52 protein-coding genes and 3 pseudogenes are annotated in these 50,103 nt (G+C 41.0%); 46 read left to right on the top strand and 9 right to left on the bottom strand.

Annotated features, from left to right (window positions below; genetic code table 11):
- The first annotated feature begins 165 nt into the window (after positions 1 to 165).
- The 15 genes from rpsP (at position 166) to PS3_RS06075 (ending at position 12,214) form a co-directional block, all read left to right on the top strand.
- The gene (rpsP, locus tag PS3_RS06145; RefSeq protein WP_007122380.1) at positions 166 to 441 is read left to right on the top strand and encodes a 30S ribosomal protein S16; all 276 of its coding nucleotides are present in this window, start codon (positions 166 to 168) and stop codon (positions 439 to 441) included.
- 147 nt (positions 442 to 588) lie between these two features.
- A complete protein-coding gene (gene rimM / locus PS3_RS06140) occupies positions 589 to 1,098 on the top strand; it encodes a ribosome maturation factor RimM (protein WP_007122379.1) in 510 nt (169 codons plus the stop codon).
- Complete coding sequence (trmD, locus tag PS3_RS06135; protein WP_007122378.1) at positions 1,098 to 1,850, top strand: tRNA (guanosine(37)-N1)-methyltransferase TrmD; 753 nt, start codon at positions 1,098 to 1,100, stop codon at positions 1,848 to 1,850. The genes rimM and trmD overlap by 1 nt, the downstream gene beginning before the upstream one ends.
- A gap of 106 nt (positions 1,851 to 1,956) precedes the next feature.
- The gene (locus tag PS3_RS06130) at positions 1,957 to 2,574 is read left to right on the top strand and encodes a TetR family transcriptional regulator (RefSeq protein ID WP_040468386.1); all 618 of its coding nucleotides are present in this window, start codon (positions 1,957 to 1,959) and stop codon (positions 2,572 to 2,574) included.
- A 10-nt stretch (positions 2,575 to 2,584) separates the two neighbouring features.
- The gene (locus tag PS3_RS06125) at positions 2,585 to 2,884 is read left to right on the top strand and encodes a YciI family protein (protein ID WP_040468384.1); all 300 of its coding nucleotides are present in this window, start codon (positions 2,585 to 2,587) and stop codon (positions 2,882 to 2,884) included.
- A 6-nt stretch (positions 2,885 to 2,890) separates the two neighbouring features.
- Positions 2,891 to 3,412 (top strand): NAD(P)H-dependent oxidoreductase, encoded by a 522-nt coding sequence (locus PS3_RS06120; RefSeq protein WP_040468383.1) that lies wholly within the window; start codon positions 2,891 to 2,893, stop codon positions 3,410 to 3,412.
- 11 nt (positions 3,413 to 3,423) lie between these two features.
- Entirely contained in the window at positions 3,424 to 4,413 is a 990-nt protein-coding gene (locus PS3_RS06115) for an aldo/keto reductase (RefSeq protein ID WP_007122377.1), read from the top strand.
- Positions 4,413 to 5,039: an SDR family oxidoreductase gene (locus PS3_RS06110; protein WP_007122376.1), complete on the top strand. Its 627-nt coding sequence runs from the start codon at positions 4,413 to 4,415 to the stop codon at positions 5,037 to 5,039. The genes PS3_RS06115 and PS3_RS06110 overlap by 1 nt, the downstream gene beginning before the upstream one ends.
- A gap of 25 nt (positions 5,040 to 5,064) precedes the next feature.
- Positions 5,065 to 6,825 carry a 1-deoxy-D-xylulose-5-phosphate synthase gene (locus tag PS3_RS06105; protein WP_040468381.1) on the top strand — a complete coding sequence of 587 codons (1,761 nt, stop codon included), beginning with the start codon at positions 5,065 to 5,067 and terminating at the stop codon, positions 6,823 to 6,825.
- Positions 6,826 to 6,945: 120 nt separating this feature from the next.
- Positions 6,946 to 7,302 carry a 50S ribosomal protein L19 gene (gene rplS, locus PS3_RS06100; RefSeq protein WP_007122374.1) on the top strand — a complete coding sequence of 119 codons (357 nt, stop codon included), beginning with the start codon at positions 6,946 to 6,948 and terminating at the stop codon, positions 7,300 to 7,302.
- 110 nt (positions 7,303 to 7,412) lie between these two features.
- A complete protein-coding gene (locus tag PS3_RS06095; protein ID WP_040468380.1) occupies positions 7,413 to 7,643 on the top strand; it encodes a hypothetical protein in 231 nt (76 codons plus the stop codon).
- A 107-nt stretch (positions 7,644 to 7,750) separates the two neighbouring features.
- Positions 7,751 to 7,987, top strand: a complete 237-nt coding sequence (locus tag PS3_RS06090; protein WP_040468378.1) for a hypothetical protein — start codon at positions 7,751 to 7,753, stop codon at positions 7,985 to 7,987.
- A gap of 157 nt (positions 7,988 to 8,144) precedes the next feature.
- On the top strand, positions 8,145 to 9,233 hold the full coding sequence (locus PS3_RS06085) for an ammonium transporter family protein (RefSeq protein WP_141566745.1): 1,089 nt from the start codon (positions 8,145 to 8,147) through the stop codon (positions 9,231 to 9,233).
- Positions 9,226 to 10,332: an NAD(P)/FAD-dependent oxidoreductase gene (locus PS3_RS06080; protein WP_040468376.1), complete on the top strand. Its 1,107-nt coding sequence runs from the start codon at positions 9,226 to 9,228 to the stop codon at positions 10,330 to 10,332. The genes PS3_RS06085 and PS3_RS06080 overlap by 8 nt, the downstream gene beginning before the upstream one ends.
- A gap of 73 nt (positions 10,333 to 10,405) precedes the next feature.
- Complete coding sequence (locus PS3_RS06075) at positions 10,406 to 12,214, top strand: heavy metal translocating P-type ATPase (RefSeq protein ID WP_040468375.1); 1,809 nt, start codon at positions 10,406 to 10,408, stop codon at positions 12,212 to 12,214.
- A gap of 50 nt (positions 12,215 to 12,264) precedes the next feature.
- Here PS3_RS06075 and PS3_RS06070 read toward each other — a convergent pair whose 3' ends face one another.
- Positions 12,265 to 13,464 (bottom strand): aminotransferase-like domain-containing protein, encoded by a 1,200-nt coding sequence (locus PS3_RS06070; protein WP_007122372.1) that lies wholly within the window; start codon positions 13,462 to 13,464, stop codon positions 12,265 to 12,267.
- Between the two features lie 212 nt (positions 13,465 to 13,676).
- Here PS3_RS06070 and PS3_RS06065 point away from each other — a divergent pair, with 212 nt between their 5' ends.
- Positions 13,677 to 14,027, top strand: a complete 351-nt coding sequence (locus PS3_RS06065) for a hypothetical protein (protein WP_040468373.1) — start codon at positions 13,677 to 13,679, stop codon at positions 14,025 to 14,027.
- Between the two features lie 45 nt (positions 14,028 to 14,072).
- On the opposite strand, the gene PS3_RS06060 is transcribed toward PS3_RS06065, so the two are convergent.
- On the bottom strand, positions 14,073 to 14,426 hold the full coding sequence (locus PS3_RS06060; protein WP_007122371.1) for a HesB/YadR/YfhF family protein: 354 nt from the start codon (positions 14,424 to 14,426) through the stop codon (positions 14,073 to 14,075).
- 155 nt (positions 14,427 to 14,581) lie between these two features.
- On the opposite strand from PS3_RS06060, the gene PS3_RS06055 reads away from it, so the two are divergent.
- The 4 genes from PS3_RS06055 to PS3_RS06040 all read left to right on the top strand — a co-directional run bounded on the left by PS3_RS06055 (position 14,582) and on the right by PS3_RS06040 (position 18,740).
- Positions 14,582 to 15,742: a hydroxymethylglutaryl-CoA synthase gene (locus PS3_RS06055; RefSeq protein WP_007122370.1), complete on the top strand. Its 1,161-nt coding sequence runs from the start codon at positions 14,582 to 14,584 to the stop codon at positions 15,740 to 15,742.
- Positions 15,743 to 15,886: 144 nt separating this feature from the next.
- Complete coding sequence (locus PS3_RS06050) at positions 15,887 to 16,477, top strand: histidine phosphatase family protein (protein WP_040468372.1); 591 nt, start codon at positions 15,887 to 15,889, stop codon at positions 16,475 to 16,477.
- Between the two features lie 11 nt (positions 16,478 to 16,488).
- On the top strand, positions 16,489 to 17,574 hold the full coding sequence (gene serC / locus PS3_RS06045; RefSeq protein ID WP_007122369.1) for a 3-phosphoserine/phosphohydroxythreonine transaminase: 1,086 nt from the start codon (positions 16,489 to 16,491) through the stop codon (positions 17,572 to 17,574).
- A complete protein-coding gene (locus tag PS3_RS06040) occupies positions 17,574 to 18,740 on the top strand; it encodes a phosphoglycerate dehydrogenase (RefSeq protein WP_040468370.1) in 1,167 nt (388 codons plus the stop codon). The genes serC and PS3_RS06040 overlap by 1 nt, the downstream gene beginning before the upstream one ends.
- A gap of 52 nt (positions 18,741 to 18,792) precedes the next feature.
- Here the strand turns inward: PS3_RS06040 and PS3_RS06035 are convergent, their stop codons facing one another.
- Complete coding sequence (locus PS3_RS06035) at positions 18,793 to 19,662, bottom strand: LysR family transcriptional regulator (RefSeq protein ID WP_040468369.1); 870 nt, start codon at positions 19,660 to 19,662, stop codon at positions 18,793 to 18,795.
- Between the two features lie 107 nt (positions 19,663 to 19,769).
- On the opposite strand from PS3_RS06035, the gene PS3_RS06030 reads away from it, so the two are divergent.
- The 8 genes from PS3_RS06030 to PS3_RS05995 all read left to right on the top strand — a co-directional run bounded on the left by PS3_RS06030 (position 19,770) and on the right by PS3_RS05995 (position 24,399).
- Positions 19,770 to 20,369, top strand: coding sequence for an NAD(P)H-binding protein (locus PS3_RS06030; protein WP_040468367.1), 600 nt, complete (start codon positions 19,770 to 19,772; stop codon positions 20,367 to 20,369).
- A 27-nt stretch (positions 20,370 to 20,396) separates the two neighbouring features.
- Complete coding sequence (locus tag PS3_RS06025; RefSeq protein ID WP_007122368.1) at positions 20,397 to 21,233, top strand: SDR family oxidoreductase; 837 nt, start codon at positions 20,397 to 20,399, stop codon at positions 21,231 to 21,233.
- Between the two features lies 1 nt (position 21,234).
- Positions 21,235 to 21,792 (top strand): DapH/DapD/GlmU-related protein, encoded by a 558-nt coding sequence (locus tag PS3_RS06020; RefSeq protein WP_007122367.1) that lies wholly within the window; start codon positions 21,235 to 21,237, stop codon positions 21,790 to 21,792.
- Between the two features lie 61 nt (positions 21,793 to 21,853).
- The gene (locus PS3_RS06015) at positions 21,854 to 22,276 is read left to right on the top strand and encodes an OsmC family protein (RefSeq protein WP_050950864.1); all 423 of its coding nucleotides are present in this window, start codon (positions 21,854 to 21,856) and stop codon (positions 22,274 to 22,276) included.
- 113 nt (positions 22,277 to 22,389) lie between these two features.
- Positions 22,390 to 22,716, top strand: coding sequence for a PadR family transcriptional regulator (locus PS3_RS06010; protein WP_040468365.1), 327 nt, complete (start codon positions 22,390 to 22,392; stop codon positions 22,714 to 22,716).
- Positions 22,717 to 23,313, top strand: coding sequence for a DUF1700 domain-containing protein (locus PS3_RS09880; protein WP_050950863.1), 597 nt, complete (start codon positions 22,717 to 22,719; stop codon positions 23,311 to 23,313). It begins immediately after the preceding gene.
- 2 nt (positions 23,314 to 23,315) lie between these two features.
- Positions 23,316 to 24,152, top strand: coding sequence for a DUF4097 family beta strand repeat-containing protein (locus PS3_RS06000; protein WP_040468364.1), 837 nt, complete (start codon positions 23,316 to 23,318; stop codon positions 24,150 to 24,152).
- Positions 24,145 to 24,399 carry a PspC domain-containing protein gene (locus tag PS3_RS05995; protein WP_412768443.1) on the top strand — a complete coding sequence of 85 codons (255 nt, stop codon included), beginning with the start codon at positions 24,145 to 24,147 and terminating at the stop codon, positions 24,397 to 24,399. The genes PS3_RS06000 and PS3_RS05995 overlap by 8 nt, the downstream gene beginning before the upstream one ends.
- Positions 24,400 to 24,450: 51 nt before the next feature.
- Here the strand turns inward: PS3_RS05995 and PS3_RS05990 are convergent, their stop codons facing one another.
- Entirely contained in the window at positions 24,451 to 25,311 is an 861-nt protein-coding gene (locus tag PS3_RS05990; protein WP_007122366.1) for an NAD(P)-dependent oxidoreductase, read from the bottom strand.
- 193 nt (positions 25,312 to 25,504) lie between these two features.
- Between PS3_RS05990 and PS3_RS05985 the strand changes: the two genes are divergently transcribed.
- Together PS3_RS05985 and PS3_RS05980 are read left to right on the top strand one after the other, a co-directional pair.
- Positions 25,505 to 27,028 carry an ABC transporter substrate-binding protein/permease gene (locus PS3_RS05985; protein ID WP_040468360.1) on the top strand — a complete coding sequence of 508 codons (1,524 nt, stop codon included), beginning with the start codon at positions 25,505 to 25,507 and terminating at the stop codon, positions 27,026 to 27,028.
- A 1-nt stretch (position 27,029) separates the two neighbouring features.
- Positions 27,030 to 27,758, top strand: a complete 729-nt coding sequence (locus PS3_RS05980) for an amino acid ABC transporter ATP-binding protein (protein WP_007122364.1) — start codon at positions 27,030 to 27,032, stop codon at positions 27,756 to 27,758.
- Positions 27,759 to 27,796: 38 nt separating this feature from the next.
- Here PS3_RS05980 and PS3_RS05975 read toward each other — a convergent pair whose 3' ends face one another.
- Together PS3_RS05975 and PS3_RS05970 are read right to left on the bottom strand one after the other, a co-directional pair.
- Positions 27,797 to 29,404 carry an amino acid ABC transporter ATP-binding/permease protein gene (locus PS3_RS05975; protein WP_007122363.1) on the bottom strand — a complete coding sequence of 536 codons (1,608 nt, stop codon included), beginning with the start codon at positions 29,402 to 29,404 and terminating at the stop codon, positions 27,797 to 27,799.
- On the bottom strand, positions 29,401 to 31,146 hold the full coding sequence (locus PS3_RS05970; RefSeq protein WP_007122362.1) for an ABC transporter ATP-binding protein/permease: 1,746 nt from the start codon (positions 31,144 to 31,146) through the stop codon (positions 29,401 to 29,403). Before PS3_RS05970 ends, PS3_RS05975 begins: the two co-directional genes overlap by 4 nt.
- Before the next feature lie 163 nt (positions 31,147 to 31,309).
- Between PS3_RS05970 and PS3_RS05965 the strand changes: the two genes are divergently transcribed.
- Both PS3_RS05965 and PS3_RS05960 read left to right on the top strand, forming a co-directional pair.
- Complete coding sequence (locus PS3_RS05965) at positions 31,310 to 32,071, top strand: NADPH-dependent oxidoreductase (protein WP_007122361.1); 762 nt, start codon at positions 31,310 to 31,312, stop codon at positions 32,069 to 32,071.
- 298 nt (positions 32,072 to 32,369) lie between these two features.
- Complete coding sequence (locus tag PS3_RS05960) at positions 32,370 to 32,564, top strand: hypothetical protein (RefSeq protein ID WP_050950862.1); 195 nt, start codon at positions 32,370 to 32,372, stop codon at positions 32,562 to 32,564.
- A 64-nt stretch (positions 32,565 to 32,628) separates the two neighbouring features.
- On the opposite strand, the pseudogene PS3_RS05955 reads toward PS3_RS05960, so the two are convergent.
- Positions 32,629 to 34,071: pseudogene (locus PS3_RS05955) on the bottom strand (DHA2 family efflux MFS transporter permease subunit).
- A gap of 111 nt (positions 34,072 to 34,182) precedes the next feature.
- Positions 34,183 to 35,160, bottom strand: coding sequence for a polyprenyl synthetase family protein (locus PS3_RS05950; RefSeq protein ID WP_007122360.1), 978 nt, complete (start codon positions 35,158 to 35,160; stop codon positions 34,183 to 34,185).
- 139 nt (positions 35,161 to 35,299) lie between these two features.
- Between PS3_RS05950 and PS3_RS05945 the strand changes: the two genes are divergently transcribed.
- From PS3_RS05945 to PS3_RS05935, 3 genes and pseudogenes are all read left to right on the top strand, one after another.
- The gene (locus PS3_RS05945; protein WP_007122359.1) at positions 35,300 to 36,178 is read left to right on the top strand and encodes a helix-turn-helix domain-containing protein; all 879 of its coding nucleotides are present in this window, start codon (positions 35,300 to 35,302) and stop codon (positions 36,176 to 36,178) included.
- Positions 36,165 to 36,887 (top strand): annotated as a pseudogene (gene ubiE, locus PS3_RS05940) (bifunctional demethylmenaquinone methyltransferase/2-methoxy-6-polyprenyl-1,4-benzoquinol methylase UbiE). Before PS3_RS05945 ends, ubiE begins: the two are co-directional and overlap by 14 nt.
- Positions 36,887 to 38,485 (top strand): cation:proton antiporter, encoded by a 1,599-nt coding sequence (locus tag PS3_RS05935; RefSeq protein WP_040468359.1) that lies wholly within the window; start codon positions 36,887 to 36,889, stop codon positions 38,483 to 38,485. The pseudogene ubiE and the gene PS3_RS05935 overlap by 1 nt, the downstream one beginning before the upstream one ends.
- A gap of 198 nt (positions 38,486 to 38,683) precedes the next feature.
- Here the strand turns inward: PS3_RS05935 and mscL are convergent, their stop codons facing one another.
- Positions 38,684 to 39,094 carry a large-conductance mechanosensitive channel protein MscL gene (gene mscL / locus PS3_RS05930; RefSeq protein ID WP_007122357.1) on the bottom strand — a complete coding sequence of 137 codons (411 nt, stop codon included), beginning with the start codon at positions 39,092 to 39,094 and terminating at the stop codon, positions 38,684 to 38,686.
- 180 nt (positions 39,095 to 39,274) lie between these two features.
- On the opposite strand from mscL, the pseudogene PS3_RS05925 reads away from it, so the two are divergent.
- From PS3_RS05925 to PS3_RS05875, 11 genes and pseudogenes are all read left to right on the top strand, one after another.
- A pseudogene (locus PS3_RS05925) lies at positions 39,275 to 40,448 on the top strand (cysteine desulfurase family protein).
- 249 nt (positions 40,449 to 40,697) lie between these two features.
- On the top strand, positions 40,698 to 42,014 hold the full coding sequence (locus PS3_RS05920; protein WP_007122356.1) for an MFS transporter: 1,317 nt from the start codon (positions 40,698 to 40,700) through the stop codon (positions 42,012 to 42,014).
- A gap of 206 nt (positions 42,015 to 42,220) precedes the next feature.
- Complete coding sequence (gdhA, locus tag PS3_RS05915; protein WP_007122355.1) at positions 42,221 to 43,558, top strand: NADP-specific glutamate dehydrogenase; 1,338 nt, start codon at positions 42,221 to 42,223, stop codon at positions 43,556 to 43,558.
- A gap of 97 nt (positions 43,559 to 43,655) precedes the next feature.
- Positions 43,656 to 44,657, top strand: a complete 1,002-nt coding sequence (locus PS3_RS05910) for an asparaginase (protein WP_040468357.1) — start codon at positions 43,656 to 43,658, stop codon at positions 44,655 to 44,657.
- A 12-nt stretch (positions 44,658 to 44,669) separates the two neighbouring features.
- Positions 44,670 to 45,491, top strand: coding sequence for an aldo/keto reductase (locus PS3_RS05905; protein ID WP_007122354.1), 822 nt, complete (start codon positions 44,670 to 44,672; stop codon positions 45,489 to 45,491).
- A gap of 102 nt (positions 45,492 to 45,593) precedes the next feature.
- A complete protein-coding gene (locus PS3_RS05900) occupies positions 45,594 to 46,259 on the top strand; it encodes an NAD(P)H-binding protein (RefSeq protein WP_007122353.1) in 666 nt (221 codons plus the stop codon).
- Between the two features lie 18 nt (positions 46,260 to 46,277).
- Entirely contained in the window at positions 46,278 to 47,306 is a 1,029-nt protein-coding gene (locus PS3_RS05895; RefSeq protein WP_040468355.1) for a zinc-dependent alcohol dehydrogenase family protein, read from the top strand.
- Positions 47,307 to 47,404: 98 nt separating this feature from the next.
- Positions 47,405 to 48,283, top strand: coding sequence for a LysR family transcriptional regulator (locus tag PS3_RS05890; protein ID WP_040468353.1), 879 nt, complete (start codon positions 47,405 to 47,407; stop codon positions 48,281 to 48,283).
- Between the two features lie 92 nt (positions 48,284 to 48,375).
- A complete protein-coding gene (locus PS3_RS05885) occupies positions 48,376 to 48,747 on the top strand; it encodes a nuclear transport factor 2 family protein (protein WP_040468352.1) in 372 nt (123 codons plus the stop codon).
- A 12-nt stretch (positions 48,748 to 48,759) separates the two neighbouring features.
- Positions 48,760 to 49,524, top strand: coding sequence for a carboxymuconolactone decarboxylase family protein (locus PS3_RS05880; protein ID WP_040468351.1), 765 nt, complete (start codon positions 48,760 to 48,762; stop codon positions 49,522 to 49,524).
- Between the two features lie 13 nt (positions 49,525 to 49,537).
- A complete protein-coding gene (locus PS3_RS05875) occupies positions 49,538 to 49,954 on the top strand; it encodes a cupin domain-containing protein (protein WP_007122351.1) in 417 nt (138 codons plus the stop codon).
- Positions 49,955 to 50,103 lie beyond the last annotated feature (149 nt).

Here is a 50,103-nt window from a genome sequence, read left to right as displayed (position 1 = left end):
AAGAATTGGCTAAACTTGCTATTTATCTATCTTGCATTATAATTTATTTTTCACTGGGTTTCGAAACTTTTGGAAAATTTGAACTGTCAAGAAAAAAACCTTTACATCAAATTGAAAACTTGTTATAGTATTACATGTTGAAAAAGAAAAAGGAGGTGTCATGCCATGTCAGTTAAAATTCGTTTAAAGCGGATGGGTTCCAAGAAGCGTCCATTCTACCGGATCGTTGTTGCCGATTCTCGCGCACCACGTGATGGTCGTTTCATCGAATCATTAGGTACTTACAACCCATTAACTACTCCAAAGCAAGTAAACTTTGATGAAGAAGCAGTGATGGATTGGTTACAAAAGGGTGCCCAACCTTCAGATACTGTTCGTAACATGCTTCAAAAGGCTGGTGTTATGAAGAAGTTCCACGAAGCTAAGTACTCAAAGAACTAATGAATATTCACTAAGCGTGAGTATTCATGAGGAAACCTCTATTATATGAAATAGTAGGAATCTGATGCAGCTGCACTTATGCTTGGCTTAAATCATTAGTAACTCCCACAGGTTTGTGGGAGTTTTTGTCTATTATAGGAGAACAGGATGACCTTATATAAAGTTGGTAAAATAGTTAATACTCATGGTATCCGGGGCGAAGTAAAGGTAATTACTACGACGGATTTTGTCGAAGAACGCTTTCAAGTTGGTAATCAATTATGGATTGAACAAGCTGGGCAAGCACCAATTGCAGTCACTATTAAGCAAGCTCGGCCACACAAGGGAACCATGTTGGTGAAATTTGCTGAATTTGATAATATCAACGAAGTAGAGCATTTTCGGAATGCCCAACTCAGTGTGACGGAGGCGGATCAAGCCGAACTTGAAGAGGGCCAGTATTATTATCGTCAAATCATCGGCTTAAAGGTTCAGACCATTGATGGTCGTTCATTAGGGACAATTAAAGAAATCTTGGCTCCCGGAGCTAATGATGTCTGGGTGGTGCAACGAGAAGGCCAATCCGACCTGTTATTGCCGGTTATTGATGATGTGATTAAAAAAGTTGACTTAGATGCGGGATTGGTAACGGTTGAATTATTGGAGGGCTTAGAGTAATGCGAATTGATATTTTAAGTCTCTTTCCCAATATGTTTGCGGCACCACTAGGTGAATCAATTGTGGGGCGAGCTCAAGAAGACGGCCTTGTTGACCTTCACGTAACGGATTTTCGTCAATTTACCACAGATAAACACCGTCACGTTGATGATGCGCCCTTTGGTGGCGGCGCAGGGATGTTATTGCAAGCCCAACCGATTTTTGATGCCATGGATCACATCAAAAAAGAAATCGATGGTCAATTACCCAGGGGACGAGTGATCTTAATGGATCCAGCAGGGCGCAAGTTCGACCAGGACTATGCCCAGGAGTTGGCAGAAGAAGAACATCTGACCTTTATTTGTGGTCATTATGAGGGCTATGATGAACGGATCCGTCAGCTGGTAACGGATGAAGCTTCGCTGGGTGACTACGTGTTAACTGGTGGAGAATTAGCGGCCATGGTCATGATTGATGCAACAGTTCGGTTCGTACCGGGGGTTTTGGGCAACCAAGAATCACCAACGGGCGATTCTTTTTCTAATGGCCTGTTGGAGTATCCGCAATATACGCGACCGGCGGATTTTCGGGGGATGCAAGTTCCAGAAGTTTTGACGAGTGGGAACCATCAAAAAATTGCAGAATGGCGAATGCGTGAATCCTTACGTCGGACCTTATTGCGCCGACCTGATCTATTAGAAAAAGCCCATTTAAGCCCCGAACAAGCAATTATGCTACAAGACTTAAAGTTAGAATATGAGGATCTCGACTAGGGAATAGTTGACGATCCTTTTTCTTTTTGTAAATAATTTGACACAGAGTCAGATTAGCGTATAATGACATTAATTCGACACGGAGTCATATTAAAGGAGGTGGCTTGTGGCTAGAATAACCAAATGTGAATCGGAAGCCCGCCGGCAAGAGATTTTAAATGTTACGGCTAAGCTTTATCAGCAAATGTCATTTCATGATTTAAATCTAAAAATGATTGGCGAACAATTATCTTTTACCCGGACGGCTATCTATACCTATTTTGATAATAAAGAAGAAATCTTGTTGGGATTATTAGAGCGTGAGTATCTGCAATGGAATCAAGACTTAACAGATTTGTTAAATCAAATTCCATTAGAGAAAGAACAATTTACTAGTGAAATTGCCCAGTCTTTAGCTCGGCGGCCGTTGTTGCTGAAGATTTTGGCGGTCGATATGTCATCATTGGATGAAAAGAGTCGTCCCCAAGCCTTAATCCGTCTAAAAACTGTGTATGGGAAGTCAATTCAGTTGATCCAGTCTTTACTAAAGGCTAATTTTCCCCAGTTGTCATCAACGGAGATTGATCGGGTGGTCTTTGCTTTCTTTCCATTCCTGTATGGGGTTTATCCTTATACAGTAGTAACCGATAAGCAAAGACAGGCCATGGATCAAGCGGATGTCCCGTATGTCTACTGGTCAGCCGAAGAAATGATCAATAATTGTTTGCAGATGTTATTAAAATGAGAGGTCATCAATGTATCTAATAAATATTACAATTAAAGCCAATCAAGTTCCAAAGGATCAAGAAGTGGACTTGTTAGCCAAGCATCGTGCCTGGTTTAAGGGTCAGTATGAAGTCGGCAATTTTCTCTTAGTTGGTCCTTATCGGGATCGACCAATGGCTGGTCTAGTCATTGCCAAAGCCGCTAATCGTGATGAGTTACAAGCGATGATTGCCCAAGATGCTTACTTTCCTGATTTAGCAACTTACGAAATTAATGAATTTCAGGCGAATTTAATCGCCCAGCAAATTAATGACTATCAAGGAGAATAATTAATTATGAAGACGACAGTATTTGCCTTTCACCCGCACTTAAATGATGGTTCAAAGTTAAATCGAGCGCTAGCTCAGGTGGCCCAAGAGGCCGGATTCGAAGTACGTGACGAATATCAACTTTATCCTGATTTTAAAGTTGATGTTAAGGCTGAACAAGAAGCCTTGGATGCCACTGATCAAATAGTCTTGCAATTCCCAATATATTGGTATCAGGTACCACCTTTGTTGAAGCAATGGTTTGATGATGTTTTGGAATACGGCTGGGCGTATGGCTCCACTGGTAATGCCTTACAGGGTAAAAAATTATTGTTAGCACCTAGTTTTGGGGCTCAAGAGGCCGATTACACCCTCGATGGACGCTTTCAAACGACGGTGGAAGAGGTTTTAAAACCAATAGAAACCATTAGATTTCATACGGGATTAGAGTTAATGAAGCCTTTTGTAACCACTGGTGTTTTGGGGCTAACTGATTCAGCAATTACTAAGCAGGCAGAAGCATACGTAGCTCGTTTATCGGAAAATTAAAGGAGGACCTTATGGAATATACTCGTTTAGGAAATACCGGCTTACAAGTATCGAAAATCTGTTTAGGTGGAATGAGCTTTGGTGATGCTAATCTAGGGGGGATGCATCAGGGTTGGATCTTGGATGAAGAAGGTACTCGCCGGATCATCAAAAAGGCCTTATCGATTGGCATTAACTTCTTTGATACAGCCAATATTTATGGTTATGGAACCAGTGAAGAATATGTGGGACGGGCCTTAAAAGACTTTGCCAACCGTGATGAGGTTATCATTGCCACCAAGCTCTTCTTTGGTGATAGTTTAGAACCAGCGCCCAATACGACCGGCCTATCACGCAAAGCGATCTTTAATCAAGTGGAAGCCAGCTTGCGGCGTTTAGGAACAGATTATATTGACATTTTATACATTCACCGTTGGGACTATGAAACGCCAATTGAAGAAACGATGGCGGCACTAAATGATCTAGTCCGTGCCGGCAAAGTCCGTTATTTAGGGGCTTCTGCGATGTACACTTGGCAATTTCAAAAAGCACAATACGTGGCTGATAAGCATGGGTGGACAAAGTTCTCAGTGATGCAAAACCACTATAATATGTTATATCGGGAAGATGAACGGGAAATGATGCCATTTTGTAAGGATTCCGGCGTCGGTTTAGCCCCTTATAGTCCTTTTGCAGCCGGGCGGGTCATCCGTGACTGGGACGCCGATACCGCGCGAAGTCAGACGGATGAGATTGCTAAAAAGAAGTACGATGCCACCGAGGAACAAGATCTCGCAATTGTAAAGCGCGTGGCCGAACTAGCTGATCGCTATCAAGTCAGCCGGAGCCAAATTGCTTTAAATTGGCTTTGGAAAAAGGGCATTGATTCTCCAATTGTCGGGGTAACTAAAGAAGCTTATCTCGATGACTTTGCCGGGGCTTTTGATGTTACTTTAACGGATGAAGATGTCGCATATTTGGATGAAAAGTATCTGCCGCATAAGATTGTGGGGGCTTTATAATGAAAATTTTTGTTGCTGGAGCTAGTGGCCGTGTTGGTCACAAGGTGGTTCAAGAATTAGTCGCTGCTGGTCATCAAGTGGTGGCCGGATCACGAAATCCTGATTTAGCTATAGCTACAGAACAGATTGTTCCGGTTAAATTAGATTTGCATGCAGATCCCGAAACAATTAAACCGCTCTTATCGGAAGTGGAGGCGATTGTTTTTACAGCCGGATCAAGAGGCCAAGATCTATTACAAACGGACGCTTATGGGCCAGTTAAATTAATGCAGTTAGCTCAATCCTTAGGAATTAACCGTTTTGTAATGTTGAGTGCTCTATATACCTTGGAACCAAGTAAATGGTCTGAGAAACTGAAAAACTATTATATTGCCAAGTTTTTCGCTGATAATTATCTAGTGAACCAAACCGACCTAGATTACACGATTATTCAACCAGGGATCTTGGTAGATGAAGCCGGAACGGGGAATGTTATTTTAGGTGAACAGGGGTTAACGTCGATCCCAATTCCTGATGTTGCGAAGGTTTTGGCAACGGTAGTCGACCAACCGAATACATATCATCAGGTAATCCAGATTAATCCCGGTGAGCATTCGATTGAACAAGTTTTTACCGAATTAAATTAATTTCACATCTATAAAGGAGTTTATTATGGTCTTAAATCAAATTAATTCACCTCAAGACGTCAAGTCATTATCAAAAGAAGAATTAGTTCAACTTGCAGCCGAAGCACGGCAAGCTTTATTAGAAAAAACAAGTCAACATGGTGGTCATAATGGGTCAAACTTTGGGATGGTTGAAATGACCATTGCCCTACATTATGTCTTTAACTCGCCAGTTGATAAATTGATCTTTGATGTTTCCCATCAATCATATGTTCATAAAATGTTAACTGGGCGAGCGCAAGCCTTCTTGGATCCAGCTCACTACGACGATGTATCTGGATATACCAATCCCAAGGAAAGTGAGCATGATTTATTCACGATTGGACATACCTCAACTTCTTTAGCACTAGCTTCAGGGGTTTCTAAGGCCCGGGATGTCAAAGGTGACCAATATAATGTTGTAGCTGTCATTGGTGATGGATCGCTATCTGGTGGGATGGCTTATGAAGGATTGAATCAAATTGCCACTGAAAACACTAATCTGATCGTGATCGTGAATGATAACGATCAATCCATTGCTAAGAACCCTGCCGGTGGGATTTACACTGCTCTGCGGACTTTACGGCAAAGTAAGGGGACAGCGGAAGATAATATTTTCAAAGCCTTAGGTTATGATTACCATTACTTGGATGAAGGGAATGATCTTGAGCAATTAATTAAGCTCTTCCAAGATGTCAAAGACACTGATCATCCAGTTCTTTTGCATATCCATACGCAAAAGGGGAAGGGGATTCCATTTATGGAAGAAAATCGGGAAGCCTTTCACGCTGGTGGTCCATACGATCCGAAAACTGGAGCTTACCAAAGCTTTGGCAATAACGAACCTACTTATAGTAGCGTGACAACTGATTACCTAATGGACAAAGCCCAAAAAGATGCGGATGTCGTTACCATTAGTTCTGGTACGCCAATGTTTGCCTTTGATCAGCAACAACGCGAAGCCTTAGGGAGTCAATTTGTTGACGTCGGGATTGCTGAAGAAGAAGCGGCGACCATGTCAGCTGGATTGGCTAAGAACGGTGCCAAACCAGTTTGGTTTGTGGCCTCAACCTTTATGCAACGGACTTATGATCAATGGTCCCATGATATTGCCTTAAACAATTTACCGGCAACGGTGTTGGTTTACATGGCTTCCGTTAGCGGGATGAACGATGAGAGCCACTTGGGATTCTTTGATATTCCATTCTTAGCCCACATTCCAAACGTAGTTTACTTAGCACCTACTAGTAAAGAAGAACACTTAGCGATGATGGATTGGGCGATCGACCAAAAGGACCATCCAGTAGCTATTCGGGTGCCAGTGGGTCCACTGCGAGAAACGGGAGCGGTTGATCATACTGATTACTCCATTTTAAATAAGAATCAGGTAACGCAAAAGGGATCCCAAGTAGCCCTCTTTGGTTTAGGAAACTTCTATTCACCGGCTGAAGAAGTCGCTAAGAAATTAGCGGATGATCATGGAATTCAGGCAACGATCGTTAACCCGAAGTTTATCACGGGCTTGGATACGGAATTACTAGATAGTCTGGCAGATGATCATCAAGTAGTTGTAACCTTAGAAGATGGGATTTTAGAAGGTGGGTACGGTCAAATGGTGGCCAGTTACCTCGGTAATACTGATTTGAAGGTCCAAAATTACGGAGTGAAAAAGGCATATCCAGATCGTTACAATCCGCAAGATTACTTAGCTCAAAATGGCATTACTGTAGATAATATTGTCAATCAGGTTGTACAATCCTTAAAGTAAAATATAACTTGAACTAAGTACTGGAATGTGTTAAGTTAGTTATTGGCTATTAGCCGTGATTAACGGTGTTCCGCTGGTTCCGTGGGAACGAATGAATGTCGGCGAAAGGAAAAGATGATTATGCGTCAAAATCAATTAATCGAAAAGATCACTGCCAGTCAATTACGTAGTGATATCCCTGACTTCCGGGCCGGGGACACGGTGCGTGTTAACGCCCTCATTGTTGAAGGCTCACGTGAACGTGTGCAAGTGTTTGAAGGGGTGGTTATTAAGCGCCACGGTTCAGGTATCAGTGCTACCTATACTGTTCGGAAGATCAGTAATGGGGTTGGTGTTGAACGGACTTTCCCACTTCACTCACCACGAGTTGAAAAGATCGAAGTTGTTCGTCATGGTAAGGTTCGTCGGGCTAAGCTCTACTACTTACGTGAACGGACTGGTAAGAGTGCTCGGATCGCTGAACGGCGTCGAGGATAATTACCTGAAAAACCCTTGCATTAGTGCAAGGGTTTTTCTTTTTTAAAAGCTTAAAAATAAAGAAGATAATTGTGAATGATAATAATAATCAATACAGGTGGAGATGAAAAATGAAAATTACTGATCAAACATATATTTATGATATTGATGACGCCTTTTCTGGAAAATGGGTAAACGTAAGGTTTAAGAATGGACAAATCAAAAAAGTCTTTATGGTCGATATAGACTTTGATAATGATATTAGTGAAGCTATTGTATACAACACCACTGGAAGTTTTAGCTATGGGAATGCAATCTATTTAAAAGATGTCGACCAAATTGAAGTAACAAGTAAAGATTAATGTTAACTGACCTGAGTAAGTCGTTAAACTGCTCTTTTTCTAAAAGTTTAAAAATGAAGAAGATAATTGTGAATGATAGTTATAATCAATACAAGTGGAGATGAAAAATGAAAATTAATGACAAAACAAATATTTATGACGTTGATAAGGCGTTTGTTGGTGAGTGGGTAAACGTAACATTTAAAAGTGGCGAAGTAAAAAAGGTTTTTGTTTTGGATATTGATATCGAACCCGATAACGATATTGGCGACGCCATTATATATAACACCACTGGAAGTCTGAATTATGGTAATGATATTTATCTAAAAGATGTCGATCAAATTGAAGTAACAAGTAAAGATTAATATTGGCAGACCTAAGCAAGTCGTTAAACTGCTCTTTTATTATGCAAAAATTATGATAAAGAGAGCTAAAAATACATTGACAGATAAAATTAGATAATGTTAAACTCAATTCCTTGATAAATAGTAATATTTACTATCTGAAAAAAGGGAGGAGTTAGTGTTGTTTGAGTTAGTCTGCTTTCTCATCATGTTGCCAATGATTTTTAGCGTTCCTATATTGTATGTGGGAATGCTAGGACAACAAGGTCAAGAAAAAGCTTTGCTGGGGATGACAGTTGCCATCTTCGTCGCGATCGGGTGTTGGTTTGCCTTTGGAAATCAGTTAATCGGGGGAGCAAACCTTTTATTTGGTTCTGTTAGCAACATCATAACGGGTCTAGTCCAAATGGAATTTTACCTATATGCCATTGTAATGCTAATTGGGACGATTGTAGTTACCAAAGGTTGTCGTTATTTCATGGGATTTGTGCCTCTGTGGACTCTTTTAGTCTATTGTCCAATCGCTTACTTAATTTGGAATGACCAGGGATGGTTAAGGCAAATGGGGGCCTTGGATTTCTCGGGAGGAATTGTCGTTCATTTGACCGCGGGACTAACAAGTTTAGTCTTGTCCAGAAAGGTGACGCCAGTCAATGATCCCATTCGTGAGAATGATTTTCGGACTAAATATGCAGCCACCTTAATGATCATGATTGGTTGGCTTGGCTTCAACCTGGCACCAGCTGGTCATTTTAATCAATTAGCTAATCTGGTTTTAGTCAATACATTGATAGCGGTAATTGGCGCGATGATTGGCTGGCTATTATTTGCGCGTTTGGTGGCTAACCTTATCGAAACAGATGATCTTTTAAATGGCATCATTTGTGGTTTAGTAACTAGTACCTGTCTGGTTGGGTATGTTAGACCACTTGAGATCGGCCTGGTTACCTTCGTGGCTGGTATCGCCTGCCCAACTGTTATAGCAAAAATGAATCAGTCTGTAACTTTTTATGATGCAGTGGATTCCTTTGCGATGAATGCGATTGGGGGACTAGTTGGGGTCGGGGGCCTAATGTTAATTAAATTTGGGGACATTTTTAATCAACCAGAGCAAACCAGTCGCTTTATTCTGGCGGAATCGCTAGCCGTTATCATCGCGACTGCCGTCACAGTAATTGGGACCATGATAGCCCATCAGATCGGCCTCTTGTTTAGTCAAAAATTATTGTTAAAGTTCAAGTTTCAAGGAGAATCAACTAATGAATAAAATCACCATTATCGGAGCTGGCGCAGCTGGAATTGGCATGGGCGTGATCTTAAAACAGCTTAATTATCCTGATTTTCAGATTATTGAACAGGGGGAGATCGGGGATAGCTTTCAAAAGTGGCCCAAAGAAACCCGATTCATTACCCCATCATTCACCAGCAATGGTTTTGGGATGCCCGATTTAAATGCGGTGACAGTCGATACTTCACCGGCCTATACCTTTGGCATGGAACATTTAAGTGGTCGTCAGTATGCTCATTATTTAAAGTTAGTGGCCCAAGCTTATCAATTACCAATTGTCGAACATACCACTGCCAAAGAAATTCTGACTGTAGATGATGGCTATCAAGTTATAACTAGTCAAGACACCATTACGACGAAGTATTTAATTATGGCGGTAGGCCAATACCATACGCCGAGGTTAATTCCTCACCCTGAGAATGTCCTTCATTATAGCCAAGTAGATAGTTGGGAATCCTTTAGTGGGCATGATCAAATTATCGTGGGGGCGAATGAAAGTGGGATCAATGCGGCGATTAACCTGGCACAACGAGGAGATAAAGTAACGGTCATTACCGATGAAACGGGACTGGATGCTGATGAAGCAGATCCTAGTATTCGCTTGGCACCTCATACTCAGCATTGGTTTATGAATTTATTACTTGATCATGCTGATCGAGTCAATTTGGTTCGCCACCAACACCTCGTTGACGTTATCCATAATGATCACGGCTATGAATTGCTTTTTGAAGACGGGCGACGGATGGAGAGTAAGGAGCGACCAATTTTATGTACTGGTTTTGTCGCGGGTCCAGTTACTTTATGGCCAGACTTATTCCGTTTTGACGGTAATCAAATGGTGCTCAATGAATTTGACGAATCGACAGTTGCTTCTAATATCTTTGTAGTCGGTCCGGATGTGCGCCATCAAGACGCGATCTTTTGTTACATTTATAAATTCCGGCAACGGTTTAGTGTCGTGATGGAGGAGATTGCTAAGCGGGAGGTCCTAGACATTAGTGATCTAATTGAAGCCAATCAACGAAATGACTTTTATTTAGATGATTGTGGTAGTTGTGGTGTTGCTTGCCGTTGCTAATAAATACATTTAATATATCTTTCCTCTATACATTTTAGAATGATTCTAATATAATGTAAGAGGAGGGATGATTATGACACATAAACAAAAACTTATAACCATTTTCGGGATTGCGATCTTAACAGCTATTCTACAATGGGGCTTTGATCTTCCCTTATATGCGCAGATTGTGGTTACTATTGCCGGAGCCGTAGTAACAATTTCGATGCTGATTGAAATGATTAAGAAAATGATCCATGGGGATTTTGGGGTCGACATTCTTGCCGTAACAGCGATTGTTGCAACACTGGCGGTTGGTGACTATTGGGCTTCCATGATTATTCTTTTAATGTTAATTGGTGGTGATTCCCTAGAAGACTATGCTAATAGGAAAGCCAATAGTGAGTTAAAAAGTCTTTTAGATAATTCGCCAGAACAAGCCCACCGTTTAAATGGAGATCAAGTTGAAGATATTAAAGCCGACTCGGTTAAGGTTGATGATGTTTTATTAATTCGACCAGGTGAACTTGTGCCAGTCGATGGTCGGGTCTTAGAAGGTGATTCTAATTTAGACGAATCATCCTTAACCGGTGAATCGGTCCCGGTTGAAAAGACTGTGGGGGATCAAGTTTTATCCGGGTCAGTGAATACGGAAGGAATGTTGAAGGTGGTTGCTGAACGAACGGCAGCTAACAGTCAATATCAACAATTAATTCACTTGATTCAACAAGCTGAAAACGATCCAGGACGCTTTGTTCGTTTAGCTGATCGCTATGCCATTCCTTTTACGATTGTGGCTTATGTCCTAGCTGGGATTGCCTGGTGGATAAGTAAAGATCCCGTGCGTTTTGCCCAAGTCTTAGTGGTGGCTTCGCCATGTCCGTTGATTTTAGCAGCTCCCGTGGCTTTTGTGTCTGGGATGGGACGCTCCTCGAGAAACGGGATTGTCGTAAAGACTGGGGATTCGATCGAAAAATTAGCGACTGCAAAAACGATGGCCTTTGATAAAACTGGGACCCTGACGCAAGGAAATTTAACGGTTGATCAAGTGAAACCAGCTGATCATTTCACTTCAGATGAAGTTTTACAATTAGCAGCGAGCGTGGAACAAAATTCTGGTCATGTAATTGCCCAATCAATTACTAATTATGCTTTAGACCATCAGATTAAATTATTAACGACCAATGAAGTCAAAGAAGTAACGGGAAATGGTCTACAAGCTATGGTCAATGGTCACTTAGTTAAAGTCGGGAAATTGATCTTTGTTACGGACAATCAAGCGATCAAACCATTAAATCAAACTGCATCATATGTTTCGGTTGATGGTCAATATGCGGGTTGCATTACTTTAGAGGACCAATTACGTCCAGAAACAATTCGAACAATTAGTGAGTTGCATCAATTAAAGATTAACAATCAAATGATGTTAACTGGTGATCAGGAAGAAACCGCTAAACGGATTGGTCAAGAAATTGGGTTTGATCAAGTGGCGGCGAACTTATTACCGGCGGATAAGATTAGTCGAATTAAGGCACTGACTCCCGATCAACGGCCGGCGGTCATGGTCGGAGATGGGGTTAATGATGCACCGGTTCTCAAAACGGCTGACGTCGGGATTGCCATGGGTGCGCGGGGATCAACGGCGGCAAGTGAGTCGGCTGATATTGTTATCATGACCGATAATCTTGAGAAAGTTGCTTCGGCCGTCTTAATTGCTCGCGATACCTTAAAAGTTGCTAAACAGTCCGTGTTGATCGGGATTTTCATCTGTATCGGTTTAATGTTAATTTGTATGACTGGTTGGATTCCGGCGATTATTGGAGCATTGCTACAAGAAGTGATTGATACGGTTTGTATTCTCTGGTCCTTAAAAGCTCGGACCGGACAAAAATTACCAGCTTAATATACAAAAACAACTCCTTAGCTTTGCTAGGGAGTTGTTTTATATCAAGCTTACTTATTAGCTGCAATGGCTTCTTCAAGTGCTTTACCAAGCCGCTTTAAACCTTCTTCAATTTGATCAGGTTTCATATTGGAGTAGTTGAGTCGGAGATGACCAGGTTCTGGCTTAGCAGCGTAGAATGGTTCACCAGGTACAAAGGCCACTTTCTGTTTTAGACAGGTTTCAAATAATTCTGTCGTATCTTCGACACCAGGTACGGTTACCCATAGGAACATCCCACCTTCAGGGTGAGTATATGTAACGCCTTCAGGGAAGTATTTTTGCATACCTTCTTCCATCAGCTTTTTACGTTGACCGTATAGATCACTGATCTTCTTAACGTGTTCGTTAACATCATTTTGTTCGTAAAACTTAACCGTACACCATTGAACTAGGTTGTCGGTTCCCAAGTCGGCCGTTTGCTTCAAAACCGTAAACTTCTTTACAAAACCAGGGTCAGCTACAAAGTATCCTAACCGGAAACCTGGAGAAAGAATCTTGGAGAAGGTTCCCATATAAACGACATTGTCAGTCTTGTCATATGATTTAATGGCATCAACGTGTTCACCTTCGAAACGAATATCACCGTATGGATTATCTTCAAAGACTAAAAAGTCATACTTAGAAGCTAATTCAGCGACTTGTTTCCGCCGTTCTGCTGGCATTGTCCGACCAGTTGGGTTTTGGAAAGTTGGGATCACATATAAGAACTTTGCTTCAGGATGGGCTTGAACGGTCTTTTCCAATTCCGCTGGAATCAAGCCATCTTCATCTGTTGGGACCCCAACTAAGTTAGCCCCGTATGACTTAAAAGCGTCAACCGCACAAAGATAAGTTGGATCTTCCACTAAAACAGTGTCGCCAGGATTAACTAAGGCTTTAGCAGCTAATTCCAAGATTTGTTCCGAACCTGACGTCATACAAATATTTTCGTCTTTGGCATCAATGTTTTCGTGTTCTTTTACAATCTTAGTGACTAGTTCACGCATGGCAGCAACCCCGCGGGCATCACCATATTGCATGACTTGTTGGCCGTGTTCGTCAAAAGCGGCTTCAGCTGCCTTCTTCATTGCTTCGACTGGGAAAAGTTCAGGAGCGGGAAGACCACCGGCAAAAGAAATAATTGATGGGTCCGCTGCCGCTGCCAAGATTGCTCCAACGGCATCCGTACCATCTGCAGGAACTCGTTTCGAATATTTAAATGTTGCCATAAAATCACTCCTTAATTGATTTCTAATAAATTTCTAATGTATGAGTATTGTATACCCAACAATTTAAAAATTAAAGGAAAAATTAGGAGATTCTTACTTTTTTCGATAGTTTTCTGTAAATGCAAAAGAAATTAGCTTTTCCTAAAACTTTAGCGTGGTCAATATTAATTTGGTAAACTGAATTTGGAACAGGAGGAAGCTATTTAAAAACCATGAAAAAGTTTATCTATTTGATCCTAGCCCTAGGAGTGATCATTATTGCTGGTTGTCAAGATCGGCAGAGGGTTAAAGTTACCTATCAAAATGCTAATCAAGTGCAGACGGCCTTGAACCAAAATAAGCAACTGAAAGGTAAATACGTCAAAATTAAGGTCACATCAGTCGTGACTAATGATAATTATGGATATGTCATGAAGTCTAATGATGATGATCAACAACTCCGTTTTGTTAGTAAAGAAAAACCTAAAGTTAAATCAGGTCAGACGGTAACCTTAAAGATTAGTTCGGTAGAAGGAAATTTAGGTACTTATATCATTCGCTATCGTAATTTAACTATAAATTAAAAGGGTGGAAAGAAACTTCGTCGTTTCCTTTCACCCTTTTGTTCATTAATGTGAGGCGGACGCCTTTGCATCAAGTTTAGATCCATCATTAGGTTTAAAATGGTAGGCAGGTCCATCAATTGCTTCATCATAAGACACTTCAAGATCTAAGCCATTAAAGAACCAAAAATCACTGTCCTGAATATAATAGTGAATACCGTCAATCACTTCATCGACCACCGGCGAATTAGGTTGGTCGCACCGGGACATAGCCGCCGAGAAACCAGTGTGCGCATTCGTTGCGCCATAGACCCGACCAAAGAAACGGATCCCATTGCCAGGTTCTAAGTTCATCTCCTTGCGAAACCATTCAGAGATTTGGGGAGTGAGGGTAATTTTGGTTTTAGTAATTTCAGACATAGTAAACTCCTTTGAAATCGTTTTCTATAGTGCTAGCTTACTATTTTATAACTAGCATGGTCAACCATTTAGTTTGTGTAAATCTGAGCGAAATTAAAGCTTTTAAGGTATAATAATCCATTGGAAAGATACGAATTTAAGAGGAGTTCATGATCATGCAAATTGGGATTGATAAAATGGCGTTTGCCACTACCCCGTATTATTTAGACTTAGTTGACTTGGCTCAGGCCCGCGGAGAAGATCATAATAAATATTTAATTGGGATTGGTCAAAATAAACAGGCGGTCGTTCCGCCAACCCAAGATATTGTGACCTTGGCTGCGGAAGCCGCTAGTCGTTTATTAGATGATCATGACCGGGAAGATATTTCCACCGTCATTGTGGCAACCGAGTCGGGTATTGACAACTCTAAAGCGGCGGCGATTTACGTTAAGCAGTTACTTGATTTAGATGATTTTGTCCGGACGATTGAAGTGAAAGAAGCCTGTTATAGTGGAACAGCCGCCATCCAGTTTGCGCGTGGTTTAGTTGCCTTGGATCCTCAGCAAAAAGTTTTGGTAATTGCGGCTGATATTGCACGCTATGGCTTACACACGGGCGGTGAAGTAACCCAAGGGGCTGGTGCGGTAGCCATGTTAATCAGTGCCAATCCACAAATGCTTGCGATCGAGTCAGGAAGTGTAGCCTTATCCCAAGATGTGATGGATTTTTGGCGTCCAATATATGCCACGGAAGCTATGGTTGATGGTAAGTACTCGACCAATGTGTATATCGATTTCTTCCAGCGAACTTTTAATCGCTATTGTCAAAGGCAAAATAGGCAATTAAGTGATTTTGCTGCGCTGGCTTTTCACCTGCCATTTACCAAAATGGGTAAAAAGGCCTTAGAAGCCGAGCTAGGTGACCAACAAGATGCAACTAGTCAACGCTTGCGGGCTAATTTAGTGGCTGAACAAGCTATTCCACGCGAAGTCGGTAATCTCTATACGGGGTCATTATATTTAGGGTTAATGTCACTCTTGGTGAATGGAGATGTCCAACCTGGTGAACGCATCGGTTTGTTCTCCTATGGCTCGGGGGCAGAGGGTGAATTCTACAGTGGCATCTTACAGCCAAGTTATCAAGATGGATTAAAGGCAGCTTCGTTAGCTTTAGACCATCGTCAGCGGGTTACGATGAGCGAATATGAAGCATTATTCAATCAGCAATTAGGCATAAAGGCTGAAGATGTGGATTTTGATTTAAGCCAGGATCCATCACGCTTTGTCCTGACAGGACAACGAGATCATCAACGACAATATTTGTCTCGTTCATAAATAAGCGAAGGTTTAAGACGATTAAGTTTTAAACCTTCTTTTTGTAAGTTGTTCGTTAAATTTGACGGGTTTTAATTAAAAAGTGGTTACAGATATTTAATTAGAGTATAATTGAAACATAAATCACAAACAAAGGAGAATATTATGACGATTTTATACGTAGTTCGCCATGGCCAAAGCGTTGCTAATTCCAAGGGAATTATGCAAGGCACTAAAATTGACACCCCCTTAACACCATTGGGTCGTCAGCAAGCCCAAGCAACCAAAGAACATTTAAGCGGGATAAGCTACGACCACGTAGTTGCGAGTCCATTATTAAGAGCTCATGAAACAGCCCAAATCATTGCCGGTAATGATGCGAATATTCACTTAGATGATCGGTTGAAAGAATATGATTATGGGGACTGGGATGGCGAATTAGAAGCAACCCTGTGGGATAAGTACCAACAATATTTTGATGAGCATCATAATCTATTAGCCGGGTCATGGGAGGTCTCTCATGGCGATACTTATGATCAGGTCAAGGATCGTTTAGTTTCCTTGTTTGATGAACTTGTTGCTACATATCCCGATGGGAAAATTTTAGTTGTCAGTCATGGTTTCACCATTAAGTTAATGGCTGATCTAGTTCTAAAAATCGGGAATTTAACCGGGTTGAGTGAGCCATCAAATGCTGGTTTAACTAAATTGGTCCTTACACCATCAACTAAAACTTTAGAGTTTTATGGACGTTAGGAGGAGATTTTATGGATAAAGTGTATAATTTTTCGGCAGGGCCTGCGACCTTACCACATGAAGTTGTCTTAAAGGCGCAAGCTGAATTGCTATCATTTAAAGATAGCAGGATGAGTGTCATGGAGATTAGTCACCGGTCTGATTTATACACGACGATGGCTAGTGAAGCTGAACAAGATTTACGGGATTTAATGCAAATTCCTGATAATTATGAAGTGCTCTTTTTGCAAGGGGGCGCGACGCAATTGTTCTATACGCTGCCTTTAAACTTTGCTAACCAAGTTCATCGAGTCGGTTATATTAATACTGGGCACTGGTCCGAACGAGCTGAAGAAGAGGCACGTTACGTTTCAGGTTTAGCCGTGGAAGAAGTGGGTTCTTCAGCCGATCAACATTTTACGGAGTTAGTCCATCATGTAACTTTAAATGGTGATTATGACTTTATTCATTTAACAACTAACAACACGATTGAAGGAACCATGTACCGGGATTTACCAGGACTGAATGGCAAAACCTTGGTGGCTGATCTATCTTCCAATTTCTTAGGCCAAGAATATAATGTAAATGACTTTGGCATCATCTATGCTGGGGCTCAAAAGAACTCGGGAATTGCTGGCTTGACGGTAGCCATCGTTCGTAAAGATTTATTAGAGCAAGTGCCGGATTTACCAGCGATGTTAAGCTTTTCAAAACAAGCAGCGAAACATTCGGCTTTAAATACTCCACCAGTCTTTGCGATTTATATGGCAGGCTTAGTCTTCAAGTGGATTAAAGAACAAGGTGGCGTTGCAGCGATGCAAAAGCGAAATGAAGCTAAAGCGCAATTACTATATGAATTTTTAGATTCATCAAACTTATTCCGTAATCCGGTCGTCTCGGCTGATCGCTCTACGATGAACATTCCGTTTGTCACTGGAGATACTGACTTAGATGCGTTATGTGTTCAAGAGGCAACCAAGCAAGGCTTAATGAGTTTAAAGGGCCATAAGTCAGTTGGTGGTCTGCGGGCTAGTTTGTACAATGCCATGACGATTGATGGCGTGCAAGCTTTGGTTAAATTTTTAGAAGAGTTTGAAAAAGAACATGGGGGTAAATAATGTATCAAGTAAAAACCTATAATGTCATTTCGCCAGTGGGCTTGGCCAAACTACCAGCCAGTCAATATGCCGTTAACAAATCCGATGATCCAGATGCCTTAATTATTCGTAGTCAAGATATGCATACCACGGATTTTGGTAAAAATGTCAAAGTGATCGCTCGGGCGGGAGCGGGTTTTAACAATATTCCTTTAAATAAGGCGAATGAACAAGGCACGGTTGTCTTTAATACTCCAGGATCCAATGCCAATGCGGTGAAAGAATTAGTAATTGGGATGCTAATTTTGTGTAATCGGCACGTAATTGACGCGGTTAATTGGTCGGCCCAATTGGTGGGGGCTGATGTTTCTCTACAAACTGAAAAGAATAAGAATCATTTTGCTGGTCATGAATTAGTGGGTAAAACCATTGGGGTAATTGGTCTAGGAAATGTTGGATCACGCGTAGCTGGTGCCGCTCAACAACTTGGTATGAAAGTGGTTGGGTATGACCCTTATATTTCAGTCGAACATGCTTTACAATTATCAAATCAAATTCCCCGGTTAGACTCGTTAGCCGAATTGCTGCAACAAAGTGATTTTGTGACGATCCATATTCCATATACGGAAGACAATCGGCATTTAATAGGTGAAAATGAAATTGCGATGATGCCAAAAGGCGCAGTCTTATTCAACTATTCGCGAACCGATATTGTTGATGATGTGGCGGCGACTCAAGCGCTCGATCAAGGTCATCTCCAACTATATGTAACTGATTTTTCAACGCAAGCGGCCGTTGAAAATCCTAAAGCGATCGTGACTCCGCATCTCGGAGGAACGACTGAAGAAGCGGAAATCAATGGTGCTGTTATGGCAGCCAATACGATTAGAAACTTCTTGGAACAAGGGATCATTCATCATTCAGTTAACATGCCGGAAATGACGACCCCAATGCAATATAATCATCGAATTACGGTGATGCACCAAAATGTCCCTAACATGTTAGGGCAAATTACGACGGCGGTTGCCAATGCTAATATCAACATCGATAACCTATCAAACCAATCACGGGAAACGATGGCTTATACGGTGATTGACGTTAACCAATTAGATGGTGACACCGAGGCCTTAATTAAGAATCTGGAAGCTATTCCAGCTGTTGTTCGGGTTCGGCTATTGAACCGTTAAAAAAGATCATGATTTATGGAAGCTGCAAATCCATAAATCATGATCTTATTTTTTAGGCTTGATATGCCTGGCAAAGTAAGCGGATAAAAGCAGTTACTAATGGACTGCAGTTATCATGCGTGAATAGGCAACAGGGAAGATTAACATTAGTCGCAAAATCTTTCCAAACAAAGGTAGGGTCGTCATCTTCATATAAATCGGGGCTAAGACAAACGGCTTCGCCCGCTGCGACATAAGTTAAGGTTGTACTGTGATCGTGACTATTAATTGTTGATAAATTCAGGTCGGCCTTGAGTTTTTGCTGTAGGTCACGCAAGGGTTGGGGACTTCCCCCACCTACCAAAAGGGTTCGCCCCTGCAGATCAGCTGGGGTGATTAGGTCTTGTTCTGCTAAAGGATCATCAGCTCGAAGGACTAATTTGAGCCGGCTATCATATAAAAGGTGGGCCTCAACCCCAGAAATATCCTGCAATTCATCGCCCCGCGAAAAGATAATATCACTTTGACCAGCTAAAAAATTTTCCAGGCGATGTTCACTATTATCAAAGATTGGATCAATAAAAACTTCTGGGTGTTGTTGACGAAAGGCAAACATGACTTCTGGTAATTCTAATAAGGCCGTACGGGTAAAAATGCTAATTCGGATGGTATCACTGTATTGGCGAGCATAGTTCTGGCAACGTTCAATTGTAGTTTGTAAATCAGCATTTAGTGATTGTAGGGCATTACAAAATTGTTGCCCTACAGAAGTCAACGCGACTTTTCGATTGGAACGATCAAAAATCTTAAAGCCCACTTCGGCTTCCAGGCTTTGAATATGATGGGAGAGGGTGGGTTGACTAATATAAAGTTCGTTAGCTGCGCGGTTAAAATTCAAGGTTTTAGCAACGGCTAAGGTACATTCAACTTGACGCGAATTCATAGGGTCACCTCATTAATAGATTTATTCTATTATAAATAGATTTTAAGTATTAGACTAGTCTATTTATCAGGTATATGATTAAACCATCAACAAAGGAGGTTGATGAAATGAATGTCTTAATCCTTGGTGCTACTGGAACGTTAGGTTCAGCAGCTCGTCAAGAACTATTAAATCAAACTGATGCTAATTTAACCTTATTTTCACGGAGTGCCGATCGGTTAACGGTTGATCCAAAGCGTGAAAAAGCAATTAGTGGTGATCTAACTAATGGTCAAGAATTAGATGCAGTGATGGAAGGTCAGGATGTGGTCTTTGCTGCTCTTAGTGGTAATTTAAAACGATATGCTCAATCAATTGTTGAATCAATGGATCGTAATCACGTCCAACGTTTAATCTTTATTTCTTCAATGGGAATTTATGATGAAATTCCAGCCTCGGTCGGCTCACGCGGTAACCTAAAATACAATTCGGTATTGCGTCCCTACCGTGAGGCGGCGGATGTAATCGAAGCTAGTGATTTGAACTATACGGTGATTCGGCCAGGTTGGTTCACTGGTGGTCCGGTTAATTATGAAGTTACCCATAAGGGCGAACCATTCGGCGGCCATGATGTTTCAATTAACAGCATTGCCGATTTAGTTCTTAAATTAGTTAACGACAATCAATTATATTCAAAGGAAAGCGTTGGAATTAATACTCCAGCATAATCAATAAAGAAAACGAGGTAAGAAAAAATGAAGCAAGAAGTAATGTTAGTGACTGGTGCCGGACAATTATCAATGGCGATTGCACGTCGCATGGGATCTGGAAAGAAAATTATTTTAGGGGACTTAAGTCTTGATAATGCTAAGAACATTGCAGAAGTGATGACGAATGCTGGTTTTGATGTCGAAGCCGAACAAATGGATTTGTCATCTCGTGAATCAATTCAAAATTTAATTAAAGTGGGTCAATCCTTTGGGGACATTAAATACTTAGTTAATGGTGCTGGGGTTTCACCTTCCCAAGTTCCAGTGGAAACGATTTTGAAAGTTGATCTTTACGGGACGGCTGTCTTAATGGAAGAAGTCCGGAAAGTAATTGTTCCTGGTGGGAGTGGGGTCGTAATCTCAAGTCAATCAGGATTCCGGATGCCAGCATTAACAGCCGAACAAGACCGGGCTTTAGCAATGACACCAACCGAAGAATTGTTAGACCTTGATTTCTTACAACCTGATCAAATTGAAAACACCTTACATGCCTACCAATTAGCAAAGCGGGCCAATGAAAAGCGGGTTATGTATGAAGCTGTTAAGTGGGGTGAAAAAGGGGCCCGGATCAACGATATTGCTCCAGGTATTATCGTTACACCTTTAGCTATTGATGAATTTAATGGGATCCGTGGTGATTTCTACAAGAATATGTTTGCTAAATCACCAGCTGGTCGTCCGGGGACGGCGGATGAAGTAGCAGATGTTGCTGAATTATTAATGAGTGAACGTTCCCAATACATTACTGGTTCAACGGTCTTGATTGATGGTGGAGCAACCGCATCCTACTTCTACGGTCCATTACAACCAACGGAGGAATAAGATGGGCGTCTTTGAAAATCTAAGAAAAGGCCAACATTATGCGATTAGTGATCCTGATTATCAAGCTGAGGTTCACCAAGAGATTAATCGGAGTGAGCATCTAAGCTATTTAATCAGTCAAACCGATCCAAATGAGCAGAAACGCATTCTTGATCTGGAAAATCAACTATTAAATGATCAAATGCATGATGGAACTTATTTTACGCCACCCTTTAATATTGATTGTGGTAGTCGTGTTTTCTTAGGGAAAAATGTTTTTGCTAATCATGATTTAAACATCATGTCGGCAGGCACGATCACAATTGAAGATGGGGTAATGATGGGCCCGGAGGTTGCTTTACTGACGGTCAATCATGAACCCAAGAATATTCGCACGGTTTATACGGGTGAAATTCATATCAAGAAAAACGCTTGGTTAGGTGCTCGTGTCAGTGTCTTACCGGGAGTAACAATCGGGGAAAATGCTATCGTCGGAACTGGGGCAGTAGTGACTCATGATGTTCCTGATAATACCATTGTGGCAGGGGTTCCTGCTCGGGTTATCAAGACTATCGATTAAGATCGTTGACATTCCATTGCTAATTGTTATGATAAGGGAAAACCTTAGGAGGTAGCTAACAATGGCCAAAACGATATCGATTGATGGACAATTATTGCCAGCTGGTCGTCAGGTGAAAATCAAAGCGGATCACCATCAGTGGATGATTGATGAACCAGAAAGCAGTCATGGGACTGACGTGGGTCCTAGCCCTGTGCAATATTTATTAGGAGCAGTAGCTGGCTGTTTAACAATTACTGCTAAATGGTTAGCAGGACAAAAGGGAATTCGGTTAGATAAATTTGATGCGCATGTTGAAGGCACCTATTCGATGAAACATGCCAAGGATCCGGATTTTCAAAATCACTTTACTGAAATTCGGGTTCATGTTGACCTGGAATCAGATTTAAATCCTGATGAAGAAAAAGCTTTTATTGAAGAATGTCGGATGTATTGTCCGGTCGAAGGAACGATCGTAAATCCCACCAGCTTCATAATTGAATAAATACCAAATCCACTAGATTTTAGGGTCTAGTGGATTTTTTATATATAAAATTATACTGTATTGACACATAATACTATATACCGTATAATATTGTTGAAGCGGAGGTACAGAAAATGAAAATTACAATCAATGCTGATCTGCTGGATGGATTAGTCCTAGCCTTATTAAGTCGTCAAGACTACTATGGCTATGCCTTAACCCAAGATATGCAAGCAGTGATTTCAATCTCTGAGTCAACCATGTATCCGGTGTTACGACGATTAAAGAAAAATGGGTATTTAGAAACTTATGATCAAGCTTTAGATGGCCGTAATCGTCATTATTATCGAATCTTACCAGAGGGTCAGGAACACCTGGAGCGGATCATCAAAATGTGGAATGATTATAAAGAAAGTTTGGACCAAATTTTTAATGGTCATCTAGATGGGGAGGAAGGATAGATGGATAAGCAAAGATACTTGGAAGAATTAGCTAAATATCTGGCACCATTATCAGCAGAAGAACGTCAAGACGCCATCGATTTTTATAGCGAAATGATTGATGACGCCGGCTTAGTGACTTGGGACGCGATGGTCATGAAATTAGGTAAACCGGAGAGTTTAGCCCATAAGATTGTCGGAGACCAAGAAGGATCAAAGGAAACAAGTTCGCAACCAACTAGGAGACATTTGAACGCTGGAACATTGGCTTTAATCCTCCTAGTAATTGTGATTACCTTTCCGATTTGGATGATTTTATTAGGCATTGCCTTTGGGATTGTCGTCGCAATTATTGGAGCTGCCTTTGGTGTAATCATGGGAATCATCTCTACCATCATGGTCGGAATTATTTTAGGGATTACTAACATTTATATCGGCATTCTAATGGCGACGACGAATCCAGCCGTCAGTTTATTCTATATTGGAATCGCGATTATTGCCTTAGCTATAGCTATGTTCCTATTGCCGTTGATTTGGTTTGGCTTTAAGTTACTAATTCACTGGATGGTGGAATTAATTCAATGGATTACGAAGAAATTACATCGGGGAGGGCACTAATCATGAAGAAGTGGTATTTTTGGAGTTTGATCGTCCTCATTGTCGGGCTCGTTGCAACCGCCATTGGTTTTATTGGTCATGGTAATCAAACGATAGAATTTGAAAACTGGCATCATGCTAAGATCGTTACTAAATCATCCAAGATCACTACTAAGACGACTAAATGGTCAGAAAGCGATTTTAACCAAATTAATGTTGATGTGAAGAATGTTGATGTTGTCGTCCAAACCGGTGATTCATACAACGTAAAGTTTGTCGGTTCGCCAGATGCTAAATTTAAGGTAAGTAAAAAAGATCAAACTTTAACTGTTAAGCAAACCAAGGACGCCACGAAGGGCTACCGAATGCGGACGAAAGGTTTCTTCTGGATTTACGACCATGATAAACATGCTGATTCGAAATTAATCATTACGGTACCTAAAGACACTCAATTATCGAATGTTTCTATTAATGAAACCAATGCTGACTTAGCTGGTGATCTGACGCTGAAGAACATTAAGGCTGATAATGTTTATCTTTCAACTGGTGGCGATATTACTGTTAACCAAGCCACTATTAATGGTGGTCAAATCATTAGTGAAGATGATATTGACCTCCAAAAGACGACCTTTAATGGTCAAGTAACCGTTAATAGCAAGAATGGCGATATTGAAGTTTCAAATGCCAATGATCAGATCGGTTACCAAGTTCAAGCTGCTAATGGGAATGCTAAGCTTTTTGACCAATCAAACGACAGTGGAGATCAATTAAAGGTTAATGAAGATAATAGCACTCAAGTGAAGTTGACTGCTAGCAATGGTGACATTGATGTTTTGAAAGGAAATGATGACAATGACTAAAAAGCTTTATAAATCAAATGACCGAATCATTGGTGGAGTCTTTGGCGGAATTGCTGAATATTTTGGCTGGGATAAAACGGTGGTACGGTTAATTGGCACTTTAATTATTCTCTTCGTTGGTCAACTATTTTTAGGGGTACTTGCTTATTTTATTGCGATGGCAATTATGCCGAACCGACCTGATTATCAAAAGGGTGATAATCATCGTTCCGATGCGCCGATTGAAGGAGAATTTGAAGAGAAATAAAAATAAAATGGATCATAACCTTAGAATATTGACTAAGATTATGATCCATTTTTATTCATACCAATGGTATAAAGCTTGGGTGCCTTCATCACCGAAGCCCATTGATTCGACTGCTTGGCATTCTTTTAGAATTTGGTCTAAAATTGCTAATTTAAGGTCACGATCATTGGCTTCATTGTGGGCGATTTTAAGATCTTTAATAAAATGTTTCATATAAAAGGTGGCTTTGAAATCATTGTTAATTAACATAGGCATGAAGGCTTCCATTTGAGCACTTCCAGCTGCCCCAGCCCGAATAGTATCAAACATTTTTTGCGGATCAAGGCCGACCGCTTTGGCGTACCGTAAGGATTCGCAAACTCCTGCTAATGCGCCTGCTAACGCGATTTGGTTAGCCATTTTAGTATGCTGACCGGCACCAGCTGGTCCTTGTAAGACAATTTGTTTTCCCATGGCAGTAAAAACTGGAAAAGCATGCTCAAAAGTGGCCTGATCTCCACCGACCATAATTGATAAACTACCATTTTCAGCTCCCGCTAAACCACCAGAAACCGGTGCATCCAGAGCCAAGAGTTTATGATCAACGGCAGCTTGATAGATTTTTTGGGCTAATTGTGGGCTGGTTGTCGTCATATCAATAATGGTGGTACCGGGGTTAGCCCCTGCTAAAACCCCATGTTCACCAAAGTAGACTTCTTCAACGTCTTTAGGATAGCCAACTATCGTAATGATAAAGTCCACATCATGTGCACATTGAGCGGCATCATCAGTCCAATTAGCTCCATCATTAATAAGGTCTTCTGCTTTGGTCTTGGTCCGATTCCAAATTTGCACTTGGTAGCCGTTTTTCAGCAAATTTCTAATCATTCCATGACCCATTAAGCCGGTCCCAATAAATCCAATCTTTGTCATAAGATCCGCTCCCTTCGTTAAGTTATCTTCATTATACTCTTTATGTTATCAGAGGTTATATACAAAAATAGTGCATAACAAGAAAGGATATACAAAAATCGGCAGAAATATCCTGATTGTATTGTATTAATATTCATTTTTTGGTATTATACATACATAATCATGAATGAAAATCATAGAAAGGGATTTGATTATGAAAAAACTTTGGAAACAAATGCTAATGTTAATCGCTACTTTAGCATTAATGATGTCGGCGCTGGTTCCTTCAGCGCTGGCTGCTAGTAGTTCATCTAGTAGCAGTGAAGCTACTAGCAGTTCGGCTTCTTCAACTTCGGGTGATAAATTAGCCGAAATTAAACAAAAAGGGGTCCTCGTGGTGGGACTGTCAGCTGATTATCCACCATTAGAATTTACCGCCAAAATTAATGGAAAAACAGAATACGTTGGGGTCGATGTGTCGATTGCTAAGGCGATCGCTAAGGATCTGGGCGTCAAACTTGAAATTAAGAATATGAGTTTTGATTCGCTCTTGGTGGCCATGGAAACTGGTAAAGTTGATATGGTTATCTCAGGGATGAACGCCACGGCCGAACGGAAGCAAAGTGTGGACTTCTCGCATGTTTATTACAAGGGTGGGGCCACCTTCCTGATTAATAAAAAGGATAAAGCAAAGTACAAATCAGGTAATGATCTTAAAACGGCTAACATTGGGGTCCAAACAGGGACTGTCCAAGCTACGATGGCCAAGAACAGTTTCCCAAATGCCACGGTAAAACCTTTATCTAACCTCAGTAACTTAGTTTTAGCTTTGAAGTCTGGCAAGACCAATGCCGTCCTGATGGATGCCTTAATTGCCAAAGCCTATGCTAGCAATGATGATTCTTTAGCCGTCGTTTCTAAAACTGGCATTAAGAATGATTTAAGTGATGCCGGAACGGCGGTTGCTATGCCAAAAGGACAAACGAGTTTGGTAAATGCAGTTAACCAAACAATCGATCGGATTAACCAAAACAAGACAGTTGAAAAGACTTATTTGCCAGCAGCTGCTAAATATATGAAGAAGGTGGAAGCTAAGCGGACCCTTTGGAACTACTGGACTTACTTTGCTAAAGGGATTGGTGATACTTTAATTATCACAGTGGTTTCGGTCTTCTTTGGGTTCGTATTGGGAATTCTACTTTCCTTAATGCGGCTTTCCAAAATCAAGCTGTTACATTGGATCGCGGTATGTTATATTGAATTCGTTCGGGGCACTCCGCTAATGGTTCAAATTATGTTTATTTACTTTGGGATTGGGGCGGTAATTTCATCCATGCCAGCTATTTTAGCCGGAATTATCGCAATCTCCTTAAACTCGGGAGCTTATGTCGCCGAAATTATTCGGTCCGGGATTCAATCAATTAATAAAGGCCAAAGCGAAGCTGCTCGTTCCTTAGGTTTGAGCCAAAAGATGACCTTCCAATATGTTGTGATGCCACAAGCTTTAAAGAATATTTGGCCAGCCTTAGGGAACGAATTTATCACCTTGCTGAAGGATAGTTCCTTAGCTTCAACGATCGGGGTTGCTGAATTAATGTACCAAACTCAGTTAGTACAAACCTCTACATATAAAGGAGTGGCTCCATTAGCCATCACTATGGTACTTTACTTTATTATGACGTTCACTGTTTCAAAGATTCTGGGATACTACGAAGGGAAGATGAATCACGATGGATAAGATGCTCGAAATTAAGAACCTCCAAAAGAAATTTGGGGATCATGAAGTTTTAAAGGACATCACCGCTGAAGTCGACAACGGACAAGTGATTTGTGTCATTGGTCCTTCTGGTTCCGGGAAGAGTACCTTTTTACGGTGTTTGAATTTATTAGAAGAACCAACTTCTGGTAAGGTGATCTTTGAGGGACAAGAATTAACGAATCTTAAGGAAGCTCAACTTGATGTGTTGCGGGAAAAAATGGGCATGGTTTTCCAAAGTTTTAACCTGTTCCCGAATATGACCGTTTTGGATAATATTACTTTGGCACCGATCAAGGTTAAGAAAATCGATAAAGCCAAAGCTGAAGCGACAGCTAAAGAGTTATTAGATCGGGTCGGCTTGGCAGAAAAGGCGAATGCCTATCCTGCCAGCCTATCCGGGGGTCAACAACAACGGGTGGCAATTGCGCGGGCGCTAGCAATGAATCCCGATTTGATGCTATTTGATGAACCAACCAGTGCCTTGGATCCGGAAATGGTCGGCGAAGTGCTGGAAGTTATGAAAGACTTGGCTAAATCTGGGATGACGATGGTGGTCGTTACCCACGAAATGGGTTTTGCTAAAGAAGTGGCGGATGAAGTTTGGTTCATGGATGAAGGATATATCCAAGAACAAGGAACGCCAACGGAAGTTTTCGATCACCCCACGAGTGAACGGGCCCAAAGCTTCCTAGCTAAGATCTTAAAATAGTAGAAAAGGAGATCCAAAATTTGGATCTCCTTTTACAATTAGATGGCAAGTTCATAGATTTGGTCAGCAATTGATAGAGTTGATAAGCGGTGGGAAACAATGACCACCGTTTTTTCTTTTGCAATTTTTTGCAGCGACTTTAAAATAATCGCTTCATTTAAAACATCCAAGTTAGCGGTAATTTCGTCGAGGAGCAGTAATTCACCTTCATGTAAAAAGGCGCGGGCAATTCCTAGCCGTTGCTTTTGACCTTCCGAAATACTGTCGGCTAATTCGCTTAACTTAGTTTGATATTGCTGCGGTAAAGATTCGATGTAATTAGCGATCCCGGCTTGTTGAGCGGCCAATTGAATTTCTTGATCGCTGGCCTTGGGATGACCTAATTTAAGGTTATTCGCGATGGTGTCTTGAAAGAGCCAAGTTTCTTGGGCAACATAGCTTTCCATCTGGCGTAAATAATTACTATTAATCTCTATTAAACTAGTCTTGTTAATGGTAATTTGCCCTGTATCAGGGTCATAAAAACGCGCTAATAACTTTAAAATAGTTGATTTACCCGTCCCACTTGGGGCGTGGATTCCCATAATCTGTCCCTTAGGAATGGTCAAATTAAGGTTTTGGATGACTGGGTTGACGGTATCAGGATAAGTAAAGGTAACGTTAGTTAATTGAGCTTGGTCATAAGACGGTTGTTGGCCTTGTTCGACATCTTGTACAATGGGCTCTTCATCAAGCAGGTTGACTAAACGTTGGGCAGCGCCAATGGTTTGGGAGAGTCCGGCGGTCAGCGAAGATAAAGCAATTACTGGCCCAAAAGATGAGAGTACTATAACCGTAGCAATAATGATATTTACAGGACTTAAATGCAAGGCATAGGCAATTAATAAGGTCCCAAGAGAAAAACCGAAAACTATCAGGTAAATAGCAGCATTTTGGAGGCCAGTGCCCAAACTAATTTGACGTTGGGTATGATTCAAAGCTTTGGTTTGGTCAGTTAGTGATTGTAATCGTTTCGGCATGCCCTTGAATTGTAAAAGTTCGCCTAATCCATATAGGGAATCGAGGACGTATGACGATAATTGGCCCAGTTGATTACGGACCTGAAGCCCTCGTGCGTCCATGATATGGTGACTAACTAGGGGAATTAGGTAGCCAATTAAAAGATATCCTAACAGGGCCCACAGACCAAGCCAGGGTGACATCCAAGTTAGTACTCCAGCGACCATAATTGACACTAGGGTTGCAATCGCGACCGGGGAAATGGTGTGAGCATAGAATAATTCCAACATTTCAATATCACTGGTTACTAGTGCGATTAAATCTCCCTTGCTCTTATTTTCTAAGATAGCTGGACTTAACCGACGAAGAGCCGAGAACACTTTTTGCCGCAGGAGCGCTAAAAGCTTAAAGGCAATTAAATGATTACAATAATGCTCCCCATAATGAAGGGGCCCTCGTAAAAAACCACAGATCAGAATGGGCCAAAGATAATTAATAAAATTACCGTGGTCCGTGAGTAGACCAGTAATAGCAATTACGGGAAGGGCAATAACCGTTAATTGACCTAGCACCCCTAAGCAGATGGCTGCAAGCATGATGCCGGTCAAAGGAGCAATTAGTTTAAATAGACGAAATAGGGCGCTCATGATAATTCCTCCTTGGCGCTAGTGAAACACTCTAATTTAGCTTGATGATTAAATAAATTGGCATAGGCACCGTTCTGCGCCAGCAGAGTCTGATGGTCACCACTTTCAATAATTTGTCCATGATCAAGGTAAAAAATTTGATCACAGTCAGTTACATTCGCTAAACGATGTGAAATTAAGATAACCGTTTTAGTTTTAGCAACTTGTTTAATAATTTGCATTATCAAAGCTTCTGATTCTTGATCAATATTCGAAGTTGCTTCATCAAAAATAAAGACCTGGGCATCTGTCAGTAAGGCGCGAGCAATAGCAAGCCGTTGTTTTTGCCCACCCGAAAGATTTGCGGCATCAGTCTCAATCAGCGTCGATAGCCCAGCTTTAGACTGACAAAAGTCCCATAAGTTAACTTGCTTTAGAGCCTGCATTAGCTCTTGATCGGTGGCATCCGGTTTAGCCAAGATAAGATTGTCGCGAAAACTGCCCTTAAAGACAAAAGAATGATGACTAACAATAGTAATTCGATCACAAAGGGAATCCTGTGATAAATCAGACAGTTCAATGGGACCGAATTTTAACGATCCTGCATATTGACGAGCTTGTCCACTTAGTAAAGCAACTAAAGTAGATTTACCAGCTCCCGAAGGGCCAACGAAGGCTATCATTTGACGAGGCTGAATGGTTAAAGCAATATTAGTTAAACTCGGCTGATGGGCATGCGGATAAGTAAAAGTGAGCTTGTGACTGCTAATTGTAAATTCCTGATCAGCTATATTTTGATCCCCATCGGTTGGTTCAGCTAAATCTAAGAATTCAAAAATTTTGTTACTGGCCTTCATGCCGTTCATTCCCATATGGAAATAAGCGCCCAATTGTCGCATTGGTAAGAAATATTCAGTAGCAAGTAATACCAAGACGATGGTTTCTTGAAGCGTAATGTGAGCTTGATGATATTGACTAAGGGCCACTACAATACCTACGGCAGCTCCGCCATAAGCGACGAGGTCCATGATAATGGTACTGAAAAGTTGCGTGGAAAGGACTTTCATGGTAATCCGACGGAATTGTTCACTTTCGGCAATAATCTCATTTTCTGCTGCCTGATCCGCTTGATATACTTTTAAGGTGGTCATCCCATGGAGCTTCTCCAAAAAGGTATCGCCTAGTTGGTAGTAACTTTTAAAATAAGTCGAGAGGATCGAAGTGACTAACTTCATAATCACCATAATCACGATGGGAATTAACGGGACAGCACAAAGGAGAACAATACTGGTCGGGGCATTAATTTGAACCAAAATAATGAAAAGGGTAATTGGGGCTAACAGTGCATAGAAAAATTGACTTAAATAGCGGCCAACGTAAGTTTCAAGTTGTTCAATTCCTTCGGTCAGCATTTGCGTAATTTGAACGGAAGGAATTTGTTCTCGATAACCAGTTCCTAAGCGTGCTAACTTTTCAAACATGGTGAAGCGGAGACTTTGTTTAATTTCACTCGCAGCAAAGAAACTTGCATGATCATAAGCCAGCGAGCATCCCATCCGAACGATAATTGCCACCCCAATTGTGCAGAGGGCGTACAATAACGATATTGTTTTGCCTTTATTGTGTAGAATTTGATCAAAGATCGAGGCAAATGCAAAAATTAACATGATTTGCGCAATTAATGAAAGCCATTGCCAGAAAATTTGGAGAGCAATCTGTCGTCGTGATGAGGTCAGCATTTTTAATAAGCGAATTTTAATCATATTCTAATCTCCCGTAAATAAATAAAATTTTATCATCTTCACTTTCATTTCGAAATACTTAATTTAATAAAATTAAGATTCAGAGTTGAGAAGCTAATTTAACTTGTGCGATAATGATCTCAATCAAGATTAAAATAATTTAATGAAAAGAAGGGATCCCTTTATGATTGAAAACGAAACAATCAAACACCAATTAAATCACCGTTCTATCCGTCAATTTAAGCCCACCACATTGTCGGCCGAACAACTGACGACCCTATATGAGGTGGCCCGGCAAACTTCCACCAGTATGTTTATGCAACAAATGACGATTTTACATTTGACGGATGAGAAAAAACGGGCCGCCGTCCGGGAAATATGTCATCAACCCTACGTTGGTGCCAATGGCGATCTATTAATTTTTATTGCTGATTTGCATCGCAACCAATTAATTCGTCAACAAGCTGGAAATAATGATGGTCGCTTACATACTACGGATATCTTTTTACAAGCTGTTGAAGATACAGTATTAGCTACCCAAAACGTGTTGAATGCGGTCGAAAGTATGGGACTCGGTGGGGTCGTCTTAGGGTCTATTAAGAATGATTCGCAAAAATTAATTGAAGTTTTAGGCTTGCCAAAGATGGCCTTCCCAATCTTAGGTCTGCAAATTGGAATCCCGGATCAAGATCCGCAATTAAAACCGCGGTTACCGTTATCATTAATGGCTTTTGAAAACGATTATCCTAAGACGATGCCAATGGACTTAATGCCGGATTACGACCAGGTTGTAAATACTTATTACGATTTACGAAACGCTAATCAGCGGGTCGATACATTTACCAATCAGATTAATAGCGATAAGTTGAATCAACAGGTTACAAAGCGTGATGAGATTGTAGCTGCTTTACATCAACAAGGTTTAGCCTTGGATTTAAACATTTAAATCTTAAGATGAACTCGCCATTTGAGGAATCAAAAGGGGCGGGTTTTCATTTTATTTTAGTAAAAATACTCATTATCTAAATTAGTGTATCTTTATATAATTCCTATAATTATGGTTAAGAATATCGCTAAAATTATCGTGATGCAGTTTAAATATCCATTATTATTGTTACAATAAGAATATATAATATATACGCAAATCAATTAATTTGGGTAGTCTGATTGCCTATGATGGATGATAATATAATGAACCAAATATGTAATATTTTATCTATTTAGACATCATGTGAGGTGAGAAGATGACAGTTAAATTAAGACGTGTGGGGACATCAAACACATTAACAGTACCCAGTTTTATTAAACCAGTTGCATCAGAATATCAAGTATTCGTGGCTGAAGATGGGGTGATTTTCTACGTCCCGAAGAAGAATGACCAAAGTGAAATTGAACGAATTGCTCGGAAACACGGAGCATTTTTACCTTACCAATATTAAGATTAGACATCATAAAAAAACCTGCGGCCCAGTGGTCGCAGGTTTTTTATATCGGGTATCTAAATTATTTAAATTGGTCGAGATCAATATCTGTACTACGGGTTTGAGCTTTTCGACCCTTAAGTTTAAATGATAGGATCAAGGCGATTACAATTAAGGCGATCGTAAAACAGAAACCATAGTGGGCACCATTGGCAAAACGAGCGGCGGATGACCCATGACTTGCTGCTTGTCCCATCCCCATGAAACTAGTTGCTAAGGCCGTCGCTAAGGCTCCTACAACTTGTTGTAAAGTATTCATAATGGTACTACCGTCGCCGGCTTCAGGACCTTGGAGGGAGTTTAAAGCACTAGTTTGAGCTGGTGACATGGCTAATGGCGCTCCAATCATCAAAACTACATGGGCAATGATTATGTAAGGAATGGATGATGAAGGACCAGCAATCGCTAGCATTAATGCTCCAACAAAAGTAACGATGAAGCCAATCGTGGCGGGAAGCTTAGCACCAACCTGATCATACATCCGACCAGCAATTGCCGAAACAAGCGCGTTAATGATGCCTCCTGGTAACATGATTATACCTGTTAGGGCTACTGCAATGCCCATTGCATTTTGGATGAATTGGGGCATTAAGTACATTGCGGAAAGGATGATTCCAAAGTCGAGCATAACAACTGCAACTCCTAAGGAGAAACTGGAATTGCGCATGACCTTAAGATTGAGAATTGGATTCGCTAATTTTAATTGTCGAGTACAGTAAAGAATAAAGACGACGATCCCAACAACTAAGCAGGTGAGAACTTGCCAAGATAGCCAGCCTAATTCACTAGCTAAACTAGCTCCCGCCACAATTCCGGAGAAACCAATGATTGATTCGCAAATTGATAATAAATCAACGGGCGGTTTAGTTTGTTGACCGACATTTTTAACAAAACAGATTGAGAAGATTAAGGCGATTGCTAAAAAGATGACGAAAGTCCAAAAAATCCAACGCCAGGATGCGATCCCTAAGATGATCCCAGTTAAAGTCGGGCCAATCGCAGGGGCAAACATAATTACTAGGGCCATGACCCCATTGACGGCTCCTAATTTTTGGGGCGGAAATAGTTGCATGGCAGTTGCAAACATGGTTGGAAGAATCAACCCTGTCCCGATCCCTTGAATCATTCGTCCGGTTAGTAGAATCGCAAAGTCACCGGCTAGGGCTGAAATGATCGATCCAATCATAAAGGCGACAATCGCAAAAATGACCACTTGGCGAGTCGTAAACCATTTACCGATGATGCTAGAAAGAGGCATGACAATCCCAATTACTAGCATATAACCCGTTACCAACTATTGGATGGTCGAGGTTGGCAGGTGAAAGGCCTGTTCAAGTTGCGGAATTGCAATGTTGAGGGATGTTTCACTAAACATTCCGACAAAAGCGCCCAACAACATTCCGAACATTGCGATCCAAGGATGTTTCACTTGCACGCGAGCGGACATAACATTTGTATTTTCCATAAATTAACTCCTTCTTTCTTTTTCACACAATTGATTACTCTACCAGAATTTTAAATTTTTCGTAAGTTGATCAATAAAAAAACTTGAGATTTCTCTCAAGTAATTACGGCTCTAATTAGTACGGTTTAATAATTTGTTGATTAGTTTCTTTAGATTGCGGGTTGCCTTGCTATCAGGTAAGTCAGCTAATAATGCTAAAGCATCATTAGAATATTGCTGAGCGGTCTGATGTGCTATTTTGACGCCATCGTTAGCGATTACTAATTGCCGAATTTGTAAAAGATCATCCATTGTCATTTGGCTTTGCTTGGCTAGCAGATCGCGAATGGCATGGGAAGGATCATTTGCTAAGGCAATTAGTAAGGGGAGCGAATAAACGCCCGTCGTTAAATCTTCGAGAACCGGCTTATTCATGTCGTGACCATCGGAATAATCTAAAATATCATCCAAAATTTGAAAAGCCATTCCCACTTTTTCGCCAATGACCTGGGCGATTTGAACTTCTTGCTCCGATAAGTTGCCGAGAAACGCCCCTTCACGAGCCGCTAAAGAAAATAGGGCCGCGGTTTTACCTTTAATATTATCGAGATAGGTGGTCACTGATTGATTGAGATCAAAGCGGTGGGCCATTTGTCCCAGTTCGCCATTCAAAATTTTAGACATCACCGTCGCATTAACCTTAAGCAACGGTGTATTGGCAAACGCTTCAGTGATTAATTGAAAGAATACGGTAAAAAGATAATCGCCCGAATAAACCGCAATATCCTTACCAAAAGCGGCTTGAATACTAATGGCTCCGCGACGTTGTGGAGCGTCATCAATGATGTCATCATGAATTAATGTAGCCATGTGTAAAATTTCAATCGAGGCTGCCGCTTTTAATAATTGTTCTTGATCATTTGGCCCCTTGATCATACTAAATAGGCAGACAAAACCCGGACGAATATATTTACCACCATTATTGGCCATCGTTTTTAAAGCAGTTTCTAATTGGTGATCGGCTGTTTGAATGCGATTAGTAATTAAATCAGCAACCGCTTGGAGATTCGTATTTAATTCGGGATATTGAGGGATAAATGAGCGTGACATTTTATTGTTCCTTTATCATATGTTAACTTATATTCTAACCTACAATCTTAATTTAAGAAATACTAAGATTGACCATTCATATTTACTGAGTATTTCTTTATAATTATAGGTAACGATATTTATAAGCGGGGATGCAAAGATGGATATTAATCGATTTGTCAGTCGACGAAAGGAATTAGGCTTTTCGCAAGTACAACTAGCTCAGGGGATTTGTACGCAAGCAACCCTAAGTAAATTTGAAAATAACGGTCAAATTCCATCTTTAAATATTTTACAACAGTTGTGTAACCGCTTGGGATTGTCATTAGATGAGTTAAGTCAAAATGATAAGGGTTCGATAGTCTATCTTAATCGTCAGTTAAAACAAGCTGAAATTGACCTGATGATTGGTAACTTGGCCGCTGTTCAGAAATGCTTAAGTAACATCAGTATCAATTCGCAAAGTACCCTGATCCATCAAATGCAATTTTACCTAATTCGGGGGTTACTTAAGCTGTTACTTGATCATGACCATGAAGGGGTCATTACCGATTTTAAATTGGTGACCGAAGAACTTGATCAGGAACAATCAACCATCTGGTATTATCTGGGCCAGGCGGGGCTTGCGCTGGTCTATGATCGCGAACAGAACGCAATTGCTGCTAAGGAACGCTTTAAATTAGTGGCCACTTATGTTGATCAACTAAACGATACGGCTGTCGAAAATATTACCGATTTTGAATATGTCCTTGCAATTTCATACATTTTAGGGCGTTATTATTGGCAACATGGTCTTTTGCCAACGGCCGAAAACTATATTAAATTTGGTTTGCAATTGGCCCGGTATCATCATGTTACTTACTTTGTCCCACGACTGTATATGGTACAAACGGAAATCCTAAAGGCACAAGGTGCAGATTTATTAACTATTCAAGCAACGATTCGCCAAGCCGCTGTTTTTGCTGAATTTAATCATAATCAAGTCGTTCAAAAGTGGGTGCAAGAACAAGGAAAAGGAGAACTTTATGACGCTAACTAATCATCATTCTGAAAGTGAGGTTAATCAGCTCTTTTCACGGGTTGCTCCCCAGTATGATCGGATGAACGATTTGATTAGCTTAGGAACTCAGCGTCGTTGGCGAAAACAATTATTTCGAGCATTACCAATTCATCAAGGTGATAATTGTTTAGACCTTTGCTGTGGAACAGGAGATTTAACCATTTCATTAGCGCAACGGGCAGGGTGAAAAGGGCGAGTGGTTGGACTGGATTTTAATGCTGAGATGTTGGCCTTAGCTAAACAAAAAGCACTTACTCGCGGGGTGAATCAACAAATTGAATGGCTCCAAGCGGACGCCATGCACTTACCTTTTACTGATGATCAATTTAATATTATTACGATTGGTTATGGTCTTCGCAATGTTCCTGATGCTAACCAAGTTTTGTCTGAGATTTATCGGGTATTAGCGCCAGGTGGTCACTTTGCTTGTCTTGAGATGTCACAACCGACGAATCCAATCATCAAACTTGGCTGGCGCGCCTACTTTAAGCTTTTTCCTTACATGGCTAGATTAACTGGGGCGCACCCGCAAGACTATCAATACCTACAGAAAACGGCGCAAGCTTTTTACTCGGCCGATGAACTGGTGCAGGTTATGCGAGAAAGTGGCTTTCAAAAGGTTAGTTATCATAAATTAAACTTAGGTGCCGGGGCCCTGCATTTTGGCCAGAAAGCGAGGATCAATTAATGGAAATTTTGATATCTTCAGCAATTTTGCTTGCAGCATCGACGTTAGCGATAATCATTCATCGCCAACTATTTCCTCACTTTGCGGGGCATTATATCGGCTTATTGTTAGGGATGGCTTTAGTTTGGATTCCGGTAGTTAATGACCTAGTCTGGAAGTTTAATTCAGAAATTTTTATGGGCTTTGTCATTGCGCCTTTACTATTTTTTGATGGGCAAAGCACGAGATTACGCCTGGTTTCGACCAAGTTTAAATCTATTGTTAGTATGACGGTGGTCATGGTATTAGTGATTCTTTTGGTGGCTGGCTTTACCATCCAATCGCTATTTAAGATTGGCTTACCGTTAGCCTTTTTACTGGCAGCCATTAGTATTCCAACGGATGCGACAGCAACTGACGCGGTTACCGATGGCTTGATTATGCCGAAACGGCCCAATATCTTATTAAAGTTAGAGTCATTGTTTAATGATGCTTCTGGTTTAATTTTGCTAAGCATGGCAACCTTATGGTTTCAAAATGGGTATATTAATTATCAACAAACCTTAATGGATTTCTTGATCTCGGCCTTTGGAGGCGCAACGCTTGGTTATGTGTCATCTTGGTTACTGATGATGTTGCGGCAGCAAATGTTTACTTCAAAAGTTAATTTTTTGAATAATACCTACAATAATGGGACTCCCATGAAGGTAATTTTCTTCGCGACACCTTTTTTGATTTATTTTATTGCCGAAGAAATTCACGTTTCGGGAATTATTGCCGTGGTGGTCGCAGGATTAGTAGGGAATACTGAGGCGCAGCGGAGCAAACTTTTAAATCCGATGGTTTATTATGATTCTGTACGCTTAATTGAGATGATTAGTGAAATCCTTAACGGGGTGGTTTTTGTAGTCCTTGGGATCGTCTTGATGCGGACCTATCGTGATGAACAAATTACCTATGGGTCATGGACGTGGATTTACATAGGGATCGTCTTGTATCTATCTAATCTCATTGTACGATTTTTATATTCAAAATTTGTTATGCGGGAAAAAGCTCACACGGCCAAGTTATTCGCCTTAGGTGGTGTACATGGGGCTGTGACTTTTGCCTTGGTCATGATGTTAGAGCACGCCACGTTGAGTACGCGTCAATTTAATTTAGCAATCATGTCCGAGAGTGTCTTGATCATTTTGAGTCTTTTAGTGCCGTCAATATTGTTCCGCTTTGTATTGGACAAGGACGTACCAGATGATGAAATGATCGAAGAATTAACTTCAATGCGGGTCGCCATGGTGGAGCATGCTCGCCAACAATTAAATGAAATTTATGTACCTGATCGAATGAAGCCAATTCTGGAATATGATTTAAATGCTCAAATTGGACAAACTTCAACCCGAGATTTTATTAAACAATGGCAAAAAGCGAGTCGAGTGGTGGGCTTAGATCAAAATCAAACAATTTTCCTGAATGAAATTTATCACTATATTTTTGATCAGGAGCGTGATTATTTAGCCATGATTGAACATCGTGAAAGTAAGTATCATGAAGTATTCAATATCTTATATAAAGAGATTATGATGGCCGAAATGGTATCCTTACGTGATGATAATGAAGAATAAAAGAGATGCTGGGAAAAAAGCAATAAAGCGCCCCATCGGGCTAACCAAGAACGAATGTTGGTTCGGAACGGACCGATGTGAGTTCGTAGTTAGACTCATGGAGCGCGCTTTTTGACCGTAATTACTAGTGTGATCATAATAAATGAGGGTGGTAAGAAATGTCAATTAGCATTTCTTACCACCCTTTTAGGATCTTGCTTACTTATTATCTTGTTTTTCAAGTAAGGCAACGATTTGTTTAAGGTAATCAGTTTCAGTCGCTTCTTTTTCTTCTGCTTCCGCTTCCTTAGCATCTTCTTCTGATTTAGCGAGGGCAGCGGCCTTTTCCATGACCGTATTGATACTCTTCATTAATAAGAAGACAACCAAAGCAATGATTAAGAAGTTAATGACTGAGTTCAAAAAGGCACCATAACGGAAAGTGGCATCGCCAACCTTGAAAACGAGGTTGGAGAGGTCAATCCGACCTAGAAAAATCCCAATCAATGGATTGATCAAATTCTTAACTAATGAGGTAACGATGGCCGTAAAAGCTGACCCGATGATCACCCCAACAGCCAAGTCCATCACATTACCACGTAAAATAAATTCACGAAATTCTTTTAACATAAGATACTCCTTTATATATACATTAACTAAACTAACTTAACAAAAACTTAAGGTTTTGGCAAGATAAAAGGGAGATTTATTTGATCTTTTCTAGATGGTTCGTTTGGAATTCAATCAACAAACTAGAGGATTGAGCGATTATTAGTTATAATGTAGCCATTGATTCAGGGAGGAAAGAGTATGGGATCTAGAATTTATGTTGATAATGCTGGAACAACGGCGATGGCGCCACAAGTAATTGAAGCCATGACAACAGCGATGAAAGACACCTTTGGGAATGCGTCGACTACTAATTACTATGGCCGACAAGCCAAACAGGTATTAGAGGACTGTCGTCATTATTTAGCTCAATCCGTTCATGCTCAATATGATGATGAAATTGTGATTACCAGTGGAGGAACGGAGAGCGATAATACGGTCATCAAACAAGTTGCTCAAGCCCGGCAAAGCGAAGGCAAACACATTATTACGACGGCTTTTGAACATGAAGCAATTTTACGTCCCCTCAGTGATTTAGAAGCACAAGGCTTTGAAGTTACCTATTTACCAGTAGATGAATTTGGTCAGATTAATTTAGCTGATTTAAAGGCGGCTTTACGTCCCGACACGATTTTAGTTTCGATCATGACGGTTAATAATGAGGTGGGGAGTCATTTACCCATTCATCAAATTGGTCAAATTGTTGCCGATAGTTCAGCTTGGTTTCATACTGATGCTGTCCAAGCTTATGGCATTCTGCCGATTGACGTTCAAGCGGATCAAATTGATCTCTTATCAATGTCTGCCCATAAGATTAATGGACCCAAGATGACTGGTTTCTTGTATCGCCGGCGTGGCATTAACTTTCCCGCTTTTATTCGTGGGGGTGATCAAGAATTAAAACGCCGGGCAGGGACAGAAAACGTTCCGGGAGTAGTTGGCATGACTACAGCCGCGCGTCTCCATCTAGAAAAGATGGCTAGCCATCAAGTCCACTATCATGAATTTAAAACACCGCTTGGTTGATGGATTAAATCAAGCTGGGGTTGATTTTGAAATTAATGGTCATCTCGATGATCAAATGGCCCCTCAGACCATCAGTTTATGGTTTAAAGGCGTTCCCAATGATGCTTTATTAACCAATCTTGATTTGGAAGGGATCATTGGGGCAGCTGGCTCGGCTTGTACTTCAGGGTCTTTAGATCCTTCGCATGTCTTAGTGGCAATGTATGGTCAAGATAGCCCCCGAATTTGGGAAACCTTACGTTTTTCATTTGGAATTGATAATACGCTGGCCGAAGTTGACCGAATTGTGGCCGCTTTAAATAAATATACAAAACGTCTCAAGAATAATGGTGATCGCGGGCAACGCTAACCTTAAGGATTTACTGATTATCGGTTTAGAATCGTTAGTTGGTAGGTCCTTTTTTAGTTTAGTTGTGATTTATTAAATTAAATTTAATTGGGAGTAGAATTTATATAAATATGCATTAATGCCAAGATAGTTAAAATATTACGCAAAAGTTATAAAAGACTTAACATTTTCTAATTCTAGTCTTAGGATGTTAATTACATTCATAAGAATGAATCATCAATCTGATCAAAAGGAGGATTTCAGATGGATATGACAAATCAACAACCTATAGCTAGAACCGAACGGAAGATTGCTTCCAATATTTTAAAAGGTTCGCTAGGGAACATGATCGAATGGTTTGACTGGTACGTATATTCAGCCTTCGCAATCTATTTCTCAGCGGCCTTCTTCCCATCTAATAACCAGACGGCTGAATTACTATCAACCGCTGCAGTTTTCGCAATTGGGTTTGTGATGCGACCGTTTGGATCCTTCGTCATGGGGCGGTATGCGGACCGCCATGGTCGGCGGGCTGCCTTGACCTTATCAGTCATGATTATTGCTGGAGGGTCGATGATTATTGCCCTTGTACCGACTTTTAGTCAAATTGGGATCTGGTCACCAATTATTTTAGTGGCAACACGGATGGTTCAAGGGCTCTCCCTTGGTGGTGAATATGGGACTTCAGCCACTTATTTATCCGAAATGGCTTCGCCACAACGGCGGGGATTTTATTCATCTTTCCAATATGTCACTTTAATTGCCGGACAACTGTTAGCCTTGCTAGTGCAAATTGTGCTCCAACAAATGTTTAATGAACAACAGTTATATGCTTTTGGTTGGCGAATCCCATTCGTCATTGGGGCGATTGGTGCTTTAGTCGTTTTATGGTTACGGCTAACTATGGAAGAATCAGACCAATTTAAACATGCGAATAAGCATAACAAACGGTCAGGGACCTTACGTTTATTGGCAAAATACCCGAAACAAGTCCTAATCGTCATTGGGTTGACCCTTGGGGGAACAATTTCTTTTTACTCATACACAACTTATCTTCAACAATTTATGATTAACACGGCTGGCATGAATAAAGAAGTCGTGGCGATTGTAAACTTCGCAGCCTTGTTAGTAATGATTGTTTTACAACCAGTCTTTGGTGCTTTGTCAGACCATATTGGTCGGAAACCATTGTTAGTCTTCTTTGGAGTTGGGGGCACCATTGCCACTGTTCCAATTTTCACACTACTAGCACATGTCACTACTGCTTGGGGTGCCTTTCTACTAATGGTTAGTGGCTTGATTTTAGTTTCTGGCTACACTTCGATTAATGCAATTGTGAAGGCCGAATTATTCCCTGCCGAAATTCGGGCATTAGGAGTTGGCTTACCATATAGTCTTACGGTGGCTATTTTTGGGGGAACCGCTAACTATGTTGCGCTTTGGATGCGCTCAGCTGGGATTGAAAGTGGTTTCTATTGGTATGTCACGGCGACGATTTTTATTTCCCTATTAGTTTACATTTTCGGGTTGAGTCATAAAAATGATTCGCTTATTGATCAAGAAGAAGCTGAAATGTATGGCAAATAAGCGTTTTAAAGTCTAAGAACCGAACTTAAAGATTGCAGAAAGTTAAAATAGTTAAGTGAACTCACACATATAACTATGAATTAATAATCAAATCACGAAAAATCCTATGATGAAAAAACTGGATTTATTTTCAGATCCTGATAAGATTATAATTACAATCATTAAAAAATGATTAAAACAGCAAACAAGAAATGAGAGGTTATTATATGTCTTACGTTGATGATGTTTATGAACGACTTGTTGCCCAGAATCCTGCTCAGCCAGAATTTCACCAAGCCGCTAAAGAAGTTTTAGACTCCTTACGGCCTGTGATTGAACCCAATGAAGAACACTACCGCAAGGAAGCTCTTCTAGAACGGTTAACGACACCGGACCGGCAAATTCTCTTTAAGGTTCCTTGGGTTGATGATAATGGTCAAGTTCAAGTTAACAATGGTTTCCGGATCCAATTTAACAATGCCATTGGACCTTACAAAGGTGGATTGCGGTTACACCCAACGGTTAACTTGGGAATCTTAAAGTTCTTAGGATTTGAACAAATCTTTAAGAACGCTTTAACTACCTTGCCAATCGGTGGTGGTAAAGGTGGATCGGACTTTGATCCTAAGGGGAAGTCTGATCGTGAAGTAATGGCCTTTTGTCAAAGCTTTATGACTGAACTCTACAAGCACATTGGACCAGACGTTGATGTGCCAGCTGGTGATATTGGTACTGGTGGTCGTGAAATTGGTTACCTTTACGGTCAATACAAGCGCTTAACGACTAGCTACCAAGGGGTCTTAACTGGTAAGGGCTTGAACTGGGGTGGTTCATTAGCTCGGACCGAAGCTACAGGGTATGGTTTACTCTACATCGTTGACGAATTATTAAAGGACCACGGTCAAAGCCTGGAAGGTAAAACTGTCACGGTTAGTGGTGCCGGTAACGTAGCTATTTATGCCATTGAAAAGGCACAACAACTTGGTGCTAAGGTTGTGACGGCTTCTGACTCAACTGGTTGGGTTTACGATCCAGAAGGGATTGACGTTGCCTTACTTAAGGACGTTAAGGAAAACCGGCGGGCTCGTTTGACAGCCTACGCTGAAGAACGACCATCAGCTGAATACCATGAAGGACGAGGTGTTTGGGTTGTTAAGGCGGATGTTGCTTTACCATGTGCAACGCAAAATGAATTAACCCTTGATGATGCGAAGACCTTAGTTGAAAATGGGACAGTTGCAGTTGCAGAAGGGGCTAACATGCCTACGACTCCAGAAGCAACTGAATACCTTCAAGAGAAGGGTGTCTTCTTTGTACCTGGTAAGGCGGCTAATGCCGGTGGGGTTGCAGTTTCTGCCCTTGAAATGAGTCAAAACTCAGAACGGTTAAGCTGGACCTTTGAAGAAGTTGATAATAAGCTTCATGACATCATGAAAGACATTTACCAAAATATTTCTTCAGCAGCTGAAAAGTATGCGAAGAAGGACGACTTCGTTTCTGGTGCTAACATTGCTGGTTTCCTTAAGGTAGCCGATGCAATGGAAGCGCAAGGAACGGCGATCTAATTTTATAAACCTCTTAACGGACTTTTACTTTACGGTAGAAGTCCGTTTTTACATGGTGTAAGATAATCCTAATATCTTGAAATAGGAAATAATCATCATGAAAAAGAAATTACTATTACTCTCAACCGGCGGCACCATTGCTTCGGTCGCATCAGATACCGGCATAACCCCAGGAGAAAGTGGCAATGACTTGGTTAAATTGCTGGGGGAACTGCCCTTTGACTTAGATGTCCGGGATATTTTGAAACTGGATTCTTCTAATATTCAGCCTGAAGAATGGCAATTTATGGCTGACCAAGTTTATGAAAACCGGTTAAATTACGATGGAATTGTCATAACGCATGGGACTGATACTATGGCTTATACGGCCTCGATGCTATCCTTCATGTTACAAAATATTGAAATTCCAGTGGTGATTACTGGGAGCCAAGTTCCGATTAATGTGGTATTAAGTGATGCTCAATCTAATTTACGCTTAGCCTTTGCGGCCGCTATGGCTGGGAAACCAGGAATTTTTGTGGCCTTTGATCGAAAAATCATGCGTGGTTGTCGCAGTGTTAAAGTTCGGACAACTGATTTTGACGCCTTTGAAGGTGTTAATGTTCCGCCTTTAGCAACTGTAACGTCAGATGGTTTGGTTTTCCGGAAAGATTATCAAACCTATCGTGATATTGCCTTTGATTGTCAGTTAAAAAAAGCCTTAGATCCGCATGTGGCCCTGATTAAGCTCTTTCCAGGATTTGATCCTGATTTGTTACGGGCGATGGTGGAACACGGTTGTCGTGGTATCGTCATCGAGGCTTATGGACTCGGGGGCATGAACTTTATTCGGCGAAATTTAGTGGCTGTAATCGGTGAACTAACGAGTGCTGGCATTCCGGTAATTGCCAGTAGCCAATGTTTATATGAACGAAGTGATTTGACTAAGTATGAAGTTGGTCGTGAGGCCCTCTTAAAAGGGGCCATTAGCGCACGAGATATGACTTCAGAAAGTGCAGTAACTAAATTAATGTGGGCCCTAGGTCAAGGAATGGATATCAAGGCTGTGCAAGCTTGTTTTAATCAAGATTTAGTTGGCGAAGTGACGATTGAAGATTAAGAAGGTGCAGGCATGGAAACAGTAAGGCTAAATAATGGCGTTACAATTCCGCTCCTGGGATATGGGACTTACCAGTTACCGCAATCTACGGGGCCGGAATTATTAGAAGAAGCGATAAAATTAGGTTATCGCCATTTTGATTCTGCTCAAGAATACCAAACCGAAGCGGCAGTCGGGGAGGCAATTCGACATAGTCAGCTGGCCCGAGATCAATTTTTTATGACGACCAAATCGTGGATGGACGGTTATCAAGCAACCTTGGATGGAATTGATGAGTCCCTAGAACGCTTTGGCTTTGACTACTTTGATTTAATCTTGATTCATTGGCCGCAAAGCCACCCCTTGGAGAGTTATTTAGCCTTGGAAAAAATTTATCAAGAAGGCAAGGCGCGCGCAATTGGCGTTAGTAATTTCAATAGTCGTCAATTAGATAAGCTATTAGCCAATAGTTCGGTCATACCAGTAATCAATCAAATTGAAACCCATTTATTGTGGCCGCAAACTAGAATGGCCAAGTATTTGCATGAACACCAGATTGCCCACGAATCATGGTCACCATTGGGGGCTAGTCATTTAAAGGAAATGATTAAAATTCCGTTAGTACAAACTATTGCCCGTCAACATCATGTTAAACCGACGCAAGTGCTCTTACGATACTTAACGCAACAGGGGATTGTTACTATCCCGATGACCACTAATCATCAGCATTTAGTTGATAACTTATCGTCATTAGACTTTGATTTAAGTACGGCAGAATTGGCAAGTTTAAGACAATTTGACCGTGGCCTCCAATCGATGCACTGGCCGTCTTGGATGCGTGAAGATGCCTATTAAAATAGTATGCATTTAACGAATGGTAATATACTGAAAAGGTATTTTACCATTTTTTCTTTTCTAAATATAATAAGACATATCAATTAGGAAAGAAGGGACCTTATGAATTTATTGATCTTAGCAGCTAATGGTCAAATTGCTCGGTTAGTTGAGGAACGGATTTTAAGTGAAGATAATTTTAAATCGGTAAACCTAACTTTATTCTTACGAAATGCTGATCGCTTAGCAAATTTAGCAACTAATCCGCGAGTTACCCTGATCGAAGGGGACCTGAATAAGGAAGCGGATGTAGTTAATGCAGCCCAAGGACAAGATCTGATTTTTTCAGCGGTAGTGGATCACGATGATACTGGTAGCAATCGTCCAACCAAAAATATCATTAAAGCTGCTCAAGAAAATCAGGTTCACCGGATCATCGAGACTAGTTTGCTCGGCCTTTATAATGAGGTGCCGGGAGAATTTGGTCGCTGGAACAATGAAACTTGTTTTGGTGGTGATCCAAGTGGTTCGGCCCCAGTTTTAGCTGACCAATTATTAAAGGATTCAGGCTTGAACTATACAACTTTACGGTTGCCTTGGTTAAATGATCGGGATGAAATTAAATATACTATTACCCATCGCAATGAACCTTATGTTGGTGTCTCGGGGTCACGAAAGAGCATTGCGGATGTCGTACTTAAGATTGTTGCCGATCCAAATTTTGCTGCCTTTGACAGTATTGGGATAGCTGATCCTGATACCCAGGGGTTAGATCGACCAGTATATTAATAAATGGAGGAAATTAAAATGAAAGCTGCTGTTTTTATGGGACCTGGTAAGATGGAGGTCCATGAAGTTACGAAACCATCGATTCAAAAGTCGAGTGATGCGATTATTAAAATTATTCGGGCCTGTGTTTGTGGATCAGACTTATGGTGGTTCCGGGGAATTAGCCAACGAGAGACTGGAACGAACACCGGTCACGAGGCAATTGGGATTGTTGAAGAAGTGGGTTCAGACGTAACCCATATTCAACCGGGTGATTTTGTAGTTGTACCGTTCTCTCATGGGTGTGGGCATTGTGCGGCTTGTTTAGCTGGCTTTGATGGTAGTTGTTTGAATGCTGAATATCCAACTAATAGTGACGGTGCTTACCAGGGTGAATATTTACGGGCTACCAATGCTGATTGGGCGTTGGTTAAGATTCCCGGACAACCAAGTGACTATACTGATGAACAATTAAACGATTTATTAACCCTTTCAGATGTGATGGCAACCGGATATCACGCGGCCGCCAGTGCGGAAGTTAAACCAGGCGACACGGTAGTTGTCTTTGGTGATGGAGCGGTTGGACTCTGTGGGGTCATTGCGGCTAAACTCCGTGGTGCTAAGCGAATCATCTCGATGAGTCGGCATGAAGATCGGCAAAAGCTGGCCAAAGAATTTGGTGCCACTGACTTTATTGCTGAACGGGGCGATGAAGCAGTTCAAAGAGTAATGGAATTAACTGATGGTAATGGTGCGGATGCAATTTTAGAATGTGTCGGAACGGCGCAATCAAATGAAACTGCGGTTCAAGTTGGTCGCCCAGGGGCCATCGTTGGTCGGGTTGGAGTACCTCAAAACCCAACTATCGATACGAACGCGCTCTTCTGGCGTAATATTGGTTTACGGGGCGGAGTTGCGAACGTAACAACTTATGATAAAGAAGTTTTATTAGAAGCTGTTTTAAAGGGTGAAATCCATCCTGGTCATGTCTTTACTAAGAGGTTCCAATTGGATGATATCCAAGCTGCTTACGAAGCGATGGATAAACGTGAAGCTATTAAGTCCTAAGTAATTGTAAGTGAATAGTCAGTAACCAATAGATCCGCCAAAAGCTGGCGGGTCATTTTTGTTGTCATGATAAAATAGAAGTATTTAGGAGGTGTGACATGTTTTCTCAGATTAAATATTTTATTGCGGTGGTTGAGCAACATAGTTTTACCCTAGCTGCCGAAGAATGCCATATCTCACAATCTGCGATTTCACAACAAATCAAAGAATTAGAAGCTACTTTGGGAGTGGCCTTATTAGATCGCCATGGGCGGACTTTTACCGTGACGGCGGCCGGTCAATATTTTTATCGACATGGAAAAGATTTACTTGTCTCGGTGGATTTCTTAATTAAGGGAACTCAGCAATTTAATGAACCGGATCAATATCAATTAAATGTTGGTTATCTTCGTGATTTTGGGACCGGCGAGTTTCTACAGGCAGTGGCGGATTTTTCCAGCCAATATCCACAAATTAAGATCAATATTACAAGTGGCAATCACGAAAGTCTGTACCGACTAATGCAATCTCAAAAATTGGATTTGATTTTTTCCGATCAACGACGGGCTTTATCTGATCGGGCCATCAATCACTTTTTAACGGCGAGTCCTTTGATGGTGGCCGCAAGTGTTAATCAATTAAAAGACCGTCAGAATGTCGACGTAGATGATTTAAAAGATTTAACCTGCTTGATAATTCAAAGCGATCCAGAAGATACTAGCACCATTGAATATTATCAAGGAGCGCTCGGGATTAGCAGTGATTTTCAAATTGTGGGGACGAAAGAAGCCGCTGAAATGTTAATGGCGACCAATCAAGGGTACGTAATTGTTAATGAACGGACGCAAGACCAGTTTAATTCGGCGGTGATTCAGGCGCGACCGTTAGTTCATCATCAAGAAAAGTTTCTACAAAAATACTTTGCCTATTGGGATAAAGATAATGGCGGTTATTTTGTGGAAGCATTTGCCAAATTATTAGCAAATCAGTTCAAATAAGTAAAACTTATGCATTGAATTAATAATTGGAATCGTTTTATATAATCGATACTTTTATACTGTAAGTATCCTAAAGCTGGAGGTGTTAAACAGTGTCAGACGAAGAACAAATTATTTCGCTCTATCGGCAAGAGAATGAGGCGATGGTAAAGAAAGATCTGGTTACTTTGAATCAAATTTTAGCTCCGTCCATGAATTTGGTTCATATGACTGGCATGGTTCAACCCAAATTAGAATGGATTGATCAGATTCAAAATGGCCAAATGAAATATTTTGATTCTCAAGAAGAGCATATTTTTGATGTCGTGATTGATGGGGATCAGGCTAGTTTAATTGGTCAAAATCTGGTTCGCGCTTTGGTTTGGGGTGGCGGGGTCACAACATGGCCCCTCCAAATCAAAATGGAATTTCAAAAAATTAATGGTCAATGGTTGATCACTTATCAAATTGCTAGCACTTATTAGGAGGTTGAGAAGATGGCAATTTCTTCAGCAGCGTCAGAATATCGGCAACGCTTATTTGCAGACGATCCTTTTCAAGAATTAGCCCAAAAGGATCCAGAAGTATATGAAATCGTTAATAATTTTATGTTTGACGAGGTCGTTAATAATGACGATTTAGATGATCGGACCCGTTTTATGTGTAATCTAGCTACCTTAATCGGCTGTCAAGGAATCGATTTATTTGCTGAATACGTTCCAGCGGCCCTAAAAGCGGGAGTTAGTCCAGTCGAGGTCAAAGAGATTACTTACCAAGCGATTGATTACTTAGGGATAGGACGAGTTTATCCATTTTTAAAGGTAGTTAATCAACAATTTGCGGCTCAAGGAATCGACTTACCATTACCTGGTCAATCAACGACCAGTCCCGAAACGCGCTTAGCGGCTGGGGAGCAATGCCAAATCGATATTTTTGGCGAAGGAATGCGCGACTTTAAGAGTCAGGGTGGTGCTGCCCAAAATATCAACAAATGGTTGGTTGATAATTGCTTTGGGGATTACTACACGCGCCAGGGTCTAAATTATCAAGAACGGGAATTGATGACCTTTTGTTATTTAGCCGCTCAAGGTGGCGTGGAACCACAATTAGAAGGACATGCGGAGACTAATATTCAAAATGGGAATGATTATCTATTCTTAATTAAGGTAATTTCCCAGAACTTACCATTAATTGGCTATCCACGGAGTTTGAATGCCTTGCGCTGTGCCACTGAAGCTAAAGCAAAAGTAGAAGAACAATAAGGAGAAATGAATTATGGCAAAGAATGAAGAAGCAGTAAAAAATGATATGTTTGGTTTTGGGGAAGAAAATACCGCTTATGCCCAATACTTCATTGGGAAAAGTTATCTAAATGGTCTGGTGCCAGCAAAAGATGATGTAACAGTTGGGGTTGCCAATGTTAACTTTGAACCAGGTTGTCGGAATAACTGGCACATTCATCATGACGGTTACCAAATTATTATGTGTACCGCCGGTGAAGGTTGGTACCAAATTGAAGGTCAACCGGCGCAAAAGATGCATCCTGGTGATGTGGCGGTCTTCCACGATGGCGTAAAGCACTGGCACGGAGCTACCAAGGATAGTTGGTTCTCGCATGTGGCAATTGGTGCCGGTTCTACGGAATGGTTAGAACCAGTTGACGATGAAGCATATGGTAAATTAGCTGATTAAAAGAAGCAGGGAAAAAAGCAATGGGGCGTCCCATAGGGCTAACCTAGAACGAATGTTGGTACGAAACGGACCGACGTGAGTTCGTAGTTAGACTCGTGGGACAGCTTTTGACCGTAATTACTATTGTGATCAAAAAATGAGGGTGGGAA

This window comes from Limosilactobacillus gastricus PS3 (assembly GCF_000247775.1).
Classification (GTDB): domain Bacteria; phylum Bacillota; class Bacilli; order Lactobacillales; family Lactobacillaceae; genus Limosilactobacillus; species Limosilactobacillus gastricus_A.
Note: the sequence above shows the minus strand (reverse complement) of the source record. Positions and strands in the feature narration are given on the sequence as shown.

What these genes read in the sequence shown, in the direction of transcription:
- PS3_RS05945 (WP_007122359.1), top strand. Translation starts at nt 35,300, where the DNA reads ATGGATATTAATCGATTTGTCAGTCGACGAAAGGAATTAGGCTTTTCG.
- PS3_RS05975 (WP_007122363.1), bottom strand. Translation starts at nt 29,404, where the DNA reads ATGAGCGCCCTATTTCGTCTATTTAAACTAATTGCTCCTTTGACCGGC.
- PS3_RS06010 (WP_040468365.1), top strand. Translation starts at nt 22,390, where the DNA reads ATGAAAATTACAATCAATGCTGATCTGCTGGATGGATTAGTCCTAGCC.
- PS3_RS06025 (WP_007122368.1), top strand. Translation starts at nt 20,397, where the DNA reads ATGAAGCAAGAAGTAATGTTAGTGACTGGTGCCGGACAATTATCAATG.
- PS3_RS05990 (WP_007122366.1), bottom strand. Translation starts at nt 25,311, where the DNA reads ATGACAAAGATTGGATTTATTGGGACCGGCTTAATGGGTCATGGAATG.
- rimM (WP_007122379.1), top strand. Translation starts at nt 589, where the DNA reads ATGACCTTATATAAAGTTGGTAAAATAGTTAATACTCATGGTATCCGG.
- PS3_RS05895 (WP_040468355.1), top strand. Translation starts at nt 46,278, where the DNA reads ATGAAAGCTGCTGTTTTTATGGGACCTGGTAAGATGGAGGTCCATGAA.
- PS3_RS06015 (WP_050950864.1), top strand. Translation starts at nt 21,854, where the DNA reads ATGGCCAAAACGATATCGATTGATGGACAATTATTGCCAGCTGGTCGT.
- PS3_RS06090 (WP_040468378.1), top strand. Translation starts at nt 7,751, where the DNA reads ATGAAAATTAATGACAAAACAAATATTTATGACGTTGATAAGGCGTTT.
- PS3_RS06080 (WP_040468376.1), top strand. Translation starts at nt 9,226, where the DNA reads ATGAATAAAATCACCATTATCGGAGCTGGCGCAGCTGGAATTGGCATG.
- PS3_RS05905 (WP_007122354.1), top strand. Translation starts at nt 44,670, where the DNA reads ATGGAAACAGTAAGGCTAAATAATGGCGTTACAATTCCGCTCCTGGGA.
- PS3_RS06105 (WP_040468381.1), top strand. Translation starts at nt 5,065, where the DNA reads ATGGTCTTAAATCAAATTAATTCACCTCAAGACGTCAAGTCATTATCA.
- PS3_RS05880 (WP_040468351.1), top strand. Translation starts at nt 48,760, where the DNA reads ATGGCAATTTCTTCAGCAGCGTCAGAATATCGGCAACGCTTATTTGCA.
- PS3_RS05960 (WP_050950862.1), top strand. Translation starts at nt 32,370, where the DNA reads ATGACAGTTAAATTAAGACGTGTGGGGACATCAAACACATTAACAGTA.
- PS3_RS06050 (WP_040468372.1), top strand. Translation starts at nt 15,887, where the DNA reads ATGACGATTTTATACGTAGTTCGCCATGGCCAAAGCGTTGCTAATTCC.
- PS3_RS06070 (WP_007122372.1), bottom strand. Translation starts at nt 13,464, where the DNA reads ATGGCAACATTTAAATATTCGAAACGAGTTCCTGCAGATGGTACGGAT.
- PS3_RS06040 (WP_040468370.1), top strand. Translation starts at nt 17,574, where the DNA reads ATGTATCAAGTAAAAACCTATAATGTCATTTCGCCAGTGGGCTTGGCC.
- PS3_RS06095 (WP_040468380.1), top strand. Translation starts at nt 7,413, where the DNA reads ATGAAAATTACTGATCAAACATATATTTATGATATTGATGACGCCTTT.
- PS3_RS06060 (WP_007122371.1), bottom strand. Translation starts at nt 14,426, where the DNA reads ATGTCTGAAATTACTAAAACCAAAATTACCCTCACTCCCCAAATCTCT.
- PS3_RS06000 (WP_040468364.1), top strand. Translation starts at nt 23,316, where the DNA reads ATGAAGAAGTGGTATTTTTGGAGTTTGATCGTCCTCATTGTCGGGCTC.
- PS3_RS06120 (WP_040468383.1), top strand. Translation starts at nt 2,891, where the DNA reads ATGAAGACGACAGTATTTGCCTTTCACCCGCACTTAAATGATGGTTCA.
- PS3_RS05920 (WP_007122356.1), top strand. Translation starts at nt 40,698, where the DNA reads ATGACAAATCAACAACCTATAGCTAGAACCGAACGGAAGATTGCTTCC.
- PS3_RS06030 (WP_040468367.1), top strand. Translation starts at nt 19,770, where the DNA reads ATGAATGTCTTAATCCTTGGTGCTACTGGAACGTTAGGTTCAGCAGCT.
- gdhA (WP_007122355.1), top strand. Translation starts at nt 42,221, where the DNA reads ATGTCTTACGTTGATGATGTTTATGAACGACTTGTTGCCCAGAATCCT.
- PS3_RS06115 (WP_007122377.1), top strand. Translation starts at nt 3,424, where the DNA reads ATGGAATATACTCGTTTAGGAAATACCGGCTTACAAGTATCGAAAATC.
- PS3_RS06035 (WP_040468369.1), bottom strand. Translation starts at nt 19,662, where the DNA reads ATGAATTCGCGTCAAGTTGAATGTACCTTAGCCGTTGCTAAAACCTTG.
- PS3_RS05935 (WP_040468359.1), top strand. Translation starts at nt 36,887, where the DNA reads ATGGAAATTTTGATATCTTCAGCAATTTTGCTTGCAGCATCGACGTTA.
- PS3_RS06065 (WP_040468373.1), top strand. Translation starts at nt 13,677, where the DNA reads ATGAAAAAGTTTATCTATTTGATCCTAGCCCTAGGAGTGATCATTATT.
- PS3_RS09880 (WP_050950863.1), top strand. Translation starts at nt 22,717, where the DNA reads ATGGATAAGCAAAGATACTTGGAAGAATTAGCTAAATATCTGGCACCA.
- serC (WP_007122369.1), top strand. Translation starts at nt 16,489, where the DNA reads ATGGATAAAGTGTATAATTTTTCGGCAGGGCCTGCGACCTTACCACAT.
- PS3_RS05980 (WP_007122364.1), top strand. Translation starts at nt 27,030, where the DNA reads ATGCTCGAAATTAAGAACCTCCAAAAGAAATTTGGGGATCATGAAGTT.
- PS3_RS05985 (WP_040468360.1), top strand. Translation starts at nt 25,505, where the DNA reads ATGAAAAAACTTTGGAAACAAATGCTAATGTTAATCGCTACTTTAGCA.
- rpsP (WP_007122380.1), top strand. Translation starts at nt 166, where the DNA reads ATGTCAGTTAAAATTCGTTTAAAGCGGATGGGTTCCAAGAAGCGTCCA.
- PS3_RS05875 (WP_007122351.1), top strand. Translation starts at nt 49,538, where the DNA reads ATGGCAAAGAATGAAGAAGCAGTAAAAAATGATATGTTTGGTTTTGGG.
- PS3_RS06075 (WP_040468375.1), top strand. Translation starts at nt 10,406, where the DNA reads ATGACACATAAACAAAAACTTATAACCATTTTCGGGATTGCGATCTTA.
- mscL (WP_007122357.1), bottom strand. Translation starts at nt 39,094, where the DNA reads ATGTTAAAAGAATTTCGTGAATTTATTTTACGTGGTAATGTGATGGAC.
- PS3_RS06125 (WP_040468384.1), top strand. Translation starts at nt 2,585, where the DNA reads ATGTATCTAATAAATATTACAATTAAAGCCAATCAAGTTCCAAAGGAT.
- PS3_RS06020 (WP_007122367.1), top strand. Translation starts at nt 21,235, where the DNA reads ATGGGCGTCTTTGAAAATCTAAGAAAAGGCCAACATTATGCGATTAGT.
- trmD (WP_007122378.1), top strand. Translation starts at nt 1,098, where the DNA reads ATGCGAATTGATATTTTAAGTCTCTTTCCCAATATGTTTGCGGCACCA.
- PS3_RS05890 (WP_040468353.1), top strand. Translation starts at nt 47,405, where the DNA reads ATGTTTTCTCAGATTAAATATTTTATTGCGGTGGTTGAGCAACATAGT.
- PS3_RS06055 (WP_007122370.1), top strand. Translation starts at nt 14,582, where the DNA reads ATGCAAATTGGGATTGATAAAATGGCGTTTGCCACTACCCCGTATTAT.
- PS3_RS05970 (WP_007122362.1), bottom strand. Translation starts at nt 31,146, where the DNA reads ATGATTAAAATTCGCTTATTAAAAATGCTGACCTCATCACGACGACAG.
- rplS (WP_007122374.1), top strand. Translation starts at nt 6,946, where the DNA reads ATGCGTCAAAATCAATTAATCGAAAAGATCACTGCCAGTCAATTACGT.
- PS3_RS05910 (WP_040468357.1), top strand. Translation starts at nt 43,656, where the DNA reads ATGAAAAAGAAATTACTATTACTCTCAACCGGCGGCACCATTGCTTCG.
- PS3_RS05950 (WP_007122360.1), bottom strand. Translation starts at nt 35,160, where the DNA reads ATGTCACGCTCATTTATCCCTCAATATCCCGAATTAAATACGAATCTC.
- PS3_RS05995 (WP_412768443.1), top strand. Translation starts at nt 24,145, where the DNA reads ATGACTAAAAAGCTTTATAAATCAAATGACCGAATCATTGGTGGAGTC.
- PS3_RS06110 (WP_007122376.1), top strand. Translation starts at nt 4,413, where the DNA reads ATGAAAATTTTTGTTGCTGGAGCTAGTGGCCGTGTTGGTCACAAGGTG.
- PS3_RS05900 (WP_007122353.1), top strand. Translation starts at nt 45,594, where the DNA reads ATGAATTTATTGATCTTAGCAGCTAATGGTCAAATTGCTCGGTTAGTT.
- PS3_RS05965 (WP_007122361.1), top strand. Translation starts at nt 31,310, where the DNA reads ATGATTGAAAACGAAACAATCAAACACCAATTAAATCACCGTTCTATC.